General features: G+C 37.8%; 52 protein-coding genes, 3 tRNA genes and 1 pseudogene (2 of these 56 only partly in view). 37 read left to right on the forward strand and 19 right to left on the reverse strand.

Annotation, left to right across the window (positions count from 1 at the left end):
* Positions 1-1,614 carry the 3' portion of a hypothetical protein gene (locus M2R48_RS13240; protein WP_262086405.1) on the forward strand. Its footprint begins 519 nt before the window's first position, so 1,614 of the gene's 2,133 nt are visible here — the last part of the coding sequence; its start codon lies beyond the left edge, outside the window; it ends in the stop codon at positions 1,612-1,614.
* A gap of 7 nt (positions 1,615-1,621) precedes the next feature.
* Complete coding sequence (locus M2R48_RS13245) at positions 1,622-2,371, forward strand: DUF3142 domain-containing protein (RefSeq protein WP_262086406.1); 750 nt, start codon at positions 1,622-1,624, stop codon at positions 2,369-2,371.
* A 60-nt stretch (positions 2,372-2,431) separates the two neighbouring features.
* Here M2R48_RS13245 and M2R48_RS13250 read toward each other — a convergent pair whose 3' ends face one another.
* On the reverse strand, positions 2,432-2,917 hold the full coding sequence (locus M2R48_RS13250; protein ID WP_262086407.1) for a hypothetical protein: 486 nt from the start codon (positions 2,915-2,917) through the stop codon (positions 2,432-2,434).
* A gap of 266 nt (positions 2,918-3,183) precedes the next feature.
* On the opposite strand from M2R48_RS13250, the gene rpsF reads away from it, so the two are divergent.
* The 4 genes from rpsF (at position 3,184) to dnaB (ending at position 5,930) form a co-directional block, all read left to right on the forward strand.
* Positions 3,184-3,570, forward strand: a complete 387-nt coding sequence (rpsF, locus tag M2R48_RS13255) for a 30S ribosomal protein S6 (protein WP_004719337.1) — start codon at positions 3,184-3,186, stop codon at positions 3,568-3,570.
* Between the two features lie 11 nt (positions 3,571-3,581).
* On the forward strand, positions 3,582-3,809 hold the full coding sequence (gene rpsR / locus M2R48_RS13260; protein ID WP_004719336.1) for a 30S ribosomal protein S18: 228 nt from the start codon (positions 3,582-3,584) through the stop codon (positions 3,807-3,809).
* 9 nt (positions 3,810-3,818) lie between these two features.
* Positions 3,819-4,265 (forward strand): 50S ribosomal protein L9, encoded by a 447-nt coding sequence (gene rplI, locus M2R48_RS13265; protein WP_004719333.1) that lies wholly within the window; start codon positions 3,819-3,821, stop codon positions 4,263-4,265.
* A gap of 219 nt (positions 4,266-4,484) precedes the next feature.
* Positions 4,485-5,930 carry a replicative DNA helicase gene (gene dnaB, locus M2R48_RS13270; RefSeq protein ID WP_004719332.1) on the forward strand — a complete coding sequence of 482 codons (1,446 nt, stop codon included), beginning with the start codon at positions 4,485-4,487 and terminating at the stop codon, positions 5,928-5,930.
* 57 nt (positions 5,931-5,987) lie between these two features.
* Here dnaB and M2R48_RS13275 read toward each other — a convergent pair whose 3' ends face one another.
* Positions 5,988-6,410, reverse strand: coding sequence for a DUF4259 domain-containing protein (locus M2R48_RS13275; RefSeq protein WP_004719330.1), 423 nt, complete (start codon positions 6,408-6,410; stop codon positions 5,988-5,990).
* Positions 6,411-6,693: 283 nt separating this feature from the next.
* Here M2R48_RS13275 and alr point away from each other — a divergent pair, with 283 nt between their 5' ends.
* Positions 6,694-7,767 carry an alanine racemase gene (alr, locus tag M2R48_RS13280; protein WP_262086408.1) on the forward strand — a complete coding sequence of 358 codons (1,074 nt, stop codon included), beginning with the start codon at positions 6,694-6,696 and terminating at the stop codon, positions 7,765-7,767.
* Between the two features lie 66 nt (positions 7,768-7,833).
* Here alr and M2R48_RS13285 read toward each other — a convergent pair whose 3' ends face one another.
* From M2R48_RS13285 to M2R48_RS13305, 5 genes are all read right to left on the reverse strand, one after another.
* Positions 7,834-8,262, reverse strand: coding sequence for a BLUF domain-containing protein (locus M2R48_RS13285; protein WP_166782271.1), 429 nt, complete (start codon positions 8,260-8,262; stop codon positions 7,834-7,836).
* A gap of 335 nt (positions 8,263-8,597) precedes the next feature.
* Positions 8,598-9,332 (reverse strand): proteasome-type protease, encoded by a 735-nt coding sequence (locus M2R48_RS13290; protein ID WP_004822453.1) that lies wholly within the window; start codon positions 9,330-9,332, stop codon positions 8,598-8,600.
* Positions 9,333-9,405: 73 nt separating this feature from the next.
* Positions 9,406-10,185, reverse strand: a complete 780-nt coding sequence (locus M2R48_RS13295; RefSeq protein ID WP_096734428.1) for a transglutaminase domain-containing protein — start codon at positions 10,183-10,185, stop codon at positions 9,406-9,408.
* Complete coding sequence (locus M2R48_RS13300) at positions 10,182-10,790, reverse strand: alpha-E domain-containing protein (RefSeq protein ID WP_262086409.1); 609 nt, start codon at positions 10,788-10,790, stop codon at positions 10,182-10,184. Before M2R48_RS13300 ends, M2R48_RS13295 begins: the two co-directional genes overlap by 4 nt.
* A 38-nt stretch (positions 10,791-10,828) precedes the next feature.
* Positions 10,829-12,430 (reverse strand): circularly permuted type 2 ATP-grasp protein, encoded by a 1,602-nt coding sequence (locus M2R48_RS13305; RefSeq protein ID WP_262086410.1) that lies wholly within the window; start codon positions 12,428-12,430, stop codon positions 10,829-10,831.
* A 310-nt stretch (positions 12,431-12,740) separates the two neighbouring features.
* On the opposite strand from M2R48_RS13305, the gene M2R48_RS13310 reads away from it, so the two are divergent.
* Entirely contained in the window at positions 12,741-13,736 is a 996-nt protein-coding gene (locus M2R48_RS13310) for a helix-turn-helix transcriptional regulator (protein WP_004719313.1), read from the forward strand.
* A gap of 479 nt (positions 13,737-14,215) precedes the next feature.
* Here the strand turns inward: M2R48_RS13310 and mnmG are convergent, their stop codons facing one another.
* The gene (gene mnmG / locus M2R48_RS13315) at positions 14,216-16,096 is read right to left on the reverse strand and encodes a tRNA uridine-5-carboxymethylaminomethyl(34) synthesis enzyme MnmG (RefSeq protein WP_262086411.1); all 1,881 of its coding nucleotides are present in this window, start codon (positions 16,094-16,096) and stop codon (positions 14,216-14,218) included.
* A 259-nt stretch (positions 16,097-16,355) separates the two neighbouring features.
* Between mnmG and M2R48_RS21575 the strand changes: the two genes are divergently transcribed.
* The 7 genes from M2R48_RS21575 (at position 16,356) to purD (ending at position 23,889) form a co-directional block, all read left to right on the forward strand.
* On the forward strand, positions 16,356-16,778 hold the full coding sequence (locus M2R48_RS21575; RefSeq protein ID WP_004719309.1) for a hypothetical protein: 423 nt from the start codon (positions 16,356-16,358) through the stop codon (positions 16,776-16,778).
* 581 nt (positions 16,779-17,359) lie between these two features.
* Entirely contained in the window at positions 17,360-18,235 is an 876-nt protein-coding gene (locus M2R48_RS13325) for a bile acid:sodium symporter family protein (RefSeq protein WP_262086412.1), read from the forward strand.
* 127 nt (positions 18,236-18,362) lie between these two features.
* Positions 18,363-19,265 carry a 50S ribosomal protein L11 methyltransferase gene (gene prmA / locus M2R48_RS13330; RefSeq protein ID WP_056511947.1) on the forward strand — a complete coding sequence of 301 codons (903 nt, stop codon included), beginning with the start codon at positions 18,363-18,365 and terminating at the stop codon, positions 19,263-19,265.
* 21 nt (positions 19,266-19,286) lie between these two features.
* Positions 19,287-20,147: a zinc-ribbon and DUF3426 domain-containing protein gene (locus M2R48_RS13335; protein WP_262086413.1), complete on the forward strand. Its 861-nt coding sequence runs from the start codon at positions 19,287-19,289 to the stop codon at positions 20,145-20,147.
* A gap of 375 nt (positions 20,148-20,522) precedes the next feature.
* Positions 20,523-20,792 carry a DNA-binding transcriptional regulator Fis gene (fis, locus tag M2R48_RS13340; protein ID WP_001086304.1) on the forward strand — a complete coding sequence of 90 codons (270 nt, stop codon included), beginning with the start codon at positions 20,523-20,525 and terminating at the stop codon, positions 20,790-20,792.
* Positions 20,793-20,886: 94 nt separating this feature from the next.
* Positions 20,887-22,461, forward strand: a complete 1,575-nt coding sequence (gene purH, locus M2R48_RS13345) for a bifunctional phosphoribosylaminoimidazolecarboxamide formyltransferase/IMP cyclohydrolase (RefSeq protein WP_262086414.1) — start codon at positions 20,887-20,889, stop codon at positions 22,459-22,461.
* Positions 22,462-22,605: 144 nt separating this feature from the next.
* On the forward strand, positions 22,606-23,889 hold the full coding sequence (gene purD, locus M2R48_RS13350; RefSeq protein WP_262086415.1) for a phosphoribosylamine--glycine ligase: 1,284 nt from the start codon (positions 22,606-22,608) through the stop codon (positions 23,887-23,889).
* A 94-nt stretch (positions 23,890-23,983) separates the two neighbouring features.
* Here purD and M2R48_RS13355 read toward each other — a convergent pair whose 3' ends face one another.
* Positions 23,984-24,646, reverse strand: coding sequence for an RBBP9/YdeN family alpha/beta hydrolase (locus tag M2R48_RS13355; protein WP_262086416.1), 663 nt, complete (start codon positions 24,644-24,646; stop codon positions 23,984-23,986).
* Positions 24,647-25,207: 561 nt separating this feature from the next.
* Here M2R48_RS13355 and M2R48_RS13360 point away from each other — a divergent pair.
* The 7 genes from M2R48_RS13360 to M2R48_RS13390 all read left to right on the forward strand — a co-directional run bounded on the left by M2R48_RS13360 (position 25,208) and on the right by M2R48_RS13390 (position 30,960).
* On the forward strand, positions 25,208-26,080 hold the full coding sequence (locus M2R48_RS13360; protein ID WP_004719302.1) for a MetQ/NlpA family ABC transporter substrate-binding protein: 873 nt from the start codon (positions 25,208-25,210) through the stop codon (positions 26,078-26,080).
* A 113-nt stretch (positions 26,081-26,193) separates the two neighbouring features.
* Positions 26,194-27,219, forward strand: coding sequence for a methionine ABC transporter ATP-binding protein (locus M2R48_RS13365; RefSeq protein WP_004719301.1), 1,026 nt, complete (start codon positions 26,194-26,196; stop codon positions 27,217-27,219).
* Positions 27,216-27,911 carry a methionine ABC transporter permease gene (locus tag M2R48_RS13370; protein ID WP_004719300.1) on the forward strand — a complete coding sequence of 232 codons (696 nt, stop codon included), beginning with the start codon at positions 27,216-27,218 and terminating at the stop codon, positions 27,909-27,911. The genes M2R48_RS13365 and M2R48_RS13370 overlap by 4 nt, the downstream gene beginning before the upstream one ends.
* A gap of 201 nt (positions 27,912-28,112) precedes the next feature.
* On the forward strand, positions 28,113-28,733 hold the full coding sequence (locus M2R48_RS13375) for a hypothetical protein (protein ID WP_262086417.1): 621 nt from the start codon (positions 28,113-28,115) through the stop codon (positions 28,731-28,733).
* 204 nt (positions 28,734-28,937) lie between these two features.
* Positions 28,938-29,669, forward strand: coding sequence for a hydroxyacylglutathione hydrolase (gene gloB / locus M2R48_RS13380; protein ID WP_262086418.1), 732 nt, complete (start codon positions 28,938-28,940; stop codon positions 29,667-29,669).
* 24 nt (positions 29,670-29,693) lie between these two features.
* On the forward strand, positions 29,694-30,434 hold the full coding sequence (locus M2R48_RS13385) for an alpha/beta hydrolase (RefSeq protein ID WP_262086419.1): 741 nt from the start codon (positions 29,694-29,696) through the stop codon (positions 30,432-30,434).
* 322 nt (positions 30,435-30,756) lie between these two features.
* On the forward strand, positions 30,757-30,960 hold the full coding sequence (locus tag M2R48_RS13390; protein ID WP_004719296.1) for a hypothetical protein: 204 nt from the start codon (positions 30,757-30,759) through the stop codon (positions 30,958-30,960).
* 174 nt (positions 30,961-31,134) lie between these two features.
* Here M2R48_RS13390 and M2R48_RS13395 read toward each other — a convergent pair.
* From M2R48_RS13395 to M2R48_RS13415, 5 genes are all read right to left on the reverse strand, one after another.
* A tRNA-Leu gene (locus M2R48_RS13395) sits at positions 31,135-31,219 on the reverse strand.
* Positions 31,220-31,254: 35 nt separating this feature from the next.
* Positions 31,255-31,328: transfer RNA gene (locus M2R48_RS13400), tRNA-Trp, on the reverse strand.
* Positions 31,329-31,369: 41 nt separating this feature from the next.
* A tRNA-Leu gene (locus tag M2R48_RS13405) sits at positions 31,370-31,454 on the reverse strand.
* A gap of 108 nt (positions 31,455-31,562) precedes the next feature.
* Positions 31,563-32,375, reverse strand: coding sequence for a protein kinase domain-containing protein (locus tag M2R48_RS13410; protein WP_262086420.1), 813 nt, complete (start codon positions 32,373-32,375; stop codon positions 31,563-31,565).
* The gene (locus M2R48_RS13415; protein ID WP_262086421.1) at positions 32,372-33,883 is read right to left on the reverse strand and encodes a DUF3336 domain-containing protein; all 1,512 of its coding nucleotides are present in this window, start codon (positions 33,881-33,883) and stop codon (positions 32,372-32,374) included. The genes M2R48_RS13410 and M2R48_RS13415 overlap by 4 nt, the downstream gene beginning before the upstream one ends.
* A gap of 201 nt (positions 33,884-34,084) precedes the next feature.
* Here M2R48_RS13415 and M2R48_RS13420 point away from each other — a divergent pair, with 201 nt between their 5' ends.
* The 6 genes from M2R48_RS13420 (at position 34,085) to M2R48_RS13445 (ending at position 43,886) form a co-directional block, all read left to right on the forward strand.
* A complete protein-coding gene (locus M2R48_RS13420) occupies positions 34,085-34,957 on the forward strand; it encodes an ATP-binding protein (RefSeq protein ID WP_034618149.1) in 873 nt (290 codons plus the stop codon).
* 467 nt (positions 34,958-35,424) lie between these two features.
* On the forward strand, positions 35,425-38,997 hold the full coding sequence (gene dnaE / locus M2R48_RS13425) for a DNA polymerase III subunit alpha (RefSeq protein ID WP_004822504.1): 3,573 nt from the start codon (positions 35,425-35,427) through the stop codon (positions 38,995-38,997).
* Between the two features lie 40 nt (positions 38,998-39,037).
* Positions 39,038-39,871, forward strand: a complete 834-nt coding sequence (locus M2R48_RS13430; RefSeq protein ID WP_262086422.1) for an RNA methyltransferase — start codon at positions 39,038-39,040, stop codon at positions 39,869-39,871.
* On the forward strand, positions 39,871-40,695 hold the full coding sequence (gene cysE / locus M2R48_RS13435; protein WP_004822508.1) for a serine O-acetyltransferase: 825 nt from the start codon (positions 39,871-39,873) through the stop codon (positions 40,693-40,695). The genes M2R48_RS13430 and cysE overlap by 1 nt, the downstream gene beginning before the upstream one ends.
* 149 nt (positions 40,696-40,844) lie before the next feature.
* Positions 40,845-41,771: an ABUW_2363 family tetratricopeptide repeat lipoprotein gene (locus tag M2R48_RS13440; protein WP_096734442.1), complete on the forward strand. Its 927-nt coding sequence runs from the start codon at positions 40,845-40,847 to the stop codon at positions 41,769-41,771.
* 102 nt (positions 41,772-41,873) lie between these two features.
* Positions 41,874-43,886, forward strand: coding sequence for a lipase family alpha/beta hydrolase (locus tag M2R48_RS13445; RefSeq protein WP_262086423.1), 2,013 nt, complete (start codon positions 41,874-41,876; stop codon positions 43,884-43,886).
* A gap of 108 nt (positions 43,887-43,994) precedes the next feature.
* On the opposite strand, the gene M2R48_RS13450 is transcribed toward M2R48_RS13445, so the two are convergent.
* A complete protein-coding gene (locus tag M2R48_RS13450; protein ID WP_004822517.1) occupies positions 43,995-44,414 on the reverse strand; it encodes a GFA family protein in 420 nt (139 codons plus the stop codon).
* A gap of 166 nt (positions 44,415-44,580) precedes the next feature.
* On the opposite strand from M2R48_RS13450, the gene M2R48_RS13455 reads away from it, so the two are divergent.
* The 4 genes and pseudogenes from M2R48_RS13455 (at position 44,581) to M2R48_RS13470 (ending at position 46,035) form a co-directional block, all read left to right on the forward strand.
* Positions 44,581-44,826, forward strand: a complete 246-nt coding sequence (locus tag M2R48_RS13455) for a hypothetical protein (protein WP_004719281.1) — start codon at positions 44,581-44,583, stop codon at positions 44,824-44,826.
* 111 nt (positions 44,827-44,937) lie between these two features.
* Positions 44,938-45,117, forward strand: a complete 180-nt coding sequence (locus tag M2R48_RS13460) for a hypothetical protein (protein ID WP_166782259.1) — start codon at positions 44,938-44,940, stop codon at positions 45,115-45,117.
* Positions 45,114-45,451, forward strand: a pseudogene (locus M2R48_RS13465) (type II toxin-antitoxin system death-on-curing family toxin). The gene M2R48_RS13460 and the pseudogene M2R48_RS13465 overlap by 4 nt, the downstream one beginning before the upstream one ends.
* A gap of 146 nt (positions 45,452-45,597) precedes the next feature.
* Entirely contained in the window at positions 45,598-46,035 is a 438-nt protein-coding gene (locus M2R48_RS13470) for a PaaI family thioesterase (RefSeq protein ID WP_262086425.1), read from the forward strand.
* A 36-nt stretch (positions 46,036-46,071) separates the two neighbouring features.
* On the opposite strand, the gene M2R48_RS13475 is transcribed toward M2R48_RS13470, so the two are convergent.
* The 3 genes from M2R48_RS13475 to yaaA all read right to left on the reverse strand — a co-directional run bounded on the left by M2R48_RS13475 (position 46,072) and on the right by yaaA (position 48,854).
* A complete protein-coding gene (locus M2R48_RS13475) occupies positions 46,072-46,761 on the reverse strand; it encodes a hypothetical protein (RefSeq protein WP_262086426.1) in 690 nt (229 codons plus the stop codon).
* A gap of 160 nt (positions 46,762-46,921) precedes the next feature.
* On the reverse strand, positions 46,922-47,554 hold the full coding sequence (locus tag M2R48_RS13480) for a metal-dependent hydrolase (RefSeq protein ID WP_262086427.1): 633 nt from the start codon (positions 47,552-47,554) through the stop codon (positions 46,922-46,924).
* 520 nt (positions 47,555-48,074) lie between these two features.
* Entirely contained in the window at positions 48,075-48,854 is a 780-nt protein-coding gene (gene yaaA, locus M2R48_RS13485; protein WP_004719270.1) for a peroxide stress protein YaaA, read from the reverse strand.
* A gap of 124 nt (positions 48,855-48,978) precedes the next feature.
* On the opposite strand from yaaA, the gene M2R48_RS13490 reads away from it, so the two are divergent.
* The gene (locus tag M2R48_RS13490) at positions 48,979-49,611 is read left to right on the forward strand and encodes an alpha/beta hydrolase (protein ID WP_004719268.1); all 633 of its coding nucleotides are present in this window, start codon (positions 48,979-48,981) and stop codon (positions 49,609-49,611) included.
* Positions 49,612-49,663: 52 nt separating this feature from the next.
* Here M2R48_RS13490 and rtcR read toward each other — a convergent pair whose 3' ends face one another.
* A complete protein-coding gene (gene rtcR / locus M2R48_RS13495) occupies positions 49,664-51,265 on the reverse strand; it encodes an RNA repair transcriptional activator RtcR (protein WP_262086428.1) in 1,602 nt (533 codons plus the stop codon).
* A 273-nt stretch (positions 51,266-51,538) separates the two neighbouring features.
* On the opposite strand from rtcR, the gene M2R48_RS13500 reads away from it, so the two are divergent.
* The 4 genes from M2R48_RS13500 to M2R48_RS13515 form a co-directional block, all read left to right on the forward strand.
* The gene (locus tag M2R48_RS13500; protein WP_262086429.1) at positions 51,539-52,516 is read left to right on the forward strand and encodes a ribonuclease Z; all 978 of its coding nucleotides are present in this window, start codon (positions 51,539-51,541) and stop codon (positions 52,514-52,516) included.
* 593 nt (positions 52,517-53,109) lie between these two features.
* The gene (locus M2R48_RS13505) at positions 53,110-54,741 is read left to right on the forward strand and encodes a TROVE domain-containing protein (RefSeq protein ID WP_262086430.1); all 1,632 of its coding nucleotides are present in this window, start codon (positions 53,110-53,112) and stop codon (positions 54,739-54,741) included.
* A gap of 1,169 nt (positions 54,742-55,910) precedes the next feature.
* Entirely contained in the window at positions 55,911-56,174 is a 264-nt protein-coding gene (locus M2R48_RS13510) for a hypothetical protein (RefSeq protein ID WP_154129391.1), read from the forward strand.
* A gap of 740 nt (positions 56,175-56,914) precedes the next feature.
* On the forward strand, positions 56,915-57,671 hold the 5' portion of the coding sequence (locus M2R48_RS13515; RefSeq protein WP_262087496.1) for an RtcB family protein. It continues 509 nt past the right edge of the window; only the first 757 of its 1,266 coding nucleotides appear in the window; it begins with the start codon at positions 56,915-56,917; its stop codon lies beyond the right edge, outside the window.

Genomic DNA, 57,671 nt, shown 5'->3' on the forward strand with positions numbered 1-57,671 from the left:
AATGCGCAATGGACGCAGTCCGCTCAACAGTATGCTTCTTATTTAAATGGGATCATTTTATTTTACAAAGCTAACTATTCGTCAGCAACTAAAATATTTACAGCTCTAAGCCAAGTTGATGACCCTTGGTTAAAAGAAACCGCTCAATACATGCTCATCCGCACATCATTAAATGAGTTGTATAGCCAGTCATTAGGAACTTATGGTGATTTAGATACTCAAAAAGTTGATCAAGCGCTTCTTAAAACTTTTTTTAATCGCATTACTGATTATTTTAAGCTTTACCCTAAAGGTCAATACGTAGCCAGTGCTAGAGGCTTTTTACGCCGAGGCTACTGGATTGCTAATCAACAAGATGCGCTAGTCAAAGAGATGATTTGGCAGATGGATCACCCCAGATCAGATTATTACAATCTCGATATGTCCACATTGGCGGCCGAAATAGATCGCAAGGTATTTGGTTTAGAAAACTTCAACGCAAAAACACTCAACGATCCTTTCTTTTTAGCCATCTATGATCTGATGTATATGCGTCAGAGTGATTCTACGCAGTACCGGCCAATTAGCTGGTCCGAGTTAAATGCACAAAAACCTGTATTTAAGGAGCAAGCTGAGTTGTTCCGTTATTTACAAGCCGTTCATTTATATTTTATTCAGAAAAAACCGCAAGATGCGTTAAATTATTTACCGAAACAAAAACCCAATTCCATTCAAAATTATTTAGAACTCAGCCAATATACGCTTAAAGGGGTCATTCTTGAAAAAAGTAGCGATAAAAATCTGGTTGAACAATATTGGGATCATTTACTCGCAATTTCTGCTAATCCTTATCAAAAAGCTTTGGCAGAAGTCGCCCTAGCGATTCACTATAAAAACACCAATAACCAAAATGCCTTTTTAGGAAATCATTCAAAAATCAAACAAGCCACCTTACAGAAAGCATTCATTACTCAAATTGCCGATGTCAAAGCTTTAGAAAGTATCATTACTGCCAAAGACAGTTCAGCTGATAAAAAGAATCTGGCTTTATATACATTATTAGATAAAAGCTTAATGAGTCAAAACTATGCGGTATTCAATAAAGCCTATACCACATGGTTACCTCAAGATGCCTCAGAATACAAAGCATACAACAGCAAAATTAAAGCTTATAAGTCAGAACCCCACTTCGAAGTTTTTGTTTGGAATGGTCATGAAATTACACCAACGCTCAAATGCCCTAAATTAAGTACCTTAACAGCTGGCTTAGAAAAAAATCCAAAAAATTTAACTTATCGTTTATGCCTAGGCGAATATATGCGTAATCAAGGCACTGCTTTAGAAAGTTTTTATGGTGACTATTACTATGGTCCAAGTTTTAGCCAGCCGAAAAATGCCTTTACAGGTGAAGCTTTTAGTCGTGGTGAGGTCTATAAAGAAATTATTAAATCGAATTCTAAAAGTGAATTACAAGCTTATGCGCTTTATCGCGCTGTTATGTGTTATTCGCCGAGTAGTATAAATGTCTGTGGTGGAAAAGAGGCCACAAAATCCACACGCAAACAATGGTACGCACAAATTAAACGTGACTATCCAAATACCACATGGGCAAAATCTTTAAAATATTATTGGTAGTTGATTCATGCTTAAACAGATTTTCTCGGTTCTACTGACAATCCAATGTTGTTTAGGATTAATGGCATGTCAACCGAGTCAATCCGCGACAGCCTCAGATCAGGTCAATGCAAATGACTATGATGCCTTTTGGATTTGGGGAAATATCAAGTCTGCGCCTTATTTAAGTAAAGCTAAGGAAATCTATATTTTACAAGGTGAAGTTAAGCTGGAGAAAAATTCCAACCAATCTATCTTGATCCAACAAGGCATTTCTGTGGTTAAAATTCCACATCAGAAAGTATGGTTAGTTTTTCGAAATCATCATCTAAATTGGCAAGGCGCTGAAATAGAAAAAATTTTACAACGCGTCCGACAGTGGGAAAGCGCAGGCAATCACATTCAAGGTATTCAAATCGACTTTGATGCACCAACTAAAAATTTAAAAGCGTATGGCTTATTTCTACAACAGCTTAGAAAGCAGTTACCACAGCATTATCAACTCAGCATCACCAGTTTGATGGATTGGGCCAATCTGCGTGATCCAGTTACACTTAGGCTATTTAGAGAAAATATTGATGAAATGGTGATTCAAACCTATCAAGGCACTACGACTATTCCAAATTATCAGACTTATTTAACCAAGGCTTCAACATTGAAACTGCCTTATAAAATTGGCTTGGTACAACATGGTAAATGGGATCAGCAACTTAAATTTGATACTGATCCAAACTTTAAGGGTTTTGTGGTGTTTTTATTACGACAAAATAAATCATAAATTAATCTAATCAATAAATTCACGTTTTTATTCAATTTAACGTCTAATTGAGTGACCCAATTAACTTCCAAAAAAAACAGAATCATGCTCAAACCGAGCAAATAACGTATCCATTTTTCCTGCATATTTCATATCCAGTTGATGCCATAATTTTTTCGGAAGTGGAATAAATTCTAATGTGTCTGAACCATCAGAAGCTTTGCAGAAACGGATTTCATACTCAGGTTGTAAAATTTCATTGAGTGCCCGTAGTGTGGTATCACGATCAGCACCTTCTCCTTGATAAGGAATCAACAATGATTTTTCACCATAATGAATTGTGATGCTAAAATCTTGTTGATTATCAGCATCTTCAAGTTCAGCAGACAATTGTCCAGTTTCTAAAATATTTTCACAATAGCCAATAATTGCATCATCCTCTTCTCTCCAATCCACCACCATGACAATATCATAACGACCATCAAAAACATCAAAGTAAAAGTCCTGTGTAGGGTTTTCAATATAAGATTCAATGGTTTCAAGTTTTTCAGCGCTGTAGTTTGTCATTTTAGCGATCCATATTTTTATTCATTTTCAATCTAAATAGGTACAAGATGAAATTCAATCTCGAGTGTGTAAAATTTTAGTGGTTATTCCAATAAATATTTGAATATTAAATTGTGTTTGCGCACAAACTTTCCTATAATAGGCGCTCGCAATTTTTGCGGCACAATCTATTGGCTTTTAAACTGTTGTTTAAAGTTTATGCTGATTGTGACTCCTTGCTTCAATCTTTTTAAGGTTGGGGCTGTATAAACCGTAAGGAGCTGACAATGCGTCACTACGAAATCGTAATTCTGGTACACCCAGACCAAAGCGATCAAGTTGTGGGAATGGTAGAACGCTACATTTCTCACATCAAAGATGCTGAAGGTCAAATTCACCGTCTTGAAGATTGGGGCCGTCGCCAATTGGCTTACCCAATTAACAAAATCCATAAAGCGCATTACATTTTAATGAACATTGAATGTAACCAAACTACGCTTAATGAATTAGAAGAATTGTTCCGTTATAACGATGCAATCCTTCGTAACGTGATTATCCGTCGTGAAAACGCAATCACTGAAGAATCTTTACTCGCTAAGAGTGCTGAAGAAAAACGTGCGCGTAAAGCTCAACGTGAAGAAGCACAACAAGCTCAAGATTCTGTTGAAGCATAAGGAGAACATCAATGGCACGTTTTTACCGTCGTCGCAAGTTCTGCCGCTTTACAGCTGAGAACGTTACGTACATCGACTACAAAGATATCGACACTTTAAAACAGTACATCACTGAAAACGGCAAGATTGTTCCTAGCCGTATTACAGGTACTAAAGCTCGTTACCAACGTCAATTAGCGCTTGCTATTAAACAAGCTCGCTACTTAGCGTTGATTCCTTACACTGACAATCATAAGTGAGGTTGAGCCGTGGATATTATTTTATTACAACGCATTAAAAACCTTGGTAAATTAGGCGATAAAGTTTCAGTTAAAGCTGGTTACGGCCGTAACTACCTTATCCCTCAAGGTAAAGCAGTTGCAGCGACTGAAGCGAATACTGCTGCATTTGAAGCTCGTCGTGCAGAACTTGAGAAAGGTGAAGCTGAAGTTTTAGCTGCTGCTCAAGCACGTGCTGACCAATTGAACGAAGTAAACATCGTTATCACTGCGAAAGCTGGTGATGAAGGTAAATTATTCGGTTCAATCGGTACTCGTGATATCGCTGACGCGTTAACAAATGCTGGTCTTGTTGTTGACCGTGCTGAAGTTCGTTTACCGAACGGTGCACTTCGTCACACTGGCGAATTTAACATCGCAATCCAATTGCATCATGATGTTACTGCTGAAGTTCTCGTTACTATCGTATCTGAGTAATTTCTTGCAGAAAAAAAGAGCATACTTTTGTATGCTCTTTTTTTATCTTTAAATTTTACCTCGGATCAGCTGAAATTGTTTCTAGTTGATTCATTCCCCTACTTATCGGTATTACTGTTAGATACTTTTAGTATTTTGCATTAAGATAAGTGAGTACTTCAGTACACACGTACATTACGTAAATAATGTTTTTGCACGATTTAAAAATCAAGGTTTTATATGTCTCAGGCAACTGCCACAGCTCAACAGAATCCCTTCAGCACTGATGCAAAAAACAAAGACAATGCACAGTTAAAAGAGTTTCGTACGCCTCCTCATAACTTGGCAATTGAACAAGCTGTACTGGCTGCATTGATGACGGTTGCTGAGTCTTTTGAACAAGTCAGTGATACTTTGAATGAAACTGATTTTTATGCAACACGCCACAAATATATCTTCCGTGCAATCGAAAAACTGGCACAAGAAAACTCTCCATATGATGCAGTTTTAGTCAACGATTGGCTGATTAAGCAAAACTTGCTTGATGCAATTGGCGGTGAAGAATATTTAATGCAATTAATGTCCGATTCACCTTCAAGTTTCTATAACCTAGAAACCTATGCGGGCAAAATCAAAGAATTTTCAACTTTAAGAAGCATGATTAAAGTAGGCAATGAAATCCTGCAAAATGCTTATGACACCAAAGGTCGTGAAGTGAGTGAAATTCTTGATCTTGCTGAAACCAATATTTTCTCTATTGCAGAACAACATAATAACAATGCCAAAGCACAAGGGCCAAAAGCCATTACCTCAGTTGTAGCAGACGTTTTTGATAAGTTAAATGAACTTTCTCAAATGGAAGGCAATATCACTGGTTTAACCACAGGTTTTATGGAGTTAGACAATAAAACCTCTGGTATGCAAGCTGGTGATATGATCATTGTTGCTGCACGTCCGTCGATGGGTAAAACAACCTTTGCCATGAACCTTGTAGAAAGTGTGTTATTTAACTGTGATCTTCCAGCACTGGTTTTCTCTATGGAGATGCCAGCAGACTCTATCGCCATGCGTCTCATTTCAGCATACGGTAAAGTCCATCAAGGGCATTTACGTTCAGGTAAACTTGATGGCGATGAATGGTCTAAAGTCACAGGAACCATTTTACAGCTACAAGAAAAACATCTTTATATTGATGATTCATCTGCACTGCCACCAACGGAACTTCGAGCACGTGCACGACGTATTGCCAAACAACATGGTGGCAAGCTGGGTTGTATCATGATCGATTATCTACAATTGATGAAAGTGCCAGGCATGGGTGATAACCGTGTCGGTGAGATTGGTGAAATTTCACGAAGCTTAAAAGCCCTTGCCAAGGAAATGATGTGCCCTGTTATTGCACTGTCACAGCTTAACCGTTCTCTGGAAAACCGCCCAAATAAACGTCCGGTAATGTCCGACTTACGTGAATCAGGTGCAATCGAGCAGGATGCCGATTTAATTATGTTTATTTACCGTGATGAGGTTTATAACAAAGAGTCGAAAGAAGCAGGCACAGCTGAAATTATCATTGGTAAACAACGTAATGGCCCGATCGGGACTGTACGTTTAGCCTTTGAAGGTCAATACACGCGCTTTAGTAATCTATCGCCTGAGTATTATGCGCAATATCAAGATGAAGAATAATGCTGATCAATAAAGTTAGCATCATTTAACACTGCTGTTGAGATGAGATTTTAATCTTCAAATCTTGGAACTTAAAGTCTCTCTCAATGTTTCAATATTCTTAGTCCATTCATCATAATCATCTGAATCTTGCCAAAGCTCATCCAATTCGGAGTTTTCACTGGTCAATAATAATAATGCAGTCAATGCTTTGGGAATAAGCGCATAATTGACATTGTTTTTATTTTGTTCAAGCCATTTTTCTACAGGTTCAGGATAATATTCATTTTCTTCAATCCCTTCACCAAATGATTTAGCTAAAACATCTGCTGCAGCATGCGCAATACAACCAATATCGGCATCGATAAACTCTTCGGTTGCCATATCAATCATTTCATCAAAAGCTTGTTCAATGACAACATGCCCATCTTGCTCTTCAAACTCATAGGCCCAATCACTTGCAGTATCATTTCCAAATGGTTCATGTGACCATGTTCCCATACACCCTCCGAAATAAATCCTTAAATTTAAATATAAAATGTACGATTTTATTTAAAAAATAAAGTGCAATATCTTTACAAATTATGTGCAAAGCGCTTAGCAAAAATTTTATCGATACAAAATCAATAAACCATTCAAAACACAAATGTTTATGTTTATTTAAAGCTGATAGGACTACAATATTTAGCGTTTTAAAGCTGCACTTTTTTTAAAGTTAGGCTTTTATCTCTATTTATGCGATTTAGCATTATTCAATCTTTGCCATTCCTCAGGAGTAACTAGGGTGCGTCAAGCAACAGTTTATATTGACAGTGCAGCACTGCAATATAATTTAAACCGAGTCAAACAACTTGCACCAAGCGCTAAAATTGTCAGTATGGTTAAAGCCAATGCATATGGACATGGCGTCAAGGACTGTTTAGCCGCCTTAAATGCGACTGATGCCTTTGGTGTCGCCTGCCTTGCTGAAGCCTTAGAGATTCGAGCATTAGGCTATCAACAACCGATTACTCTCATCGAAGGTATTTTCAGCGCTGATGAAATGATTAGTGTTCTTGAAAACAACCTTGAAATCGTTGTACATCATCAGCCACAATTGGCTTGGTTACGTGCACATAAAAAACAATATATCGACAAAGGTTTAAAAGTCTGGGTAAAACTCAATAGCGGTATGAACCGATTGGGTTTTAAGGTGGCTGAAATTATTGAAGTGATTCAATCACTCAAAGCAGAAGGCTTTACCTGTGTGCTGACCATGCATTTTGCCAATGCGGATGCGGATCATCACCCGTTAAATGAACAACAGAAAGATCAATTCTTACAGGTAAAAGCTGCTTGTGAACCGATCTTAGCTTCATGCTGCAATTCTGCTGCTATTTTTAAATGGCCTGAACTGAATTTTGATTTTGTACGTCCAGGTATCATGCTTTACGGCGCGTCTCCCTTTGCAGATCGAAGCGTTGCTGAACTAGACATCAAACCTGTCATGAGCTTTACCGCTGAAATCATCGCACTCAATCATATTCAAGCAGGTGAATCTGTAGGCTATGGCTCTACATTTGTCTCCAAAAATGAAATGGATATCGCCATTGTTTCAATAGGTTATGGGGATGGTTATCCGCGTGCTTTTCCTCAACAAAACTATGTCAGCATCAATGGTCAAATGACTGCGATCATTGGTCGTGTCGCAATGGATATGATCGCAATTGATGTCACTGGCTTAGATGCACCACTAGGTACAGTCGTTGAACTGTGGGGCAAAGATCGTTTGGTTGATGATGTGGCTGCTGCCAATGGTACGATAGGTTATGAGTTACTCTGTCGTATGAGTGCTCGCCCTATCCGTAAAAAACTTTAAACACGCGTTCTCGATTCAAGATGAAAATCCAAGCCATCGCTTGGATTTTTTAAGAGTTTTCAGATTTCAGACAAATTCTTCTGGCTGTTCAATCTCATAGAGTAGTTTAAGTAATGTCGGGATATCCTGTTCATCTAAACTTAATGGGCGAAAATGGTTATAGCCCTTACTCTCGAAGTATTGTTGAATTTTGCCATTTCGTCTCACGTATTTCATAGACCACTGTGAAAAATGCCCTTGCTCAACATGGCCTGCTCTAAACAGCTTGATCTGATGATGTCTTGGATCTTTATGTAGTTTTTCCAATACATGTAAGATAATCACTTCCTCACCTTCTAGGCATTGAAAAAAATGCTCATCTGCAAAATACAGAACGCCTTGAACTTGATGAAGTATATTAAAATCTCTCGCTTCACCTAAAATATCTCTTAAATCATTGAGTATTTGATGATGGGGTGAAGTTGTTTTACTTGCATAGCATAATTGAAAAGTCATGTAATTCTTCTATTTTTAACTTTCATTATTTATAAACAATTATTTGCGATCATACAAGCCTTAACGTTTTATTATTTAATTGTTTATCTATTCTTTTATATGGATTGCTTTAAACTAAATACATAGCAACCGTGCTCTTTAATTTTTTTAATTTAAAACAGTGATTTAATATATATTTATCATTAAAAACACAAAGTAAATCATGATCCACCTAGTCAATTGTCTCGATATAAATTTTAGAATAAAAGAAACATAGAATTGAATTTATGCGACCTCTTTATAATTTTTAATATAAAAAAAGCGAGATTAAACTCGCTTTAAAAGCACATAGAGTACTATTCAAAATAATCATTGGTCGGTTTAGGTAAATCTTGCAAACCTTTCTTTAAAGTTTCAGACCATTGTTTGCTGATGTGTTGAAAATAAGGATCACTATCGTTAATTCGCTTGCCTTTTGGTACCTCTAGGCTGTCTTTAAGATAAATCATCGCATCTAATGGCATACCAACAGATACATTTGAACGTAAAGTCGAATCAAATGAAATTAAACTACAACGTAACGCTTCATCTAAAGGCATATCATAACTTAAGGCACGATCTAAAATTGGTTTACCATATTTACTTTCACCAATTTGAAAATAAGGTGTATCACTGGTTGCAGAAATAAAATTACCTTGCGGATAAATATTATAAAGCTGCATTTCCTCTCCACTGATCTGGCCACCTACCAACAAACTACAATAATAGTTACTTTGCTCTTGAGTATCTTCAGTGACATCTGCAATGACTTTGCGCAGGGTTTGTCCAACCAACCCTGCGACCTCGAACATCGTATTCACACTATACAAATTGGGTTCTTGCTTAAGTGCCAAATGATTTTCTAAATGCCCAATCACCGCTTGTGTCGTTGCAAGGTTGCCAGAAGTTTGAATACAAATAAAGCGTTCGCCTTTTACCCCAAACGTATAAAGTTTTCGATATACAGAAATGTGATCGACTCCAGCATTGGTTCGAGTATCACTAATAAATACTAAACCTTGTTTGAGTCTTAAAGCACAGCAATACGTCATGAAACTACCTATACAACTAAATTTGAGATTAATCACATTCTGGAATTATTCACACTATTTACCATTGCCACCATTAACATGCAAGCACTTGAACAATAGAATACATGGTTTCAGTGCCACCTTGCTCTCTTACTCCACGAACGGGTGCAACATCCCAATAGTCGCGTCCAATCGCCACATAGACATGTGATTCTGGGCGGAATAATTGATTACTGACATCAATAACATGCCATTTACCGTCTAAAAATATCTCTGTCCAAGCATGACTTGCCAAATGCGATTGATTATTTACATATAAGTAACCAGAAACGTAGCGAGCTGGTACCCCCAATGCTTTCGCCATCGCAATCAAGACATGACTATGATCTTGACATACCCCTTGCCGTGCTGAAAAAGACTCCATTGCGGTATGTGTTACTGTGGTACTTGCGCTGATATAAGGCATATGTTGCAACAAAGCTTCTGCTAATTTTTGGAAATTCGCCCAACGCTTATGCGTTATATACTGTTCAGCAAAAGCAATCATTTCTGTATTGCACAAGGTTGCAGTGGTTGGCTGTAAAAAAACTACAGGCGATACCTGATCTTCGATACCAAATTGATTGTCTACATTAATATCGACAATCCCCTGCGCCATAATGGACATTTGTTGATAAGGCTCAATTTGCGAACTGGTCAACCAAACATTATCAAAAGCATCTTTTTTAATGTGTTTTTCACCGGGAACACTGACATGCCAACCCGTCACCTGTTGATGCAAATTAGACTGTGGTGTCATTTTGATATACTGAATACTATTTTTTGCCCATTCAGAATATTGGTAATGCGTTTGGTGATTAATCATCAGTTTCATAAGCGATCCAATTCAAATAATGAGTCAATATGGTCACTAAAATGATAATAATTCATACGGTCTGGTTGTTTTTTTAGTTCTTCCCAAACTTCAGGCAAACTACACATACCATGTTGATCTAAACGATCAATCAAATGATTCAATTGTGTCAAAGTCACTGATTTATCTTGATTCAGACGTAATTGACGATCAAATTGTTCCATTTTTTGCCCTAAGCTAAAAAATAGAAACAATAATTCATCATCCTCTGCCTCTAAAACATCATTACATTCTTCACAAACATCACAAATAAAACCAGCATTTTGCTCTGCCTGTTGTAATAACTGATTTAATTCGGCAAAGGACTGTGCTGAAATCACCCCACGTAAATCATGAATATTATTTTTGGCACATAAAAAATGCTGATGAAATGATGCAGGTTGCTCATTGTCTAAAATCAATTCATTTAAAGAACTTGCATCAAATGCGGGTAAACAAAAAGCATGTGCATAGTCTAAAGCCAATTCATTGGTTTTAAATGGAAATTGACTACACAAATATTGAATACGGGTTAAATAGCGTCCTAACCAAAATATATTCTGTGCATTGGTACTGAGTAAAATCATGTTTGCTCTCCTTTGGCTGGGATTATTTGAAGGTGGGGCTAAATTGAATATTCATCAATTACCCATGTATCCTTAATTCCACCACCTTGTGATGAGTTGACCACCAGTGAACCTTGTTGCATCGCAACACGAGTCAAGCCACCTGGAACAATTTCTATGCGTTCTGGTGAGCTGAGAATAAATGGTCGTAAATCAATATGACGTTCAGCAATTCCTTGGGAAGTTAGTGTTGGTGCAACAGATAAATTTAAGGTGGGTTGAGCGATATACGCAGAGGGTGAAGCCATTAACTTCATTTTAAATAGGTCAATTTCTTGTTCAGTTGCTTTAGGACCGATGAGCATCCCATAACCACCTGAACCTTGAGCCTCTTTTACCACCAATTGATCCAGATTTGCCAAAACATAATCCAAAGCTTCAGCTTCACGGCATTGATACGTCGGTACATTGGACAAAATTGGTTTTTCATTTAAATAATAAGCAATCATTTGATCCACATAGGGATAAATCGACTTATCATCTGCAACGCCTGTACCAGGTGCATTAGCAATCACCACATTTCCACTTAAATAAGCAGACATTAGCCCTGCAACACCTAAAGTGCTATCAGGTCTAAAGCTTAATGGGTCTAAAAAACCATCATCCAAACGCCTATAAACTACATCAACCTGTTGACGCCCACGGATAGTTTTCACATAAACCTTGTTGTTTTCAACAAAAAGATCACGTGATGTCACCAATGGCACACCCATTTCCCTTGCTAAAAATGAATGTTCATAATAGGCGCTGTTATAACGTCCAGGTGTTAAAACCACGATTGTGGGGCAATCTACTTTTGAATTTTCAGCCAAAACATCACGCAGCAATTGTGGATACAACTCAATATTGGCAACGTGTTGATTGCATAATTCAGGCATAAGTTTTTGACTCATCTTACGACTTTCAAGCATATAGGACACACCTGAAGGCGTACGTAGATTATCTTCTAAGACAAAAAACTCACCTTTGCAGTCCCGAACAATATCAATTCCACTGATTTGACTGTAAATATTTCCATTCAAGCGATGATTCATCATCACTGGTTGATAAGCTTCATGAGAAAGCACTTGTACTGCTGGGATTAAACCTTCTTTTAAAATATTTTGTTGATTATAGATATCCGCTAAAAATAGGTTTAAGGCTTGAATACGTTGTGTACAGCCTGCTGCAATCTTGTTCCACTGTTGCTTGGCAATCACACGCGGAATTAAATCAAATGGTATGGTGCGATCAATTCCCGATGTTTCACCATAAACCGCAAAAGTAATTCCTTGATATAAAAAATGCGCTTTGGCTGTTTCATTGAGTTTTTCAAGTTGGTAAATGCTGTGTTGAGATAACCAATCTTCGATTTTTTCAGCAGTTTCGGGCGAAAGAACCTGATCATCCGTCATTTCATTAAAAAAAACCGAGTTCATCTGTTTAAGTAAATGATGTGAGGCTTGTTGTGCATCGATATTTAGATTAATGGCCTGTTGAATATTTCCTATCTGTTGTTGATTCGTCGTTTCAGTTTTTTCTTCTGCCTCAGCAATTGGCAAAGCGAAGCGATCTGCATAATTCTCATTGCTTGAATTTGTATCTATGGTTTCTTTTAGCATACAAACCTCTTTTTATCTTCTCTAATGGCTTCTTTAATAATGCAATATCAATGCCAAAATATTATTAAATCGCCATATCCTGTATTCTTCACCTGTACAATTAAATCTTTCTGGCTCAGTTTTATTAATTCATTATTTGCTATTGCACTCAATGTGAGTTTTGATCGAACTTGTTTCAAAATTTTTTAGCTAATATTTTCAACACCTAAGCGACTAGTCACAGGATATAACTTGCAGAATCAGTTTTAATTTTCTATTGTGTAGCTGATTTATTTCCCTTAAACATTCACGATTCCATTGATACCAAACCATGTCTGCACAAGAAAAAGAAACTTCCAATAGCCTCTATCGCCAATGGCAAATCCTGTCCCGACTCTCTACCGGGAAGTGGATGGGCACACGTGAATTACAAGAAGTTTTAGAACGTGAAGGGATCGAAATCAGTTTACGTACGATTCAACGTGATCTAAATCAGATTGCTCAACGCTTTCCTATCGAGAGTAACAAAACCGTACCACAAGGCTGGCGTTGGCGTTCAGATGCCCCGATTCAAAGTCTGCCGCATATGACCAGCTCGCAAGCAGTCACGTTTATGATGGTTGAAGAACATTTAAAACACCTGCTTCCACCGAGTTTAATTGATGAAATGAACCCTTGGTTCGATTTGGCACGGCGTAGCCTTTCTACGCAGAACAATGTTCGACAATGGATTAACCGTGTTCGAATTGTGCCTGCAAGCCAACCAGTAATCCCACCTCTGGTGGAAAGACATGCACAGCAAGCCATTTATGAAGGACTACTACAAGATAAACAAATTGAATGTGTCTATCGTGCACGTGGTTATCAGGGTGAAGAAAAAACCTATACTCTAAATCCTTTAGGTTTGGTTCAAAAAGGTGCAATTATTTATTTGATTTGTACACGTCATGACAAGACAGAAGTTCAAACCTTTGCATTACATCGTTTTAAATCTGCAACTGTTTTAGATTTACGTGCTTTACACCCTGTCAAATTTGATATTGATGAATATATCGATTCTGGTGCGCTTGGCTTTAGAGTCGATTTTTCTCGACCGACCGAAAATGTTGAATTAAAATTAGTCATGCACGAAGATGATGCACAATACTTCACGGAGAGCCAACTCAGTAAAGAGCAAAAAGTTGAACAACTCAATGAAGAGTTGTATCAAGTCAGTGCTGTAGTCCCGTTTACCTCACAATTGGTATGGTGGTTAAGAAGTTTTGGTAAAAAGATAGTCCGAATTGAGCCTGTTGAAGTGTTTAATGCGGTACATGAAATTGAATAATCTAGCAGCTTCATCCAAGCCAAGATAATCAAAATAAAAAGAGCCTTTCGGCTCTTTGATTTATTGTTTTGATTGTTGTTTTTAAATTTTATTGTTTTTGCGCTGATATAAAACCCATGTCACATTTTTACATGTCCACAAGACATGGGATTTATTGGAGTATGTTAAACATCAAATGTTACAGCACGCAAGTTCAGCACTATTGTAGCGGATTGATTTCATTGTCATGGTGTTCACCTCTCTTTTGAATGTAAATTGACTATAGCGATGATTTTGCAAACTGAAAAATAATTAAAACTGCTTTGTTTTTCATCAATTCTGTTTAGGAGTTATTTTTATAAAGTTAGAGTGGATCTGTGTATTTAAAATATGCCTTTAAAAATAAATCGTAAATTGAGCCTTAACAAAGATAAGCTAGACAAGACAAGCTAGAGACAATAAAAAACCCGCATAAAGCGGGTTTTTTACAATTCAACATCTTAAGCTGATTTTCTCGCTTGGTTATTTTTACGAATTGTAATCATCACCAATTGAACAGCAGCAGGTGTTACACCCGGAATACGGCTGGCTTGTGCCAATGTTTCAGGTAATACATTTTTCAGTTTCATGGTGATTTCACGAGAAAGTCCTGAAACGATATCATAATCAAAATCAGCTGGAATTTTGGTATCTTCCAAACGCTTCATTTGCGCAACATCTTCTTGCTGACGGTTAATATAACCTTCATATTTCACAGCAATTTCAATCTGCTCACCGACAAATGCAGATACTTCAGAACCAGTTAATTCAGCAATTTGTGAAAAATTGATGTTTGGGCGTTTAAGTAAATCGATTGCAGAACATTCTTTAGAAAGATCAGCACCTGTCAATTCAACGAATTTTTTACCCATTGGATTGTTCGGTGCAGCCCAAAGGTGTTGTAAACGACCTGTTTCTTTTTCAACTGCTTCCATTTTTTCACAATAAGAAGCCCAACGTTCATCATCAACCAAGCCCATTTCACGGCCAATTGCTGTTAAACGTTGATCAGCATTATCTTCACGAAGCATCAAACGATATTCCGCACGAGAGGTAAACATACGATACGGTTCTTTGGTACCTAAGGTAATCAAATCATCGACCAAAACGCCCATATACGCTTCATCACGTTTAGGGGTCCATTGCTCTTGATCCCATGCACGACGGGCAGCATTTAAGCCCGCCAATAAACCTTGTGCACCAGCTTCTTCATAACCTGTTGTACCGTTAATTTGACCTGCAAAATACAAGTTATTAATCGATTTGGTTTCAAGTGAGAATTTCAAAGACTGCGGGTTGAAATAATCATATTCAATTGCATAGCCTGGGCGAAGAATGTGTGCATTCTCCATACCACGGATTGAGCGTACCAACTCAAACTGCACATCAAATGGTAAAGATGTTGAAATTCCGTTTGGATAAAGCTCGTGTGTATCCAAACCTTCTGGCTCAAGAAATACCTGATGCGAATCTTTATCTGCAAATTTATGAATTTTATCTTCAATCGATGGGCAATAACGTGGACCTACACCTTCAATCACCCCGGTATACATCGGCGAACGGTCTAAACCACCACGAATAATCTCATGAGTACGCGCATTGGTATGCGTGATATAGCAATTTACTTGCTCAGGATGCATCGAAGCATCCCCCATAAATGACATGGTTGGTGATGGGAAATCACCCGGTTGTGGAATCATCACAGAAAAATCGACAGAACGCGCATCAATACGTGGTGGTGTACCAGTTTTTAAACGACCTACTGGCAGGTTTAATTCACGTAAACGAGCTGCTAACGAAATTGATGGTGGATCGCCTGCTCGTCCACCTGACGAATTATTTAGGCCAACGTGAATCACGCCACCTAAGAATGTACCTGTGGTTAACACCACAGTTTTCGCATCAAAGCGAATACCCATTTGGGTCACTACACCTTTAACTGTATCGCCTTCAACAATTAAGTCATCTGCAGATTGTTGAAAAACATCTAAATTGGCTTGATTTTCAAGTGTATGACGAATCGCGGCTTTATAACGGATACGGTCAGCTTGTGCACGAGTTGCACGTACAGCTGCGCCTTTACGCGAGTTCAAAATACGAAATTGAATACCGCCCTTATCCGCAGCCAATGCCATTGCACCACCTAAGGCATCAATTTCGCGAACAAGGTGAGATTTACCAATACCACCAATGGCTGGGTTACAGCTCATCTGCCCTAAAGTCTCAATGTTATGAGTCAAAAGCAGAGTCTGTCGACCCATACGCGCCGCAGCGAGTGCCGCTTCCGTACCTGCGTGACCGCCACCGATAACAATGACATCGTAAACTTTAGGATAATGCATAGTGATAAATGAGAGATAAAAGAATGACAGGAAATTATAGCAAAATTTTACTTCTAGTTTTAGGCAGTTTTACAAATATTATTTCCATCAATCATGCGTATGAACGATTAAACATCTCTTATACATAGGCAACATAAATTGACACTTCGTTTCATGACTGCCCTACAAATAGAATTTAACTTATCAAAAACTCACGATACGATAGACAATACACGGACAAATTATTTTTTTCGAGACTTTATATATAAGGAATATCATGATGAAAAATACCATGTCTAAAGTAATTACAGCATCTTTACTCAGTTGTGTTGCATTTAGTTTTGCCCATGCTGCTGATGAAAACACCAGCAAAGCCGAAGTGAAAAAGCAAATTCAAGTATGTGCCAAGAAAAAACAAGGTGACTGGGTCACCTACGCCAACAAAGGTGTAACTTTTAACGGTACATGTGAACCAAATGAAAATGGTAAATTACAATTTAGCTTCCCAGCACCTGCAGGTGGCAACCCAACTGCCGCTGCTGCAGCGCCTGAACCAGCCATTGAAAACCGCCCAGCTGTAGAACAATCTGCTCCAGCGAGTGCCGATGCACCAGCAACAAATGATGCATCACAAGCAGAACAACCTGCAATGGAGCAACCGAGTCAAGCCGCTCCAAGCGAAGATCCGATCCAAGCGCAATAATCTGCTTTAGGCATAAATACGTGCTTTTATAAATAGCATGTATGAGCAAAAAAGGTGTTCCATTAAAAATGGAGCACCTTTTTTATTTCAAGTCTGTGCGTAGACTTGATTAATATCAGTATCCATATAGTTTTACGTCTACGATGAATCAATTGTTATTCGGCCTAATGCTATATATTTAAAACACATATTTTCAAGAAGATTTCTGAGTCATAGATTTCATTTTTCAATTCGATACCTTTCGATTACACTCAAATCGAGAACAGAATATTCACATATTGAATCAGGGTCTGTTGACAAATCGTCTATGTTTGCGACTACGTGTATTTTTTAGGCGATACTAGGCGCGAAATATGAAATTTAGTCATTCTAAATGAGTAATTCGTAACGACGTAGCGGCAAAAAACACGCTAGTCCCGAAGGGTTGTGGCTAAAATTATCTCAGTCTTCGTTATAAAACTCGAAAATAGTCTCGCTATTCTCTTCGTTTTCTGCCTTGCCTGCTCAATTTTCGCCTACAACGCAAGCCATTTATGAAATGTCAACAGACCCTAATGTAAAACAACAAAAAGGATGAAACTATGGATTCAGGGATAATTACCATAATGCTTCCCCTCGCTCTCGCCATTATTATGATTGGACTAGGTTTAGAACTTACTCCAAAAGATTTTGCGCGAGTTTCTAAACACCCTAAAGCTGTATTGATTGCGTTATTCTGTCAATTGGTACTTTTGGTCGGTATCGCTTTTATCATTTGTAAGGTGCTTGCACTCCCGCCTTTGCTTGCCGTAGGTTTAATGTTGCTTGCAGCCTCACCTGGAGGAAGTACCGCCAATCTATTTAGCTATTTATTTAAAGGTGACATTGCACTTAATATTACCTTAACTGCAATTAACTCGGTCATTGCTGCCTTCACCTTGCCTTTGATCGTAAACTTTTCGATTCAGTACTTTATGAATGATGGGCAACAAATCACCATGCAGTTCAGTAAAATACTGCAAGTCTTTGCAATTATTTTAATTCCTGTGTGTATCGGCATGCTCATTCGACATTATGCACCACACTTTACTGAAAAATTAAGTAAACCTTTGCGAATTTTTTCAGTGGTGTTTTTGATTCTCATTATTATTGGGGCAATCACCAAAGAACGTGCACATATCATGGAATACCTAACTCAAGTCGGCCTAGCCACGGTGATTTTCTGTATTTGCAGTCTGGTTATTGGCTACTTTGTTCCAAGATTGCTCGGTATTAATAGTGCTCAAGCACGCGCATGTGCATTTGAGATCGGCATTCATAATAGTACCTTAGCCATGACGATTGCATTGACTGTCATTGCAAATTCTACTGTCGCAATGCCTGCCGCGGTTTACTCAATCTTTATGTATATTTTTGCTGCTATTTTTGGTGCCTTAATTTCAAGACGTGCAGCAACTGAAACTGAACCTGCGATATAAAGCCATCATATGCCTCAACTAAAATGGATGCTTAAGCATCCATTTTTTATTTTGCTACTGAATATAAGCGTAACTTCCCAGTTTCGGCTACAATACTGCCTTTAAGAAAACGATTTAGGTCTTTGCCGTGAAGTGGTTACAAATTCATATTACTGTAGAACAAGCTCAAGTTGAATTTACTGAAACCTTGTTAAGTTCTTTAGGCGCAGTCAGCGTGACATTAGATGATGCTGAAAACCAAGACTTGCTTGAACCACTCCCAGGTGAAACTCCGCTGTGGAATAAAGTGATTGTTACAGGAATCTACGCGCAAGAAGAAGGCGAAGACATTGATGTAACAGCACTAGAAACATTTATTCGCACCCAACTCCCAACTGAACCGATGCGCAGTGAATTTCTTGAAGACCAAGTATGGGAGCGTTCTTGGATGGATTACTATGAACCAATTCAAATTGGTGAAAAGTATTGGATCGTACCTGAATGGATAGAGCCACCAGAAGCGGATGCAGTCAATATCAAACTTGATCCAGGCTTAGCATTTGGTACGGGTAACCATGCATCTACTTTCCTTTGTCTACAATGGTTAGGCAAAACCGATGTTAAAGATAAAGTCGTGATTGATTATGGTTGTGGTTCAGGCATCCTCGGTGTTGCAGCACTGCTTTTAGGTGCAAAGAAAGTCTATGCAACAGATATCGATCCACAAGCCGTCTTGGCAACCAAACAAAATGCTGAGCTGAATGGTGTTCTTGAAAATCTTTATGTTGGATTACCTGAAGAGTTCAATGCAGAATTTAAAAACCAACAGGCGGATATTTTAGTTGCAAATATTCTGGCAGGCCCACTTATGTCACTTGCTAAAGAATTCTCAACTTTGATTAAATCTGAGGGAGAGTTCGCACTTGCTGGTGTAATTGAAGAGCAAGTTACTGATGTTTCTAGTATTTATTCTGAATTTTTTGATATAGTAGAAGTCGAGAAGCGTGAAGAAACCTGGTGCAGAATTTCTGGGTCGCGTAAGGCTGTTTAATCTATGAAAATATAAATATTTATGACCGAAAAACAAACCCGATGCCCAAATTGTGCTTCAGTTTATAAAGTATCAGTTACGCAACTCACTGTTGCGCAGGGTATGGTTTGTTGTCCGAAATGTTCACATAATTTTAATGCATTAATCCATCTACAAAACAGTCAACCTGCTCAACCCAAGATCGATCCTGAGACTGTCGTGCAAAATCAGGCACAAAATCTCATTACGACGAAACGACAAATCGAAACCAATGTCTTAGATATTTTTAATCGTAAAATTGAAAACTCCAATATTGATTTAAGAACATACTTAAACAATTTGAATTATTTCAACAATGAACCGGTCAATAACATTCCAAGCTTAAACCTATCACAAGGTTTAAATAACCACGGGCAACATTTAGTAAAACCCAAAAGTACGTTTTATTATCTGGCTTGGAGCTTGATCAATCTTGCTTTACTCAGCATTTTATTATTTCAAATCCTTTGGTTTAATCCCAACTTAACTGATCGTTATCCGTTTTTAAATACTGTTTTTACCCAAACCTGTGCCGTCTTACAGTGTGATACTGTTGATCAACGCTATAAACAAATTGTGATTAGTCACCTTAAAGTTAAAGCACTTGGTAGAGACGAGACGCAATTCTCAGGTCAACTCAATAACCAATATTCTAAAAGCTTAGAGTTACCATTAATAAGAGTCACCTTAAAAGCTCAAAATAAGGTCATTGCTACACATGTGATTACACCTGAGCAATATCTGATTGAAAGTTTAGTTGGAATTAAGCGTATTCCTAAAAATAGCCCATATCCTTTTAAATTTGTTGTTACAGAGCCAAGAAAAAGTTTTGATCAGTACCAATTAGACATTATTCACCCTTAAAATTAAAAAAAATTATAAAAAAATGAAAAAAAATGTAGTTTTCTTGCTCATTTTTTCTTAGACAATGGTATCATACGCGCCACGAAAGCTTTGTCCTGCAAACTCCTCGCATTTTTTCAAAAAAAATACTGTTTTGTTATGTGCTTTATATCCAATATCGCGCAAGTAGAACATTTTTTTGTTTAAAAGAGTGTTGTAACAAATATTAATCTATTGTTACGCTTATTTTTCACTCAACTCGACGATTTGTGGCAAGCTAATTGTTCTTGTTTTAGAGCCAACCGTTTTAGGATCTAAAACGGAGCTCAGATTTTTTTAGACCACATTTATATATTACTTTACCCAAGTAATATTTTGATTTTCGGATTAACTCGCATGAATAGCAAATCTCCTATTTTTACTGCACAATCTGACGTCGCTCTTCGTATTCACGTAGATCGCGCAGTTCGTCACTATTTTGCACAATTGCAAGGTGAGCAACCATCACAAGTGTACGACATGGTGCTAGCAGAAATGGAGAAACCTCTTTTATCTGTTGTCTTAGAATACACACGCGGGAATCAGACTCGCGCTGCTGAGATTCTCGGACTGAACCGTGGCACTTTACGCAAAAAGTTAAAAGCTCACGGTTTAATGAGTGAATAAATGATAAAATGCTCACGGCTTGCGTGGGCATTTTTTTTACCTATATTTTGCCTACCTGTTCAATCTCTAGACTTAAAAACTGTTGACGAAGATCATGACTATTAAACGCGCTTTAATCTCTGTTTCTGATAAAACCGGGATCGTTGAATTTGCCCAGAACCTTGTTGCTCTTGGGGTGGAAATTTTATCTACTGGCGGTACATATAAGTTGCTTAAAGACAACAATGTGGCTGTAGTTGAAGTTTCAGAGCACACAGGCTTCCCAGAAATGATGGATGGTCGTGTAAAAACACTGCATCCTAAAATTCATGGAGGCATTTTGGCTCGTCGTGGTCTAGACGAAGCTGTCATGGCTGAACACAACATCGATGCAATCGATCTCGTTGTCGTAAACCTTTATCCTTTTGCTGCTACTGTTGCTAAACCAGACTGCTCGCTTGCAGATGCAATTGAAAATATTGACATTGGTGGCCCAACAATGGTTCGTGCAGCTGCGAAAAACCATGCTTCAGTGGGGATCATCGTAAATGCAACTGATTATGAAACTGTAATTGCAGAACTTAAAGCGGATGGTGCTTTATCTTATGCGACTCGTTTCGATTTAGCGGTTAAAGCATTTGAACATACTGCCCAGTATGACGGCATGATTGCTTCTTACCTCGGTGCACGTGTTGGTAAAGAAGACGGTCAAGCTGATAAATTTGCTCGTACTTTCAATACCCAGTTAAATAAAGTACAAGATCTTCGTTATGGTGAAAATCCACATCAATCCGCTGCTTTCTATGTAGAATCGACTGCAACTGAAGCATCGGTTTCAACTGCTAAGCAGTTACAAGGTAAAGAACTTTCTTATAACAATATCGCGGATACAGATGCAGCACTTGAATGTGTCAAATCATTTGCAAAACCAGCGTGCGTCATTGTTAAACATGCAAATCCATGTGGTGTTGCAGTATCGTTAGATGGTCTTAAAGCTGCATACGATCTTGCTTATGCAACTGACCCAGAATCAGCATTTGGTGGCATCATTGCATTTAACCGTGAGTTAGATGTTGTTACAGCTCAAGCAATTGTTGACCGTCAATTTGTTGAAGTGATTATTGCACCAAGTATTGCCGATGGCGTACTTGAAGTAACTGGCGCAAAGAAAAATGTTCGTGTTCTGGTATGTGGCGAACTTCCTAAAATTGATGAACGTGCTTCACAATACGATTATAAACGAGTCAATGGCGGTTTATTGGTTCAAGACCAAGACCTCGGCATGATCACCAAAGATGATCTTAAAGTAGTGACTAAGCGTGCCCCTACTGAAGCAGAAATTGATGATTTAATCTTTGCTTGGAAAGTTGCCAAATACGTTAAATCCAATGCTATTGTTTATGCTAAAGGCCGTCAAACCATTGGTGTCGGTGCTGGTCAAATGAGCCGTGTAAACTCTGCACGTATCGCAGCGATCAAAGCTGAACATGCAGGTTTAGTGGTTGAAGGTGCTGTTATGGCATCTGATGCATTCTTCCCATTCCGTGATGGTATTGATAACGCTGCAAAAGCCGGTATCAAATGTATTATTCAACCAGGTGGTTCAATGCGTGATGAAGAAACAATTGCAGCAGCAGATGAAGCTGGTATTGCAATGGTCTTCACGGGTATGCGTCATTTCCGTCACTAATTCACAATAAATCATTATTTAAAAATCCCCCTAAGTCCCTCTTTTCATAAGAGGGACTTGTCACGAACTACAGGACTCTTTAAATTCGTGATACCCCTTCCTATATAAAGGGAGGTTGGGAGGGATTAAAAAAGGATACATAAGATGAACATATTAGTTTTGGGTAGTGGTGGTCGTGAACATGCATTGGCATGGAAAATTGCGCAAGACGACCAAGTCACTAAAATTTTTGTTGCACCAGGAAACGCGGGTACAGCAACTGAACATAAATGTGAAAATGTTGCTTTAGATATTCTCAACAACCCTGCCATTATCGACTTTGCAAAAAATAATGCCGTCGACCTCATTATTGTTGGTCCTGAAGCACCGCTTGTAAATGGTGTGGTTGATGCAGGACGAGCAGCTGGCCTTAAAATTTGGGGACCAACCCAATTTGCAGCACAACTTGAAGGCTCTAAAGCTTTCGCCAAACACTTTTTAAAACGTCATAACATTCCTACAGCATTCTATGATGTATTCACTGAAGTGGATGCAGCCAAAGCATTTGTAGAAAAAAATGGCGCACCAATCGTAATTAAGGCAGATGGCCTTGCTGCGGGTAAAGGCGTCATTGTTGCGATGACCAATCAAGAAGCGTTTGATGCAATTGATGACATGCTTGCAGGCAATAAATTTGGTGATGCAGGTTCGCGTGTTGTTATTGAAGAATTCCTTGATGGTGAGGAAGCATCGTTCATTTGTATGATTGATGGTGACAACATCCTTCCTATGGCAACGTCACAAGACCATAAACGTATCTTTGAAGCTGACCAAGGTCCAAATACGGGTGGTATGGGTGCATATTCCCCTGCCCCAGTTGTGACTGCAGATGTTTTTGACAGAGTCATGAAAGAAGTCATGCGTCCAACCGTAGATGGTATGAAAGCTGATGGTCATATTTATACAGGTTTCTTGTATGCTGGTTTGATGATCGACGAGCAAGGACAACCTCGTGTCATTGAATTTAACTGCCGTTTTGGTGACCCAGAAACTCAACCGATCATGATGCGCTTAAAATCTTCTTTGGTTGATTTAGTTGAAGCCGGTATTGCTGGTAACCTACCCGCTGAAGCTGAGTGGGATGAGCGTAAAACTGTTGGTATTGTGCTTGCGTCTAAAGGCTATCCTGAAACTTCGAGCAAAGATGACGTGATTTCGGGTTTAGATACCCAAATGACAGATGCGAAAATTTTCCATGCAGGTACAGCAAACAATGCCAATGGTGATGTAGTGACTGCTGGCGGTCGTGTACTTTGCGTAACAGCGTTAGGCAACACAATTGGTGAAGCGCAAGCAAAAGCCTTGGAACTTTGCCAAAAAGTGACTTTTGATGGTGTCCAATACCGTAAAGATATTGGTTACCGTGCGATTGTTCGTGAAAATGCTTAAACTCGATTGAGTTGTAAAACCCGCCTAGGCGGGTTTTTTATTTGGTAAATCTTTAGTGAGTAATGCTCTTCCAGAATAATAAATATAAGATTAATTACCTTGATTGATTTTTCACTGAATCATTTGAATCACCGACCTCCTCAACACCACCAATGACCATTTGAAGCCAATCTAATAATTGAGGAAATTCCCGATACCCATCACTGGCTAGAAAATGTCCAGCATTGGAAATAATTTCATATGGAAACTCCAATTTTTCTGCCAGCGAGATACTTAAATCAGTTGGAACATATTGATCATTACTCGATATAAACATCTTCCGATGCAATATTTTATTTTTAAAAGAAAAATCCTTATTCGTCTCAGCGATATATGAATCCAGTTGAGGTAATACTGCCAATTTATTCGAAAATCCAGATACACAGACAACACCGCCTATCTGTTGAAAATCAGATTCAGATAGAAAATCAAGCAGTGTAATACATCCCAAACTGTGCGCAACAAAAAATGTATGCTGATCAATTTGAGCAACATTATTTTTTAAGGTTTGCTTCCACTGTAAAAGCTTTGGATTGCTGGAGTTAGGCAATGCGATCTTTACAACTTTAGTATTTTTATCTTGTAAATTTTCCTCAAGATAATTAAACCAATGATCATCCACTTTTGCTCCATAACCATGAATGATATAGACATTATTTTGAGCATATGCAGTATTTAGCAATAAAAAACTGCTTAAAAGAAAGATGATTAATTTCATTTATCGATCTCTTTGAGTTAGATAAGATCTCCATGCTAAAGTATGACAGCGGTGTCAATGTCAATCACTGTTTGAATAAAATCCCCCCATTTCGCCTAGCAATCCCTAATAATATTTATCAATGCACTACTAGTAGGTACAGATCTAAGTTTATTTTACTTATTCAAAAAAAAGATAATAAATCCTAAAAAATTTATATATTATGAATAAGTATAAAATTTAAACATTTATCGTTTAACATTCAACAAAAGCATTTGTTTTCTTTATTAAATTAATAAAAACATTGATATTCAAACAACGACATCGCTACCCAATGTCAACACGTAGCCACTATGTATAATTTTCATTTATTGATATGATAAACAAATCTTTAGAGTCTGTTTTAAACAATTAAAATTCTTTTAAAACATACTGCTAATACTCAAATGTAAAGAATATAGATAGCGCAATCAGACAAGTACGTCACCGCATTATTTATTTTCAAAATGTTAAAAATTCGATTTAAATGATCGAGAATGCAAAGGACAAAATTCTACTGCATTTGCTACTTAGGACTTATTCATGAAAAAGCTGTTTGGCGTTTTACTTAGCGCGTCTGTGCTCACTCTTTCTGCTTGTGGAAAACAAGAAGCTCCAAAAAATGATGCTGCCCAAGCAGATGCAGGTAAAGAACAAGTCGTTACCATGGCTTCTACAGGTTCAGATGCAGATATTTGGCGCTATATCGCAACATTACCAGAAACAAAACAAGCTGGAATTAAATTAGAAGTTAAAAACTTCACTGACTATGTTGCAATGAATACTGCTGTTGCGAACAAAGAAGTCGATATTAATGCATTCCAATCTTATGCATATCTTGTTGCTTTCAATCAATCAAACAAAGAAAAAATTGCACCAATCTCTACAACATATTTAGAGCCAATGGGCATTTACTCTAGTAAAATTAAAAAAGTTGAAGAATTTGCCAACGGCGCAACCATTGCTATTCCAAATGATGGCGCAAATGAATCACGCGCATTGTTACTTTTACAATCCGCTGGTCTTATCAAATTGAAAGATGGCTTTGATTTAGTCAAAGGCACACCTGCTGATATTACTGAAAATGCGAAGAAAATTGTCATCAAACCTATTCAAATGGCGACTGCGGTACGTGCTAAAGATGAAGTTGATGCAATTGTTTTAGGTAATACTTTAGCAATGGAAGGCGGTTTAAACGTGCTTAAAGATTCGGTTTATTATGAGCCAGTTGACCAAACAACCAAAATGAATGTCAACGTACTTGCTGTTGCAGATGCACGTAAAGACGATGCCCTTTTGAAAAAAGTGGGTGAGTTATATCATGTTCCTGCTGTAGGTAAATATGTTCAAGAACACTTCGGTGGAACTAAAGTTGATGTGAATAAACCTGTAAGCTATCTTACAGAATCAAAATAGTTTTATAATGGATCAGGTCTATTGACCATTCTTTTATGAAAGGTCTACAGGCCCTCATAAAACAGGCAAAGTGAATTTGCCTGTTTTTTCTTTTTGCTATAGTTTTTGACGATATGATTGAATTTAAAAACATTTCAAAACACTATGAGTTGAAAGGTCAAACCATACGTGCACTGGATCAGATTAATCTTGAGATTCCAGCGGGCAGTATTTTTGGCATTATCGGCTATAGTGGTGCAGGTAAAAGTACCTTAATCCGTTTGATTAACTTGCTTGAGCGTCCCAACCAAGGACAAGTCATCATTAATCAAAAAGACTTTACGGCACTTGATGCACGTGCATTACGTCAAGAACGTGCAAATATAGGCATGATTTTTCAGCATTTCAATTTACTACAAACCAAAACTGTAGCTGACAATATTGAAATGCCGTTAAAGTTGCTGGGTGTCAGTAAAGACCAACGTGAAAAACGTTTAAATGAGTTACTTGAGTTTATTGATCTAAAGCACAAAAAAGATGCTTTTCCAGATGAACTCTCGGGAGGACAAAAGCAACGTGTCGGTATTGCACGAGCCTTGGCCAACCACCCAAAAATTTTACTTTGTGATGAAGCAACCTCTGCACTTGATCCACAAACCACGAAATCTGTTCTCGCTTTGCTTAAAAAGATTAATCAAGAGCAAGGGATTACCATTGTCATGGTTACGCATGAAATGGATGTAATTGAATCTGTTTGTGATTTTGTTGCGGTCATGGAACAAGGCAAAGTGATTGAAACTGGTTCTACCTTAGAAATTTTTAGTCAACCGCAACATCCGACGACGAAAAACTTTATTCAAACCGTTTTACAGCAACAGCTCCCTGTTAATATCTTAAACAATCTCGAAAATCAAAATCATAAAAGTATTTATAGTCTGCAATTTTTGGGTACTTCAGCGCAAGAGACTGTGGTACAAGCAGCAATTAAGCAATTTGATGTCAGCTTAAATATTTTATTTGCCAATATGACTGAAATTAATGGTTCAGTGATCGGTCAAATGTTTATACAACTTTTGGGAGATGCTGAAAGCATTCGCCAAACCATAGATTTCTTTGAAAAAAATGGGGTCAAGGTGGAACAGTCAGGAGTTAGACTATGAGAGAACTCATTGTACAATGGCTCACTACACTCACAGCACCATTTTGGAAAAGCTCTTTAAGCATTGACCAATTTGTTACAGCGATGCAAGAAACCATTCAAATGGTCATTTTTGCAATGCTGTTTGGTACCATTTGGGGCTTTGTTCAAGCAATTACCTTGCTGGTTACTCGCCCTAATGGCATTTTACCCAATCGCGCTGTTTATCAGATTTTAAATCCTATCGTCAATGCACTACGTTCCCTACCCTTCATTATCCTATTGATTGCGGTTTTCCCACTGACCAAAGCGATCGTGGGTACAACTATTGGTACTTGGGCAGCGATTGTACCGTTGACCATTTATGTTGGTCCTTATATTGGTCGTCTTGTAGAAACATCATTGCTTGAAGTAAATGAAGGGATTATTGAGTCTGCACAAGCAATGGGTGCATCGCCTTGGCAGATTATTTTTAAATTTATTATCCCTGAATCTCGTAGCTCACTCATCCTGAGCCTTACCACAGCAACCATTAGCTTGATTGGTGCAACAGCGATGGCGGGTGCTGTAGGCGCTGGTGGTATTGGTGATTTAGCAATTTCTTATGGTTATCAACGTTTCGATCAAAGTGTGGTTTATCTTACTGTGATTGTCTTATTGATCCTTGTACAAATTGTACAGAGTCTTGGAAATTGGCTATCTAAGCTTCGATAATCCTTACTTGCCATTTCCAATTCTTCTTACTTCTAAAATCATACCCTCCTTATTGAGGGTATTTTTTATTTCTTGAGTTAGCTACAGATATAAATACTTATAAATTTTATAAATCCTTTTTAATTCTACTCATTTGATCATCTGCTCTTGATCAATCAGTCATAACTAATTATGTTATAGAAAACTTAAGAAATATTTGAAATGAATAATTTTACCCAAACCATCGCCCCGTTGCTCCTTATGCTACCTATTTGCAGTTTTGCTGCGCAACATTCAGAAGATTACACCACCACAGTGAAAGTTAATGGTGTCGAGCTCAACCAAGCAGTAAGTGCAACACAAATTGAAAAATTGCTTGGAAAAACCTCTCAAAAACCTATAAAAACATTTTCAGAATGTACAGGAAACTATGAATACTCAATCTCTACTGCATCAGGAAAAAATCTAACATTTGACATTTTTAGTGAAGAAAATCCACAGATTAAATCTGACGCTTTTTATAAAAGCAAAAATACTTTTCAACAACTTGGTACGACCAAAGGGCGAATTTGGCTTTCTTGGACAAATGCACAAAAGATGACAGACACCGTTTTGATTAACAACAAACCCATCACCAATCTGTATAGCATCAATCAATTTAAAAAAGACTTTCCAAACAGTGCCAAAACTGGCACCCATGTTTTAATGTTAACTGCGTCGGAAGCCAAAGAATTTTTAAAAAATCCTGCTGAATTTGAAACAGGCTATCGCAGTTATGTCGATTTTAATTTTAAAAATGGCAAACTCAGTAAATTAGAAATCAGCCAAGGAATGGCTTGTTAAGTCTTATTAAGAATAGCATTGTGGTTTATATACTACTCTCTAAAAGCATAATCTACGGCATAACTTGTTTGTTCAATCAAATAGAATGCCGTACAGCCGAATTACATATGTTTTCACATAAATATGCCCACAATCAGCTTTCCAACTTGTCTATAGCCTAATTTTGCTATTAAATTTGTATCAGCATATATATGGAATTCAACGATGCAATTTAAAATTCACGTCATAGATGTAAAAAATCAATTACAAAACTATATTTGGCTGATCGAAGACAATCACAGCCACGATGTCGTTGCAATTGACCCCACAGAAGCATCGCTGGTTGAAGATTATTGCCTTGAACATCAGCTGAATTTAAAACAAATTTGGCTCACACACTGGCATAAAGACCATATTGGTGGTGTTCCAGAATTAATCGCAGATCATAATATTCCTGTTTATGGGCCACGCGCTGAACTGAGTCACATTCCTTTTATTACCTACCCGCTGCAACACGATGATCAATTTGAATTTCATGGATTAAACATCGACATTATCTCTGTACCAGGTCACACCCTAGGACATGTCGTTTATTTTATTGATGCATTAGACAGCGTTTTCTGTGGTGATACCCTTTTTGCTATGGGGTGTGGACGTATGTTTGAAGGAACTGCTGAACAGTTTTATCATTCTCTCAATCGCCTTGCTGCTTTACCACCAAGAACCAAAGTTTACTGCACCCATGAATATACGCTTTCTAATGCACAATTTGCTTTGCATATCGAGCCAGAGAACCGAGCAATACAACAACGTGCCGAAGAAATCAAACAGCTCCGTGAACATGGGAAAATCACCTTGCCCAGCACCATTGAACTTGAGCTTGAAACCAATCCTTTTTTACGTGTCGAAAGTGCTGAAGAATTTGCGCGTATTCGTGCATTGAAAGATCATTTTTAAGCAATCACGATTATTGTCCCCACAATGTTAAAACTGCGCCAGCCTAAGCCTCTGTTTTTAAAAGCATCGCAGCAGGCGGTACTGTTATTACATGCCTATACCAGTACCATTCAAGATATGAAGGCCTTAGCAAAATTTCTGCATCAACATGGTTACACTTGCTATGCGCCTAGCTACGCTGGACATGGTTTAACGATTGATGAGTTTCTCAATTACACGACAGCGGATTGGTGGCAAGATACATATAATGCTTATCAATTCTTAGAAAATCAGGGTTATAAGCATATTGCTGTCATTGGGGTTTCTTTAGGTGCAATTTTATCGTTAAAACTCACTGAGCACTTTCCAATTGATGCATGTATTAGCATGTCTACGCCACAGAATCGAAGTGTAAATGATCTTTTTAAGCGACTAAAACACTATGCTGAATATCTCCACCAATTTGAAAACCCCCATACAGGTTTAGACTTAAAAAGCTTAGAAAATAAAGCAGCAATACAACTACAGCCATTTCATCAATTTGTTGCCGCAACCATAAGTGATATTTCTTTAATTCGCGCACCTATCTTTTTATTGTATGGTGGGTTAGATGATGCACATTATCAATCCAGTGCACAAACCATTTACAATCATGTGAATTCTACAGAAAAACAAATTAAAAGTTATCCCAATACTGGGCATCTCATGACGTTAGGTAAAGATCAGATACAACTGTTTAGCGATATTTTAGATTTCTTAGACCTACATCATCCTGTACAGCTGTAATCCCCCATGCTTCTGTTAAATTTACTTACATTTAACCACAGTGAAAATGAGAAAAATTCTGCTTTTTTAAACTTATATATTTGCATCAAAATATTACAAACACAGTTTTTAGGATTAATTAATCCATTGTTTTATTTTAATATTTTTTATTAAATTCATATTTCATCCATATTGGCAGCAAAAAAATACGCATTGATACAAAAGCCTTATTTCTCAAATTGCTCAAATATTGATATAAAAAATAAGTTTCATCAAATTTCCCCTTTAAAAATTTAATGATCACCCCTATTAAATTTATAGGCAGGAATTAAGGAGATCTTCTGTGAAAAAGGTTGTAAAGGCAAAGAATTTAATCGCTTTTCGTATTTGGTTAGAAAAATTAGGCTATTCAGTAAAAAATTTAGCTGATGGAAAAGGATTTACTTTCAGCTTTAAAAAAGAATATGGTTTAGTCACTTGTGATTTATCTGGTAATAACTTAGCAATGCAGCTCGGTGAAGAATTTGAAGATCACTTAAAAGCTTAGTAAGTGTCTAAATGAAGTTTCTCTTTGAAAAGACCTAAACGATTTCGTTTAGGTCTTTTTATTGATCTGGATAAAATTCTAATTCTAAGAAACCTTTAATCAAGATACAGCATAGTTAGAATAAAAATTTAGGCATAAAAAAAAGCATGATTTTCATCATGCTTTTTTTAAATTTGGTGGGGACGGAGAGACTCGAACTCTCACACCTTGCGGCGCTGGAACCTAAATCCAGTGCGTCTACCAATTTCGCCACGTCCCCGAATAAAAACTAACGCTGTAGTCTTTTAAATAACTTGGCAGAGGATCAAGGATTCGAACCTTGACGAACGGTTTTGGAGACCGTCATGCTACCATTACACCAATCCTCTATAACCCTTCATTTTGTTTTAGTACCACAAAATGAATTGCTTGGTGGGGACGGAGAGACTCGAACTCTCACACCTTGCGGCGCTGGAACCTAAATCCAGTGCGTCTACCAATTTCGCCACGTCCCCAATGGCTGTGTATATTATAGAGATCGTTTTATTATGACAAGCCCTTTTTTCGAAAAAGACACTCGTTTGTTTAAATAAAAAACAAATGTTGCAAATACTGCTTTTTGTTTAAACAATTTGGCTTAATACTTGTTTTATTTGATAAATATTTGAGCAACGTTGCCCTGTTTTTTTCATTAACATCGCTGTTAAAACCATTTCAAAAATTTTAAATCGCTCTGGTAACACTACATTTAACTGCTGACAATGTAAAAATGCCCAATCTTGATAGCTTTTTGCCGATAAGCGCTGTTGTGTCAACCACTCCAACCAAACGATTCCCAACGCATAAATATCGGATTGAAATGATTTTGGTTGCGCATGAAACAATTCTGGTGCCATATACCGTGGTGTTGCTGTATGTGTTGCGATATTTGTTAAATTTGCCTCTTCAGCGGTGTTTACAGCCTGTTCAAAGTCAATCAAATAACTTTTCTCATCCTTAGCGCGAAAGTGCTCAACTTTGATATCACCATGCAGATAACCATAGTCATGCAAATGTTCAAGCACATCTAAGCTGAGCATTAATCGCTTACCAATTTCAGCCAAGCTAAGTTGATCAGGTAGATCCTGAAAAAGCTTTGGGGCATCTTCCACCCATAAAGCTTGATCAATGACCTCTTCATCAATTTTAAATTGCTGAAATGGATCAAATATTGAAAAGTTTAACAATACAGGTTGAGTTTCAGTCTCTAATGCATTCAACTCGCTATAACAGTTCAGCTCATTGAAAAAGTGCTGTTGATAACAGCGATTTGAATTTTTGAGCTGCAATTTCAACCAAAACCATTGCTGTCCCTGTTGAATTTGATAAATACGGCGACCCAATTTTTGACTTTGGATTGAATTATATGCAACTGGAAGAATTCTGCTTTGGCTCATACTTCTGTCAATTGTTCTGCGGGTATATCTTTCGTCATTGGATGATTCAAAACTTCTAGACAATGTTGGATTGTTTTACCAATACGCGCATGTGTTTCTATACTTGAAATTTTTGGCCAAGTTGCACGCTCACCTTCTCGTTGCAATAGCTTAAATAGATATGGGCGTGGGTTCTGTAACATATAGCTATAATGGCGCAGACTATACTCCCCAATAATATTGACATCACCATAGTAGCGCTGGTCAATAATTCCGTAACCGTGATCGAGTAAACGACGCATAGAAGGAACTCGTCCCATACGGCCTCTGGCAAAGTCCATGATCCCCATTGCAGCCATGCGTCCTTGACTACGCACTATACGTTCAGGCCAACTCAGTAAGTCTCTACGGTAACGTTCTTCATCATTCTGCATAAACGGTACAATATGTGGATTAACCTGACTGGCAATGGTGTAATTCAAATTATAAAGACGTGACATGCGTTCTTGGGGGAAATCATTGCGGACACTGCCATCCACCCAACGCGTATTTGCCAAATAAGGGGTATGTACACCATCGTAACGCTTACTGATCAAACGCACAGGTGGAAATAAAACCGGTACAGCACATGATGCCAATACTGCACTCCAGACCAATAAATCTGGTGAGGTATATTTATTCATGATTCGTACATCTTCTTGGGAAACATCGTAAGGCGCAACGGTGACATTGATATCTAAGCCTGATTTTTCAAACGCCTCCTGAAAGGTTACATCACCTAAATTTTCGACCAAGAACTTTTTAAGATATCGGACATCAGCAAAACCACCATTGCCTTTGATTAATTCTTTGAAGCTACGGAAGTGAAAGGCTTCACTATAAAACTGGTCGCCACTGAGCAAGTTTGGAATCTCACCTGGTTCATTTACCCCCAGCATCGCCGTCATGATTGCCCCAGCACTTGAACCAGAAAGTACTTTTGGCATTAAGTCTTGTTCCATTAATGCTTTACAAACACCGCTATGAAATAAACCTAACGTTGCTCCACCTGAAAACATCAGTGCGGGCTGACCATAGGCCTTTTCACAGTTTTCAAAAAACTTCCTTTTGCTTTCATGACATAAGGCTTGGCAACTTTCTGAAGCAATGAATGCCAAGCTATTGCTCACTTCATCGATATAATCTTCAATTATTTTTTTAGTTCCAACATAGGTATGTGCAAATAGCATCGGATGTCCGATGTTGGCAACATCGTGACTAAATCCTTCTCTTAGGATATACATCAAATCTTGGGTGCGATTTTGTAGACGGTAACGGCGCAATAAATTTAACCGATGGGAAATAATTTCAGCATCAAAATATGGTGAGGTATTATCTAGCTTCCACTCCTGTGCCCCCGTTTCTTCATCCAGTTTTAACGCTATAGATTTCCACTCTTCATAGTTTTCTGCATGTTTCAGTTTTCTTTTTAGTTTTTTAATACGATAAGCCTGATGCGGATTTAAATCTTGAGTGAGTTCTAATAACATTTCTAATATTCCTTTGATTTTTAATCCGACACTTTTAAATACCTGTCGATAAACTATGCTGAAAAATAACCAGATAATCAATTACCATAAGTCATTTAATTCTTGCTTTAGATTCCAATTATCGCCTATTGAGATTAGCTCAATAAATTTACTGTGCTAATATCAACCACACATTGTAATTTCTGAAAATAGCGAACGGATATGGCAACTTTCGACTTACCTGACAATATCATCCAAAAATTATCCACTGTTCTTGATCAGTTACATCAAGTCCTTCCTGAAAAGAAACAAGATACTGACTTTGCAGCAGTGGCTTTTAGGTGGCACGATAAACAACTCAAAGCGATTTATAACCCGAAAGCAATGCATTTGGATGATCTTAAAGGGATTGAACGTCAGAAAGCTAAAATTTTACAAAATACTGAACAATTTCTACACGGCTTACCTGCCAACGATATTTTACTGACTGGCTCACGCGGTACAGGAAAATCATCCATTGTCCGTTCTTTACTTACCCAGTATGCAGAACAGGGCTTACGTTTAATTGAAATTGAACGAGATGATTTGTCTGACTTGCCAGAAATTCAAAAAATTATTAAAGATCGCCCAGAAAAGTTCATCGTTTATTGTGATGACTTGGCATTTAATGCTGAAGATGAAAATTACCGTAGTTTAAAAAGCGTGTTAGATGGCTCGCTACAATCTGGCTCAAGTAATTTTGTGATTTACGCAACCAGTAACCGTCGTCATTTATTGCCTGAATTTATGCATGAAAACACGCCTGTAACCAAAGTCGATGTGCCGCAATATAAAGAGTTGCATCCGCAAGAAGCCATCGAAGAAAAGATTTCATTATCAGATCGTTTCGGTATGTGGTTGTCGTTTTATCCAATGGATCAAAATCTTTATTTAGAAATTGTGGAACATTATTTAGCAAAAGCAGACATGCCCTTTGCTGATGATGTCCGTGCTGAAGCATTAAGATGGTGTCAAGCTCGTGGTCAACGCTCAGGGCGTGCAGCATATCAATTCTCTAAACATTGGATTGGTTCAGAACGTTTAAAAGCATTATAAGCCCGACTTTTTTAGATATACAAAGCCCTAACTGAATAATAGTCAGGGCTTTTATTATTTATCAGTTAGATCATGTGCGATAAGAATAAGTAAGCTAAGCAAATAGCGATATCAAAACGTCCAATAAGCTCATTCATGCTAAACCCATTTATCACCCGATAAAATCTCACTGTATCTTTGTCCCATTCAATAACAATAGCTTGAATGGATTGCCCTGTTTCATTCAATCCATATCATTCAAATAAAGCTTAAATTATTCGTTTCTATGTAAAAAAGACCATCAACACACAACTCAAGCTGACTGCTGGTTAATCATGCAACTAAAAGCCAAAATAAAAAAATTCAGTATATTTAAATATATTTCAAACACTTAAATACAAAGCAATAATTCATCCAGAACATTTTATTTCAGCACATCACAGTTTAAGCGTGATAAAATAGCCGACAGTTTCATATAGGATAGGTCTATGCAGTTTGTTCATCTTGGTATTCATACCGAATTCTCGATTACAGAATCGATCGTACGTATACCTGATCTGATTAAAGCTGCCGCATCTGATGAAATGCCTGCTTTAGCCATTACAGACCTATCCAACCTGCATGCAGCAGTTAAGTTTTATAATAAATCGCTGGGGAAAGGGATTAAACCTATTTTCGGCAGTGTAATTCGATTAAATGATGCAAACCATAAAGCAACCTTACTGGCAATGACCAATAAAGGCTGGCGTGGTCTGACTGAAATTGTCTCTCGCGGCTTTATTGAAGGACAACAGCTTTCGATTCCATGTGTACAAAAAGATTGGGTACTTGAACAGTCTCAAGACATCATTGTACTTTTGGGCCTACATAGTGATGTGGGAGAAATGCTCTGTGCAGCTTATCCTGAAAAAGCCGAACCGCTGTTAGAACAATGGATCGAAAAATTTGGCAATCGTGTTTATTTAGCGCTGACGCGTACAGGTCGCCCATTAGAAGAAAGCTTCAATGAAGAAGCGGTTAAACTCGCTGCAAAATATAATATTGGTGTTGTGGCACATAATGATGTGCATTTTGTTAGACCAGAAGATTATGAAGCACATGAAGCACGCGTTTGTATCGCAGATGGTTATGTTCTAGGCGATAGTAAACGTCCTAAGCATTACAGCCCTGAGCAATATTTTAAAACCTCTGCTGAAATGATTAAGCTATTTGCAGATATTCCAAGTGCCATAGAAAACACCTTACAAATTGCAAAGCGTTGTACCGTTTCACTCCGTTTAGGATTTCATGATCTACCAGACTATCCAATTCCGGAAGGTCATACTATCCATTCTTACTTTGAGCATCTTTCTGAAATTGGTTTAGAAGAACGCTTAGACTTCCTTTACCCTGTTGAAACACGTGATGAAGATTGGGCTGAAATTCGTAAGCCTTATGATGAACGTCTGGCCTATGAGCTTGGCATTATCAATAAAATGGATTTCCCTGGTTACTTCCTCATCGTCATGGACTTTATTCAATGGTCTAAAAACAATGGGGTTCCTGTAGGTCCCGGTCGTGGTTCAGGTGCAGGCTCACTCGTCGCTTATAGTTTAAAAATTACTGACTTAGACCCGCTGCGTTATGACCTACTCTTTGAACGCTTCTTAAACCCAGAACGTGTATCCATGCCTGACTTTGATATCGATTTTTGTATCGCTGGGCGTGATAAGGTCATTGACTATGTAGCACGCCATTATGGTCGTGATGCGGTTTCTCAGATTGCAACCTTCGGTACCATGGCTGCTAAAGGTGCGATTCGAGATGTAGCACGGGTTTTAGGTAAATCTTACGGTTTGGCAGATCGTATTTCTAAAATGATTCCGACTAAACCTTTAGGACTCACCTTAGAAGAATCTATTGAGGCTGAACCACAACTTAAAGATATTGTGACCAATCCATCCAACCCAGATTATGACGATGCTGCTGAAATCTGGGAAATGGCACTCAAGCTTGAAGGCATTACCCGTAATACAGGTAAACACGCAGGTGGTGTGGTGATCGCACCAACCAAAATCACCGATTATTCGGCAATTTTGTGTGAAGCTGATGGTACAGGACGGGTTGCCCAATTCGATAAAGATGATGTAGAAGCTGCGGGCTTAGTTAAATTCGACTTCTTGGGCTTACGTAACCTTACTGTAATTGAAGATGCGATTCAAAATATTAATAAGCGTATTCAATCTGATAAGCCGTTAAATATTTCAAACATTCCTTTAGACGATCCTAAATCCTATGCAGTATTTGCTGACGCAAATACCACCGCGGTATTCCAGTTTGAATCCGTGGGCATGAAAAAAATGCTTAAAGAAGCACGTCCAAGTAAATTTGAAGAAATTATTGCCTTCGTATCTTTATATCGACCGGGTCCAATGGACCTTATTCCTGACTTTATCCATCGTATGCATGGTGGTGAATTTGAATACTTACATCCGCTATTAGAAAGTGTACTCGAACCCACTTATGGGATCATGGTATATCAGGAACAGGTGATGCAAGCCGCACAGTTCTGTGCTGGCTATACACTGGGTGGTGCAGATTTACTTCGTCGTGCGATGGGTAAAAAGAAAGTCGAGGAAATGGTCAAGCAACGTGCCACCTTTATTGAAGGTGCTGCGAAAAAAGATATTGATGAAGGTACAGCCAACCATATCTTTGACTATATGGAAAAATTCGCAGGCTATGGTTTTAACAAATCACATGCCGCTGCGTATGCTTTAGTTGCCTATCAAACGGCTTGGTTAAAAGCACATTACCCTTCTGAATTTATGGCTGCGGTCATGTCTTCGGAAATGCAAAATACAGATAACATTGTATTTTTAATTGATGACTGCCGAATCAACAACTTAGTGGTGTTGCCGCCATCGGTAAATATGTCGTTCTACCAATTCTATGCCAGTGATGTAAACACCATTATTTATGGCTTAGGTGCAATTAAAGGTGTCGGCGAACAAGCCATGCAATCCGTGATTGATTCACGTGAGCAAGATGGTCCTTTTAAAGATTTATTCGATTTCTGCCACCGTGTAGATTTGAAGAAAATCAATAAAAGAACATTGGAAGCATTGATTCGCGCTGGTGCACTGGACTGTTTGGGAATTGAACGTTCAAGTTTAATGGCTCAACTTCCAGAAGCCGTCCAAGCCGCTGAACAAGCACGTTCAAATCGTGAAACGGGCATTATGGACTTATTTGGTGAAGTTGAAGAGGTTCAACGTAAGCCAGCTAAACCTGTAAAACCGTGGTCTGATGAAGTGCGTCTAAAAGGCGAAAAAGATACATTGGGTTTATATCTGACAGGTCATCCAATTGATGTCTATCGTGCAGAATTAAAATCCTTTATTCCAAATAAAATTAATGAATTAACCCCTACTCGCCGTGGTGTAACCACCGTTTTCGCTGGTTTAGTGGTCGATATTGCCAATTTCCCAAATCGAATGATGATTACCCTTGATGACGGCACAGCACGTATCGAAGTCTCTGCGAATCATGAACGCTTCCAACGCTTTAAAGACATTATTCAAAATGAAAAAGTGGTGGTGATTGAAGGTGAAATTTATGAACGTGAAGGTTTCGACCGTCCTATGGGTCGTTTGACCAAAGCATTCACCCTCAATGAAATTCGACAAAAGCGTGCCAATAGCATTGCCATCACACTGAATACTGAAGTGATGACGAAAACCTTAGCCTCGGATATTCAAAAGATCTTACTGCCTTTCTGTAATGTCGATATGTGTCAACACATTCCAATGCAGATTCAGTTAGATTATGACTATGCCACGGCTGAGTTACATTTAGGTCAACAATGGAAAGTTGCCCCATTGGATGAGTTACTTTCTAAATTACGTGATTACTTTGGTAAAGAATCTATTCATATTGAATACCAAGTCAAATCTAAAGCGGCAAAAGCCGTGGATCATCGTGGACTTGCCCAACCGACTCAAGTTGCACCACCGCCAGAAAATATGAGTATGGATGATGCAATGGATGACTATATGGCAGATGCAGGCCAATTTTCCTAACCTCCTATTTGAATTTAAAGCTTAATATTTTGGAATATTCATGGATATTTTCGACAATGCTGTGATTTCACAGCATTTAAGTCATGTACGTATTGTCATGGTCAATACGACACTTCCTGCCAATATCGGAAGTGCTCTACGTGCAATGAAAACAATGGGCTTAACTAAACTTGTGCTCGTTGCGCCTAAAACCTACCCTCACCCAGATATAGATGCCTTGGCAGCGGGTGCAGCAGATCTGATTGAGCACATAGAAATTGTCGACAGCTTAGAAAATGCCATTAAAGATTGTCATATTGTATTTGGAACCAGTGCACGTAGTCGCACCATTCCATGGCCTTTGCTTGATGCACGCCCTGCGGCGCAAAAATCAATGCAGGCTGTTATCCAACACCAACAAGAAATCGCTATTGTCTTCGGTCGTGAAGATCGTGGTTTAACCAATGAAGAGCTTGCGCTGGCAAACTTTCATGTCACCGTACCAGTGAATAGTGAATATGGAGTGTTAAATGTCGCTCAAGCCATTCAAGTACTGTGCTATGAAATGCGTATGGCAACATTAGAACTCGCTGATAAGACACTGGATACTGAAGCAGTGATGCGGGTAACAGATTCAGAAGATATGCATTGGGATGAACCTTTGGTCACACACGAACAAATGGAACAGTTTTATCCGCATATTGAAAAAATGTTGGCTGATATCGAATTTTTAGACCCTAAAAACCCGCGTTTACTGCCTTTACGCTTGCGTCGATTATTTGGGCGTATACAATTAGATAAGATGGAATATCATTTATTAAGAGGCATTTTTAGCCGAGTTCAAGCCTTAAATAATGGTACATGGAAAAAGTCAAAAGATGAGGATCAAAACTAATGCTAAAACAGCTTAAAGAAGATATCCAAGCTGTATTTGCGCGAGATCCTGCTGCGCGTAATACATTTGAAGTTTTAACCACATATCCTGGGATACATGCATTAATCATGCATCGTGTTGCCCATGAATTATGGGAAAAAGATTGTAAAACTTCAGCACGCATTTTGTCTTCTTTTAGTCGTTTTACCACAGGTATTGAGATTCACCCTGGCGCTAAAATAGGTAAACGCTTTTTTATCGATCATGGTATGGGTGTGGTGATTGGTGAGACAGCAGAAATTGGTGATGATGTCACCTTGTATCATGGGGTGACTTTAGGTGGCACGACATGGAATAAAGGTAAACGTCATCCGACTTTAGCAGACGGTGTTGTAGTAGGCGCTGGTGCAAAAATCCTAGGCCCTTTTGTGGTCGGTAAAAATGCTAAAGTCGGCTCAAATGCTGTGGTGACTAAAGCTGTACCTGATGGCGTCACGGCGGTAGGTAATCCTGCTCGCTTTATTAGCAAAGATAAAGAAATCGTCACTACACCAGAACCAAGTTGTCCAGAAGAAATGACCAGTGGTATTGAAAACACAGAATTTCAAGCCTACGCAGCCGTACCAGAACAATCTGACCCTATGCTTGATGGTATGCGTGTTTTGTTAGATCGTTTGGAACAAAATGAAAAACGCATCAATAGTTTGTGCCAGCGTTTATCACTTTTAGACCCAACCTTTAATTTACAACACAATATTGAACAGCCTTTAAGTGAAGATGAAATCAAAATTATCGAAGAAGTTAGACGTGAATGTGAAGCACAAAACCACTCATCGAAAGCATAAGGTTTCCTAATACTTCACAAAATGAAGTGTCAATAGACTGTAATGTATAATTTTTAATAATACGAACCAAATCAAGTTGCATGTTCAGACGTCTTTTCATAGACTGATGCGCATGCACGTTTTTTAATATAAATTAATGGAAGAAACACATGACGATTAAGCCTTTGGCATATGCATTGCTCGCAACATCATTACTTACTGCGTGTTCAACAACACCGACCAAGCAACAGAATAAAATAGATGCAAACGAGCCGTTTATTTACACTGAGCCTGAATTGTCTCCTCCGTTTTATGCATTAAACCCTTTCGATTACTCGCAACCGCCAGTTTTTGAATTAGAGTTGAAAAAAGCAGCGGCTCAACCTGTAAACAAACTCGAAGTGACAGATCCTGCAAATCCAAACCAAAAAATCATTTTAGATACCAATAAATTGATTGTACCTACAGTAAATAGCGCACAACGTGCTATGAAATATGCAGTACTTGCTGGAAACAATGAAATTGACATCACTGCAATTGATGATTTCTTGCAAATGGTTGAAGGTAAAGCACGTCATTACCCACCACAATTTAGTGACCGTAAAGAACGTAAAGGTTTTGAAACTAAGTTGAAAGAAGTCTCTACTCAGCTTGACCAATTGGCTGCGGCACCAAATGCTTCTTTTGATATTTTGATTCGTGCATTTAAAGCCAGTGTTTTAGGCCGTAACCTTGACTTAGGTTCTTCTTATACCACCAAGTCACTAGAATATGCTCAACGTATTCTCAAAATCAACAAAGATGACGCTGAAGCAAACTTATGGTTTGGTTTCTCTTTATCTGAAGGTGGCGGTCAAAAAGAAGCGATTCCATATTTAGATAAAGCTATCAAACAAGGGGTTCAAGAAGCCTATTTATCTTCTGCAAACAACTTTATTGGTATGGAGCAAAAGAAAAATGCGATCCAAACCTTGAAAAACTATAAAGTGAAATACCCAGAAGAAGCTGAAGTTGCAGATCGCTTAATTCAAGAAATTGAAAAGCAAGGTCGTTACAACGTTTGGCAGGTTTTGAAAAACCCAGCTCTGGCAAAATAAATTTATAAATTTTTGAAAAAATAGGCTGAACATTCAGTCTATTTTTTTGTTTATAAATTGAATAAAACTAACGTATGATTCAGACAAAGATTGATCTAGTTAATGATTATGCAATACTCAAAAAACAATATTTTGCTTTGTGCTTTAGCAATGAGCCCATTGATTTTATCTGGATGCCAAGTTGTCAGTGTAAAAAATCAAAAGGTGAACGTAACCATTGCCAATGAACGTGACAGCATTTTGACACGTTCAAAAATGAGTGAAGCCAGCTTAAATGTTTTATCAATGACTGGACGTGAAGCCAAATCATGTACAGATGAACCCGAAAAATGTGTGGCCGATTTAGCCGAAATTCCACAGATTCAAGATGAACAACTGCTTTCCACCGCAAGTGAAATTTACTTAACCAAAGCAATCAATCTTGGTGACTCTTCTAATTGTAAAGTCAGTCTTTTTTCAAAACATCAATCCACTGAAAAGCAGCAAGCCGCTCAGAAAAACTATGAGCAATGTTTAGATCAGCAAATGGTGATGTTAGATAACAGCATCCGTTATAGTTATGCCTATTTGTTTAAAACTGAACGCCAACCTCAAGACCGTATTTTTAACAACCGACAAGTTCAGATACGTGACTTTTATAATCAAGCCTTAGCCAAACTGATTTCGACATATGCCATAAGAAATAAAAAACAAAAAGTGGCGAAACAAATTAAAGTGGGCAAAAGCACTTATCGTATTAATTTTAATGGCTACCCTGCACTGGCTCAAATTGAACTTGAGGATCTTGTTTCAAGCTATAATTTAAACTTCTCAGGATTACGCTCGATCAACCGTAGAGATGGTTTCGGTGCAGAATTTGTCGCAATTTTACCTAACACGACAGCACCTGAAGAAAACAAATATATTGTGAATCCATTTGATTATAAATACAAAAACGGCATAAATCCCAATATTCATCAACCGCGTTATTTATCGGTCAGTATTGCAGCACAACCTGAAAATGCAAATGAATCATTACAGAACATCTTACATAACCCAAATTTTCAACTGAATGTGTATGACCCGTATAGTATTGAAAATTTAAAAATTGGTGGCAAACAATACCCGCTTGCTGCAAACTTTTCAGCTCCCTATGGTCTATGGCTGGCTCAAAACAACTTAGGTATTGCGGCTTATCTCAGCTTAATCGATCGCGATCAAAGCCTGACTATGCCTCATTTATATATGCTTGAACCGTATAACCCAAATAAGAAAGTGATTGTTTTGGTACACGGTTTAGCCAGTAGCCCTGAAGCGTGGATTCGTTTAACCAATGATATTATGGGCGACAATGTATTACGTGAGCACTATCAAGTTTGGCAGGTTTTTTATTCAACCAATATGCCAATCTTAGAAAGCCGTTTTCAGATCAATGCTATCATTAATCAAGGTTTTGCTTCAATTAATCAAAATTCAGCTTCTGCTAAAGATGCCGTACTGATTGGGCATAGTATGGGCGGGATTATTGCGCGCTTATTAGTCAGTGATGCCAATCTGACTCAACCCGCCTTAAAGATGTTGAACAATCGTAAATTTGATAAATTTAAAGATGATCCAATGTTCAAATCTCGTTTGACTATTCAATCTGTGCCTAATTTTGATCGTGCTATTTTTATTTCAGCACCACATCGTGGTACTGCATTTGCTGATCGCTGGTTCACTTTGGCTGCTCGTCGGATTATTAAGCTGCCAGGTGCATTCTTGGGGGCTTTAGCTGACTCTATTGATGATCGTGATTTAAATGCAAAAAACTTTTTAAAAGATGTTGGGCATGGACTGATTCAAAATGGTCCAAGTGACTTAAGCCATAGCTCAAACTTCACCAAATTGACTGAAAACGTGATGCCTAAGAAAGACATGATCTATCACTCAATTATGGGCAATATCACCAATAGCACCGATCCTAACGTGATGACGGATGGAATCGTTCCATATACCAGCTCACATTTGGACGGCGCAGTATCTGAGAAAATTATCAAAGGTGGTCATTCGATCCAAGAGACACCTGAAGCGGTATTGGAACTTAGACGGATTTTAAGATTACATTTGACGGAACTTGGGCTTTATAAACCTTAAACTCAGCGTCCAAGCACATAAAAATGCCAGTCAATCTTAAATTGGCTGGCATAGGATTATTGGTTTTATAAAAATCTAAGGTCTTATCCGAATCAGTGAATAACTCACTTATGAATCAGTGGTTCCTGCAAAAAGCGCGATTACATCTGCTTCGGTTAGTTTTTTTGTCTCATTGTTAAAAGCATAAAACTCAGGTTTATTGTCTATAAAAATTTCCATATCGAATTTTATATCTTGAGGCTGTTGATCCAATGCAAATGCATTGATATTGCAATAACTTTGGTCTTTAGTCCGCCAAAATAAATTCGTGCCACAGCAATTACAAAAGCCTCGCTCGCCCCAATCAGAAGAATTATAAATGCTTAAGTGCTCATCTTGAGTAAACTGTAAACTGCCCTGTTCGACATCAATCGTCATAATTACACCGCTCGTTTGTCTCCTGCAAATTGAACAATGACACGCATGAACATCATGATTTTTTAATTCAACCGTAAACGTTGTTGCCCCACAAACACATTGCCCTTTCATAATGATTTCCTTGTTTTATAAATTTTCCATAAAGATACTACAATGATGTAGTGAAATTATAGTGAAACAGATATTTTTTATCATACGGATGTTTTTTAATTGAAAAGCGAAATGATTCGCTCTAAATTAGTCAATACAACAATTTAAATATAATATTTGGAAAAGTATGCGTTATAAAATTATAGATGTTTATCAGCTCCAAAATATTCAACGGTATATTGCAAAGTGTCTAAAGACACAATCACCTCAATTCATTGTGATTGAAAGTGATCAAACCTTATGTAAAGAGCTCGATATTATTGATGTCGACTTACAAGCATCGATTGCCACATGGGCAACGGGTGAAAGAATTGATTTAAAAATCATTCATCAATCCAACCATATTGAAAAATTCTACGATTTTGAACATTAAAAACTTCATATGCACTAAGTGTTTGAATTTATAATTTTCTTCTTCTAGTTTTTTTATAATATAAACCGTATGTTATATTATGATTATTAAATAAATAATGTGAGGTGCAATATGGTTAAGCGACTTAAAGATTTTAAAATTGAAAATCGAAAAGCTCGCCCAACTATAGCAGGTCAAGTTTTATCTATGCAATTCAGTAACGATGAAGCGACTAAGCGTATTGTGATGCATAGCGTTAAACGCGTAATTCATCAACACAAAGATGAACTTAACGAGCTTGCTTACAAATGAGTCTAATCACATCTACTTTTGTTATTGCTGTTCATGATGAAATGAAGGTGTACTCAGCCGTATAGATCAACAAATGTATTACAATGATGTTAAAGATTTATTTGAGATTGCAGCTTGGTATGGAATTGCTATCGCTAAAGGACATGCCTTTGTCGATGGCAATAAACGTACTGGACTTGCAACAATGTTAACTTTTTTAGAAATCCAAGGCGTTTCAATCAAAGATCACACAGGACTTGATGATCTCATGGTTGATATTGTTGAATCACAGGATCATCATGAAGTATTGGCATTAAGTGTTTCTGATTTCTTGTATGAAATTTCTGAAATTTAGTCATCTATAAAAAACTCATTGTTTATTTCAAACACCCCAAAATAAAACTCAATCGTTCAAATTCAATAAAAAGTTTGACAGTAAATCCCTCAACATCATATTTTATTTTAAGTTCTCTTTTAGAACCCCATATGAAGGATAAATATATGAAACACCCAAAAGAAATGACAGGGCTTGAATTTCTACAAGCAATGGTTGATGGACACATTCCTAGAGCATCGATTAGTGAAACCATCCCGATGGATTTACATGAAATTTCGCATGGTCATGCAAGTTTTAAAGTCAAAGCGGATCAGCGTCATTTAAATCCTTTAGGTGGCGTACATGGTGGTTTTGCAGCAACAGTTTTAGATTCAGCAACTGGCTGTGCTGTACATACCACCCTAGAAGCAGGCGTAGGTTATGGGACCATCGATTTAAATGTAAAAATGTGCCGCCCTGTACCTCAGAATAAGCCATTATTTGCTATTGGACAGTTGATTAATTTAAGTAAAAGTCTTGCCATTTCTGAAGGGAAATTGGTCGATGAAGATGGCAAATTATATGCACATGCAACAGCGACCTGTATGATTATTCGTACATAATTGACTGCTTAGAGTGCTATTTATATTGAATAGCACTTATTCAGCATTAGCCTTCGGTTCATCAACATACATCTTACCCATCTTCAACTGTTTTAGGCTCTCATCCCATTCCAGATTACGCTTGCAATTGATTGCTTCTGCACGGCTAATTTCTGCCATGTTTTGCCCACAATATCCCCCACCAACTTCGACTTGAACGATAGCTTTGGCTTGATTATTGATAATCTGATAAGAAAATACTGCACTGTTAAAAATTTCTTGTATGGTTTTATGATCTTTAGATTGGTAGATCACCAGCTGATCTCCCCCATGCCCTCTAAATACACCATCTTCAACACACCTAATCAAGTCAGGTTCATAAATATATTCTGGCTGATCATCCCCAATTAAATCCACAACCGTAACAACATCTTTCATATCAACCGCTACTGCTTGCTTACAATGTTTCTGTGCATCTTTTACCTGCTGTATAAGCTCATCAGGATAATTTAATCCTTTAGATTTATGCTCTATTTTTGCTTCAGTAACAGTCGTAGGAATTTCGACTTCAACTTCACTGCTTGCCTTTCCTGTATCAACTTTTACACGATCAACTTTGTCATTATTATCTGCTGCAATCGCTGCTTTTCTCGTAGACTCCGCTGGAGCTACATTCTGAGAATTTTGTTGAGAACAAGCGCTTAAGAAAAGAAGACCTGATAAACTCAAAATATTGACAATGTTCAAAATATTTTCCTAAATATAAATAGGGTTTGATGTAAAATTTTATGTAAGGTTTAATAATGTAGTAAATGCTTAATGATATGAGATTTAACTATAAAAATGAAATCAGCAAATTTATAAAAGACCGAATAATAACGATTTCTGCTCTGATATAAATTCACTTTTAAAATTTTGACAAATTTACTTTCGCATTTTGCTCAAAATGTTTTCTAAAATATTCAGTCTGATACAAAGGTTGCATTTGATAAAAATGCTGTAAAACTTCTGCTCTTTTGACTTTATAGATTTCAGCGTCAACCCACGCGTATTCTTGTTGAATTTGATGTTCATATTCTGCAAAACGTTCAGCAGAGCTAGCCAAAATTGCTAAATCGATATCAAGTAAATAATTTAAATCATGCTGTTTAGACGGTTGATGCTCTTGTGTTGCAATGATCCATTGAGAAACTTTGTCTAAGACCGATTGCGTTAAAATATCCGTACAATGCTCGCGCATTAATTGAGCACTTTGTTGTTCATTATCTTTTGCTTGAGGATTATAAACGGCATCATGAAACCAAATTGCCAACTCAACAGCAATAGGATCATTCAATTGCGCTTTTACTTGGTGAAATAACACAAGGCATTCGACAATATGTTGAACCGTATGATAATGACGTTGTGGCTCAGTATAAGCAGCAACAAGCAACTGCTGTAAAAAAATACACTGCTCTGTTTCGATTGCTATGTGATTCGCAAATTCACCCCAATACTGATTGAATGGTTTGAGGTAATCTTCTGTTTTAGCTATGATCATATTTATAGAACATCTAAGACTTTATATATTAATACAACATTTTTGGTTGTTATCCCATGTTCGGTGATGAGTTTACACATAAACAAATCACCGAAAGACCTGCAGATTATTTTATAGTCAAACTAGCTAATTATTCATACAAGTGATTTCTATCAAGTCATTGATCAAAAATGAAGCTTATTTTTTGTGCTTTTGAATCATAGATGGTGATCCTACCGTGGGGCGACAGGGATGTCGCCGTTGGGCGGGGGTACAGGACGTACCCCTCGCCAAACAGAAGATTTTTGTCACTTTTCATCTCTGAAAAGTGAGGCATCGCCTACGCAAAGCTATTTAAACATTGAATGTAAGGTGTGGCAGTGCTAGATTTTCATCATCAAATAATTGATTTAATTAAAGATATGTTTAACTTTGTTCAAATCAAAGCGGTAAATTCGCTTGGTCATGAATACATTATTTTTGAAAAAGAGCTGGCTTAAGCAAGCCAACTCTCTTTCAATACATTAAACGATTGAAATACTTAAGCAACTTGCTCATCACGCTTAAATACCAGTTCACCTTTCAATGAACTCTCGGCATCGAAATAATAACCATCGGTATTAAAGGATTTAAGATCATCCATTTTTTTCAATTGATTTTGAATGATGTATCGAGCCATTAAGCCACGCGCTTTTTTAGCATAGAAGCTAATCACTTTATATTTACCATTCTTCTGATCTAAGAATACTGGTTTAATAATATCAGCCTGAATTTTTGCTTCCTTGACCGATTTATAGTATTCATCAGAAGCAATATTGACCAATAACGTTGAGCCGCTTTGTTGCAAATCCTGATTGATCAAATCGGTAATTCGATCTCCCCAAAATTCATAAAGGTTATGACCACGAGTATTGGCAAGTTTTATTCCCATTTCCAAACGATACGGCATCATTAAATCAAGAGGACGTAATAAGCCATATAGACCAGATAAGCTGCGTAAATGATCTTGCGCAAAATTGAGATCGTCTTGCGACAAACTATATGCATCCAGACCAGTATAAACATCGCCTTTAAATGCAAAAATTGCTTGTCGCGCGTTGGCAAAACTAAAGTCAGCATTCCAGTCACGGAAACGCTCCGCATTGAGATTGGCAATTTTTTCACTGACACTCATCAAACTGGCAATATCTGAAGCGGAGAGTTTACGACTTAGGTCTATAAGCTGTTGAGATTGATCCAGCAGTCTTGGTAGAGTGTGCGTATCGGTCGGGAGTGCTGACTGGTAATCGAGCGTCTTAGCAGGGGAAATTAAGGCGAGCATGGTCTTCCTGATCAAAAAATAACTAATCAAACTATAACAGTCGGGATATTTTAATTCCAATTCATGTTTTCTGTGAACAGAATCGGTAAACTATCGCACTTCCCTGCTTATGATCGTTTAAATTATGTCCGAACAACTGTTCATTCAAGGTTCGGTTGGCAAAATTGAAGTTTTTGTTGACTATCCTGTGGGCGAAGTAAAAGGTTTTGCTGTCGTTTGTCATCCTCACCCACTGCAAGGTGGTACACCTCAACATAAAGTTCCTGCTTTACTTGCACAAATCCTCTCTGAACAGGGTTGTGTGGTCTATCGCCCAAGTTTTCGTGGTTCTGGACAAAGCGATGGAATCCATGATGAAGGCTTTGCTGAAACTGAAGATATTCTAGAGGTCATTAGACACGTTAGACAATTACACAAAAGTCTACCTTTCTATGTTGGCGGTTTTAGTTTTGGTGCACATGTAATGGCAAAAGCCTATCATGCGCTACCTGATGAAATTAAACCACAACAAGTGATCTTATGTGGTTTACCAACATCCACTGTAGATGGTCTGCGTCATTATGTTACCCCAGCAATCAAAGGCGATATCCTGTTTGTACATGGTGAAGCAGATCCGACGACTAAACTCTCTGATTTGCTTGAATGGGCGAAACCTCAGCGCCATTTAATCACCGTATTGCCAGGTGCAAACCATTTCTTTACAGGTTATTTAAAGCAGTTAAGAATCGCAATTTCGCGTTTTCTTCTTGTGCCATAAATCTGAATTTAAAAAGAATTCTAGGATAAATAAGGTGAATGATTCACTTTATTTATCCGCTCACATCATCCCAACTCAGAGCAAATTTGGCCAAATACTTTTTCACTCGATCACTGTCGTTGGTGGTTTGTCTTTGCTCACGAGATACAGAAAATAAACGCCGTCCAGCATCGGCCATGGATTTCGATTTTTGGCAAACCTCAATCACCCCTTGCAATTGAATACGATCAAATTCATCAATCTGCGCCACTTGTTCAGCACTTAAAATTTTCATCAGTGACGATTGGGTTAAAGCATCTTTATTTTCAGCAATATTCCAAATTTGTTGTAGTCGGCCAATCTCAGCATTTACCTCATGTAAACCAATACGCTCGCCATTGGCTAAAGTCGCCATACGTGTCACGCTTGCCGTTAGATCACGAAAATTCCCCTGCCAACTGGCATCTGCAGATTGCGCAAATTTTAAATATTTTTCTAAGGCATCGGTATGAAAACGTAACTGCCGTTGATGCGCAACAGCAAAACGCTGTAATTCAAAGGTGATGTTCGGTTCAATATCTTCCACACGATCTTTTAAGCTTGGTAAAAAGAAGGTCCATGTATTTAAGCGAGCCCATAGATCTTCACGGAACCGCCCTGCACGAACTTCCTCACGTAAATCTCGATTGGTTCCTGCAATCAACTGAAAGTCAGCCTGAACCTCTTTATCACTTCCTACAGGAAAGAATGACTTATCCTCCAAGGCTTTAAGCAACATGGCTTGCTCATCCAACCCTAGCTCGCCGATTTCATCGAGAAATAAAATGCCATTATCTGCACTTTTTAAATAACCAGTACGTGCTGCAATAGCGCCTGTAAATGCGCCTTTACTATGACCAAATAATGTCGACATCGCACTATCACCAACCAGCGTTGCGCAGTTCACATCAATAAAGCGCCCTGAAAGATGAAATTTTTCCTTTTTCAATTGATAAATTTGCTTAGCTAAATGCGACTTACCGACTCCTGTTGCACCCATAATCAAAATTGGCGCACTTGAGCGTGTTGCAACCAGTTCTACTTCTTGAATCATTTGATTAAATTTTTGGTTCTTCGTGGCAATATTGGCTTTTAACTGCTGCCAATTTTCAGACTGTTCATGTTCAAACCGCTGGGTTAATGCTGCATATCGAGATAAATCTAAATCTATAATCCGATATTCACCCTCAGGTTGTTGTTTACCTGTAGGTGCACTTTGAATGAGTTTGGCTGGTAAATAATGCGCATCAATTAATAAATACCAACATATTTGCGCAACATGCGTACCTGTGGTGATATGTAATAGATAATGATTGTTCTCAGTATCAAAAGAATATGATTTTACAAAGTCATATAATGCACCATACATATCCGAAAAATCCCAGGGATCACGGATATTCACCTTATGGCCAGTAATCTGGGTTTGCGGTGAGATTTCTAAAGCATCTTGTCGCAAATGATCAATTAAGCTGACATTACGGCGATCATGTAACAAAACCAGCTCATCAACCACTAAATCTTCATGCATCAACAAACTCATGGTAGGACGCCAGCGTTGCCAGCGATCAAGTTTTTTCCCTTGATCTAAAGTTGAACCCACAAAACCAATCACGACTGTTTTTTTAAATTTTTGCATATTTCTATAAATCTATAAAATTTTATATATCTTGCTTAAAGCATAGTTTTATTTTGTCAAAAATCAAATACTGTTTATACCGTCATTTTTTAATATTTTAAAAATCTCAGTTTCTCTTTTGAATATAATGCGACTATACTATTGATGTACAAAGCTTTTACTCACTTCTCCCATCACCGTCTGATTCGACACTTTTTTGATGGAATCCACCCTGCTTTGTTGTAAAAACAATCATAGAAAACATTTTAAATATTCAATAGGTTTTAATTCCTCATGTTACAGTTTACATTCTTAGGCACATCCTCTGGTGTGCCCACATTAACACGCAATGTGTCAGGTTTAGCGATTCATTATTGCAAAAGCAAAGACTGGATATTGGTTGATGCAGGCGAAGGTACACAGCATCGTATTCAACAAGCAAAACTCTCTTTACAACATTTAAAAGCCATTTGCATTACGCATGTACACGGCGATCATTGTTATGGCTTGATGGGTTTACTGGCAAGTGCTGGTATGAATGCACGCAAAGATCCAATCACGCTGATTGCACCCAAAGAAATTCAGCAATGGTTTGAAGCAACCTGTCAATTCACTGAACTTTTCCTGCCTTATCCAATACATTTTATCGATGTAAATACATTGACGAGTCCATTGCAATTGGATGAGCATATTTCCATTGACGTTCATCACTTACACCACCGTGTGACAAGTTATGCTTATGGTTTTAAAGCGACACAAACTCTGCGCAAACTCAATGTTGACGTTTTAAATCAACTCAAAATTCCGAAAGGTAAACTCTGGGGCGATCTACAACAAGGTCAAAATATTGAGTGGAATGGGCAGTCCATCTTAAGTCAAGATGTTCTCATTCAAAACACTCAAAGTGTTTACGCCATTGTCGGTGGAGATAACGACCAGCCAGAATTACTATCCAACGCTTGTCAGGATGCGGCACTACTGATTCATGAAACCACCTATACTCAAGCGGTGTTAGACAAAGTAGGTGCAGGTCCAATGCACAGTTCTGCGAAAATGGTCGCTGAGTTTGCCGAATCGATTCAGCTATCCAATTTAATTGCAACCCATCTTAGTGCCCGTTACCACGATGCACAAGGTGTGCAAAGCATTGGTGATGAAATTGCCCAGTACTATCATGGCAATTTTTATATTGCTGATGATTTTGATCAGTATGAACTAAATATGCACGGCGAATTAACACAGCTTCGCTCTGGGAAACCTTGGGAAAAGTAATTTTCCCAACTTCAATTTAACGCTATGCAATATTATTGAATCATAGATGGTCGTTCTATCGTGTGGAGATATGGATATCGCCCATTGTGTAGGAATGCGGGGGTACAGGATCTATCCCTCGCCCAACATGAGCAAAACAAAGCTCAGCTTTGTTTGCAGCGCAAGGTTTGGCCTCATCTTCAAAAGGTGTGGCAGTGCAAGCTTTTTATATTCAAATAGTTTATTCCGCCATGCAATTAATTTAATTAAAAATATGAATTAAAAAAAATATCTTTTTGTGCCTGAGTTTTTAATAGGTTGACTATATCCCAACTAACTTTGCTTTTAGCTGGAGTTAGTGTCCTTTTTTTATTTGCACAACATTAGGCTCATTGATTTTTATTTTAAAAATAGAAATAAAGATAAAAATCTATAAATAAAGATATTTTATTTTATACCTTTTAAATTTAAAAACACATAACCACTGAACTTTTAAATTTTTTAAACTAATAAAATCAGTCACTTAAAAATAAAATTTCATTCCAGAATAAAACTTGGCACACTCTCTGCAATATCTATCTCAAGAAATTAAAAAATCACTTGAGGATGCTGTCATGGCGAACAAGACAATTTTTGCCTCTAAACAACAGGCAAAACCAAAAACCATTGAATACAACGAAGCTGGTGGTCGCGCATATAAATTAAAATCTCGTGCCGCATTAGCGCAGCTTGCTGCAACAGGTACACTGAATCAGACCTTTTATCAAAATGCACAAGTGCAACTTGATAGTATTCTAAACCTAGCGCTTGAAGTAGAGCCTGAATTTGTGGCTAAAACTGCAATTTATGCACGCCAAAAGGCACATATGAAAGATACACCTGTAGTGTTATTGGCTTTACTTTCTGAACTTAATGCAGAATTATTTAAGCAAGTTTTTCCTTTGATTATTGATAATGGAAAACAGTTGAGAAATTTTGTTCAAATCATGCGCTCTGGAATGATTGGTCGTAAGTCATTAGGTTCATTACCGAAACGTATGGTCAATGAATGGATTCTTTCAGCATCGGATCAACAATTGATTGCGGCCAATATTGGAAACAGCCCTTCACTTGCCGATGTGTTAAAAATGACTCATCCAAAACCAAAGACAGTTCAACACGATGCTTTTTTTGCCTATGTCCTAGGAAAAGAATACCAACTTGTCCAACTACCGACTCAAGTGCAAGCATTGGAAGAGTTTCGATTGGGAACAGCAACACAAGTACCTAAAGTGCCGATGCAGCTTCTAACCAATTTAAATTTGAATGCGAAACAATGGGCCGAAATTGCAAAAAATGGTTCTTGGCAAATGCTACGTATGAACTTAAATACCTTCTTACGCCATGATGTTTTTAAAATCAAAGGAATGACAAAAATCATTGCCGATAAATTGATGGATGAGCAAGCCATAGCCAAAAGTCGAGTATTTCCATATCAATTGATGATGGCTTGGTCTGCACTTGCAGAGGATATGCCACATGAAATTGCCAATGCGCTAAAGTTTGCTATGCAGCGTGCCATCGCCAATGTACCGAAACTTGAAGGAAATGTGGTGATTGCGATTGATGTTTCCGGTTCGATGTCAAGTTCTGTGACAGGTTATCGTCAGGGTGCAACCTCTCAGTTACGTTGCGTAGATGCTGCTGCATTATTTGCTAGTGCATTTAAATATGTAAATCCAAATATTCGTTTGATGCCGTTTGATACTGAAGTTCGTCAATTATCCAATTTCAGCAAAGTACAGGAATATTTAAAACGAAAAAATTTTGGAAAACAGCAAAATTCAGAAATTGATATTTTTGCTTTGGCTAAAAAATTTGCCAGCATGTGTGGTGGTGGAACTGATTGCTCTAAGCCTTTGGAACTGTTAGTAAAAGAAAATGCCAAAGTCGATATGGTAATTTACTTCTCTGATAATGAATCATGGGCAGATCAAGTTCCAAGATCACACCGAAAAACTGGGATGATGCATTATTGGAAACAGCTAAAACAGCATAACCCTGATGCAAAACTGGTGTGTGTTGATCTGCAACCCTATACCACTACGCAAATGCCTGAACATAGCGATGTGATGAATGTCGGTGGATTTTCCGATACGGTATTTCAACTGATTGAAAGTTTTGCCAAAAATGAAATGCATGCAGATCATTGGGTAAACGAAATTGAAAAAATAGATATTACACAAACTCAGCTTTATGCAAGCTGAATGTATAAACAAATTTGATCGAGTCTCTTCAAGTGTTTACATTTAACAATGTCCACACTTGATAAGACTGGGTTAGATAAAAAGCACAAATGCCATAGGAACTACATTTCAAGATTATGCTGTTTCTATATTTAATTGTTGTGCTAAGTAAGAAATTGCCAAATGCAGATAGAACTACATTACTTTGAATAATTGATGTTTTATCGACACCTTTGTTGGCAAAATACATCGCATAAAATGCGTTAAGGACTACATCTTTAATGCGTAGGTCGGTGGTTCAAATCCACCCTTTTCACGCTTTTCCAAGTTTGAAAAGTAGCTCAGTTGGATAGAGCAACGAAACGTCTTTAACATTTTGTTTATGCAAAGCAGTAAAAGAATCAAATGTTTCAAGGACTACATCTTAAAATTGACGTCATCGGTGGTTCGAATCCACCCCATCATTTCGATGATGGTCGCCAAGCGGTAAGGCACGAGCGTCTTTGAAAAATTTGTTGATTCACTTGTAGGGCAGTATATGAAAATATACTGGGGCCATCAGTCCATCAAATACGCATAGGACTACATTAGAATTCACAGATCAGAGGTTAGATTCCTCTGCTGTATATACATACAGTCGCTTAAAGCAAAAGCGGTGAATTGTTTGTCTTATAATCAAATTTGTTGATGGACTTGTGACCTATGTTTAAACGATCAAATGCCTGTTGGATTACATCGCGATCTCACGCACAGTATTTCGGGTACTGCACATATCCAACACCAACTTTTTTTGATCTTGTATATGCAATAATGAAAGTAGATCAAATGCTTTGAGGACTACATTACGCGTTTGTCGGTGCTTCGATACCACCCTGTATGACAAAATACAGTAGCTCAGTTGGTAGAGCTACGACTGTCTTCAGCTCTTTGTTGATGTACTCTTATTATAATAAATAGATTTACACGATAAGCAGTCACGAATATAGATTGGATTTCATGGTAACGCTTTAGTGTAGGGTTTAAACCCTCCTATCATGTTCACTCACAAAATCTAATCTTAACGTTTGTGACTGCTTTTCTTTTTAAACTCATCATGTTTAAAAGCGATGCTTGTGAATCAACAAAAAATTTGCTAGCTTGGAGTCTCAACTTAAAACCAAAGACAGGTGTCAGTCTGTAAAACGCAAATCATGTCTATACAAGTTATTGTTGACGATAACAATCTTGATCTTGCTTTAGAGAAACTAAGAGTCAAAAAGTACTATTTAGAAACTAACCACTGGTATAAGAAGTGCCAGAACTATCATGAAAAACCGCCAAGTAAAAGTCGTAAAAAAAGTGAACTGAAACTTTTACATGGGCATAGTCAAATCCTAGAAGATGATCCTCTCGCACTGAGGTTAAAAATCCATATCGAAGAACATTATCAACCAACTGATGATAATACGGTATAGGATATGAACAAAAATTAAGATTCACAAATTTCATCAAACTCAGCTTGGGAGAAGAAATTCTCCCAAGCTAGATTTCATACTATAATCTGTAACATGATAAATATCCTGAATAATAACAATGCGTACTTGGTTTGCTTTCCTCTTATTTCCTTTAGTAATTTTTGTATTCTTATTTTTCTTCTACGTCATTTTTTTGCTTTCACTCACTTTGGGTTGCGGTTTCCAGCAAGAAAATATCCCAACCTGCTCAAAAATTTATTATTTTTCAATTATATCAATTTTTCCAATAGCTATTTGGCTCGGCTATTTTACAACTAAATTTGCACCACATTGTGGAAGATATTTCCTTAGTAGTATTTATAACCTAATATTTTCAATCACTCTATTTGCATATTTACAAGGCTCTAAAATAAGCCTCATCTTTTCAATTGGTTTTAGCCTACTTTTCTTATTATGTCTAGGAATTGGTTGTTTTATATTTCATTTAAAATATAAAAATAGATAAATTACTATCTAAAATAATATTTAAATTTGCATATTTTTTTAAAATGCACATTTAAAATAAAATCTAAATTTATCTATTTATTATAAATCAATATCTTATAAAATAAAAATCAATTAAAAGACAAAGTTGGCACACTCTCTGCAATATACAAAGCATACATCATGAGATGTATATAAATATCACCTGCCTGCAACCGCTTGGCAGGCAGGTTTTGAAAAGGATCAAAGCAATGACGATGTTAGTCACAGAACAAATCGAAAAACAAACTTCCTTAGCACAGGAACGTACTTATAACGTAATTCAGGATGCTAAAGGTGTTCCTATAAAAATGTGGACCAAAGGTGTCCCTGTTGATGAGAAATCGAAAGACCAATTATTAAAAACAGCACAAATGCCTTTTATTTATAAATGGATGGCAGTAATGCCAGATGTACATGTCGGAATCGGAGCAACGATTGGAAGTGTAATTCCAACCAAAGGCGCAATCATCCCTGCTGCGGTCGGTGTAGATATTGGCTGTGGAATGATGGCCGCACGTACTTCGCTAAGCGCATCAGATTTACCAGACAACTTATACGCACTGCGTACCGAACTTGAACGTTTAATTCCACATGGTATGACCAAAGGTCGTGGTCGTCGTGACCGAGGTTCATGGGATACACCTACTGCACGTGTTGATCAGGCTTGGGCTGAATTGGTAACTGATTTTGAATATATCTGCGCCAAACATCCCCGTTTAAAAAATACCAACAACCATAAACAGTTAGGTACTTTGGGAACTGGAAACCATTTTGTTGAAGTCTGTTTAGATGAGCATCAACAAGTATGGATTATGTTGCACTCAGGTTCTCGTGGTGTTGGAAATGCGATTGGTAACCACTTTATTGAGCTTGCACGTAAAGATATGCAAAAGCATTTTATTAACCTGCCTGATAAAGATTTAGCTTATTTAGTGGAAGGGACTGAACACTTTGATGATTATTGGTTTGCGG

The organism is Acinetobacter sp. I-MWF, assembly GCF_025433935.1.
Lineage (GTDB): Bacteria > Pseudomonadota > Gammaproteobacteria > Pseudomonadales > Moraxellaceae > Acinetobacter > Acinetobacter guillouiae.

Excerpts from the sequence above, each read along its gene's own strand:
- M2R48_RS13245 (WP_262086406.1), top strand. The coding sequence starts at position 1,622 with ATGCTTAAACAGATTTTCTCGGTTCTACTGACAATCCAATGTTGTTTA.
- M2R48_RS13250 (WP_262086407.1), bottom strand. The coding sequence starts at position 2,917 with ATGACAAACTACAGCGCTGAAAAACTTGAAACCATTGAATCTTATATT.
- rpsF (WP_004719337.1), top strand. The coding sequence starts at position 3,184 with ATGCGTCACTACGAAATCGTAATTCTGGTACACCCAGACCAAAGCGAT.
- rpsR (WP_004719336.1), top strand. The coding sequence starts at position 3,582 with ATGGCACGTTTTTACCGTCGTCGCAAGTTCTGCCGCTTTACAGCTGAG.
- dnaB (WP_004719332.1), top strand. The coding sequence starts at position 4,485 with ATGTCTCAGGCAACTGCCACAGCTCAACAGAATCCCTTCAGCACTGAT.
- M2R48_RS13275 (WP_004719330.1), bottom strand. The coding sequence starts at position 6,410 with ATGGGAACATGGTCACATGAACCATTTGGAAATGATACTGCAAGTGAT.
- M2R48_RS13285 (WP_166782271.1), bottom strand. The coding sequence starts at position 8,262 with ATGACTTTTCAATTATGCTATGCAAGTAAAACAACTTCACCCCATCAT.
- M2R48_RS13290 (WP_004822453.1), bottom strand. The coding sequence starts at position 9,332 with ATGACGTATTGCTGTGCTTTAAGACTCAAACAAGGTTTAGTATTTATT.
- M2R48_RS13295 (WP_096734428.1), bottom strand. The coding sequence starts at position 10,185 with ATGAAACTGATGATTAATCACCAAACGCATTACCAATATTCTGAATGG.
- M2R48_RS13300 (WP_262086409.1), bottom strand. The coding sequence starts at position 10,790 with ATGATTTTACTCAGTACCAATGCACAGAATATATTTTGGTTAGGACGC.
- M2R48_RS13305 (WP_262086410.1), bottom strand. The coding sequence starts at position 12,430 with ATGCTAAAAGAAACCATAGATACAAATTCAAGCAATGAGAATTATGCA.
- M2R48_RS13310 (WP_004719313.1), top strand. The coding sequence starts at position 12,741 with ATGTCTGCACAAGAAAAAGAAACTTCCAATAGCCTCTATCGCCAATGG.
- mnmG (WP_262086411.1), bottom strand. The coding sequence starts at position 16,096 with ATGCATTATCCTAAAGTTTACGATGTCATTGTTATCGGTGGCGGTCAC.
- M2R48_RS21575 (WP_004719309.1), top strand. The coding sequence starts at position 16,356 with ATGAAAAATACCATGTCTAAAGTAATTACAGCATCTTTACTCAGTTGT.
- M2R48_RS13325 (WP_262086412.1), top strand. The coding sequence starts at position 17,360 with ATGGATTCAGGGATAATTACCATAATGCTTCCCCTCGCTCTCGCCATT.
- M2R48_RS13335 (WP_262086413.1), top strand. The coding sequence starts at position 19,287 with ATGACCGAAAAACAAACCCGATGCCCAAATTGTGCTTCAGTTTATAAA.
- fis (WP_001086304.1), top strand. The coding sequence starts at position 20,523 with ATGAATAGCAAATCTCCTATTTTTACTGCACAATCTGACGTCGCTCTT.
- purH (WP_262086414.1), top strand. The coding sequence starts at position 20,887 with ATGACTATTAAACGCGCTTTAATCTCTGTTTCTGATAAAACCGGGATC.
- purD (WP_262086415.1), top strand. The coding sequence starts at position 22,606 with ATGAACATATTAGTTTTGGGTAGTGGTGGTCGTGAACATGCATTGGCA.
- M2R48_RS13355 (WP_262086416.1), bottom strand. The coding sequence starts at position 24,646 with ATGAAATTAATCATCTTTCTTTTAAGCAGTTTTTTATTGCTAAATACT.
- M2R48_RS13360 (WP_004719302.1), top strand. The coding sequence starts at position 25,208 with ATGAAAAAGCTGTTTGGCGTTTTACTTAGCGCGTCTGTGCTCACTCTT.
- M2R48_RS13365 (WP_004719301.1), top strand. The coding sequence starts at position 26,194 with ATGATTGAATTTAAAAACATTTCAAAACACTATGAGTTGAAAGGTCAA.
- M2R48_RS13370 (WP_004719300.1), top strand. The coding sequence starts at position 27,216 with ATGAGAGAACTCATTGTACAATGGCTCACTACACTCACAGCACCATTT.
- M2R48_RS13375 (WP_262086417.1), top strand. The coding sequence starts at position 28,113 with ATGAATAATTTTACCCAAACCATCGCCCCGTTGCTCCTTATGCTACCT.
- gloB (WP_262086418.1), top strand. The coding sequence starts at position 28,938 with ATGCAATTTAAAATTCACGTCATAGATGTAAAAAATCAATTACAAAAC.
- M2R48_RS13385 (WP_262086419.1), top strand. The coding sequence starts at position 29,694 with ATGTTAAAACTGCGCCAGCCTAAGCCTCTGTTTTTAAAAGCATCGCAG.
- M2R48_RS13410 (WP_262086420.1), bottom strand. The coding sequence starts at position 32,375 with ATGAGCCAAAGCAGAATTCTTCCAGTTGCATATAATTCAATCCAAAGT.
- M2R48_RS13415 (WP_262086421.1), bottom strand. The coding sequence starts at position 33,883 with ATGTTATTAGAACTCACTCAAGATTTAAATCCGCATCAGGCTTATCGT.
- M2R48_RS13420 (WP_034618149.1), top strand. The coding sequence starts at position 34,085 with ATGGCAACTTTCGACTTACCTGACAATATCATCCAAAAATTATCCACT.
- dnaE (WP_004822504.1), top strand. The coding sequence starts at position 35,425 with ATGCAGTTTGTTCATCTTGGTATTCATACCGAATTCTCGATTACAGAA.
- M2R48_RS13430 (WP_262086422.1), top strand. The coding sequence starts at position 39,038 with ATGGATATTTTCGACAATGCTGTGATTTCACAGCATTTAAGTCATGTA.
- cysE (WP_004822508.1), top strand. The coding sequence starts at position 39,871 with ATGCTAAAACAGCTTAAAGAAGATATCCAAGCTGTATTTGCGCGAGAT.
- M2R48_RS13440 (WP_096734442.1), top strand. The coding sequence starts at position 40,845 with ATGACGATTAAGCCTTTGGCATATGCATTGCTCGCAACATCATTACTT.
- M2R48_RS13445 (WP_262086423.1), top strand. The coding sequence starts at position 41,874 with ATGATTATGCAATACTCAAAAAACAATATTTTGCTTTGTGCTTTAGCA.
- M2R48_RS13450 (WP_004822517.1), bottom strand. The coding sequence starts at position 44,414 with ATGAAAGGGCAATGTGTTTGTGGGGCAACAACGTTTACGGTTGAATTA.
- M2R48_RS13455 (WP_004719281.1), top strand. The coding sequence starts at position 44,581 with ATGCGTTATAAAATTATAGATGTTTATCAGCTCCAAAATATTCAACGG.
- M2R48_RS13460 (WP_166782259.1), top strand. The coding sequence starts at position 44,938 with ATGGTTAAGCGACTTAAAGATTTTAAAATTGAAAATCGAAAAGCTCGC.
- M2R48_RS13470 (WP_262086425.1), top strand. The coding sequence starts at position 45,598 with ATGAAACACCCAAAAGAAATGACAGGGCTTGAATTTCTACAAGCAATG.
- M2R48_RS13480 (WP_262086427.1), bottom strand. The coding sequence starts at position 47,554 with ATGATCATAGCTAAAACAGAAGATTACCTCAAACCATTCAATCAGTAT.
- yaaA (WP_004719270.1), bottom strand. The coding sequence starts at position 48,854 with ATGCTCGCCTTAATTTCCCCTGCTAAGACGCTCGATTACCAGTCAGCA.
- M2R48_RS13490 (WP_004719268.1), top strand. The coding sequence starts at position 48,979 with ATGTCCGAACAACTGTTCATTCAAGGTTCGGTTGGCAAAATTGAAGTT.
- rtcR (WP_262086428.1), bottom strand. The coding sequence starts at position 51,265 with ATGCAAAAATTTAAAAAAACAGTCGTGATTGGTTTTGTGGGTTCAACT.
- M2R48_RS13500 (WP_262086429.1), top strand. The coding sequence starts at position 51,539 with ATGTTACAGTTTACATTCTTAGGCACATCCTCTGGTGTGCCCACATTA.
- M2R48_RS13505 (WP_262086430.1), top strand. The coding sequence starts at position 53,110 with ATGGCGAACAAGACAATTTTTGCCTCTAAACAACAGGCAAAACCAAAA.
- M2R48_RS13510 (WP_154129391.1), top strand. The coding sequence starts at position 55,911 with ATGTCTATACAAGTTATTGTTGACGATAACAATCTTGATCTTGCTTTA.